The organism is Pseudomonas sp. 18173, assembly GCF_050432945.1.
Taxonomy (GTDB): Bacteria; Pseudomonadota; Gammaproteobacteria; order Pseudomonadales; family Pseudomonadaceae; genus Aquipseudomonas.
Map to the genome: position 1 here is coordinate 1 of NZ_JBKFTN010000034.1, position 50,613 is coordinate 50,613.

A 50,613-nucleotide genomic window follows, 5' to 3' on the forward strand; every position below is an offset into this window, starting at 1 on the left:
TCGCGAGCAGGCTCGCTCCCACAGAAGAGCAAAAGCAGAGCAACGGCAGATCGGCGTACACCCATTGCTTCTAACCACTCAACAGGCCGAGCGTTAGCTCGCCTGCCGCTCTTGATCTTGATCCACCCGCCCCCTCGGCAGGCTGAGCGGAGGCGTTCATCCGGGGAATGGCGCGTAGCGCCGTGCGGCGAAGCCGCACACATTGCAGGGAGGTGCAGCGAAGCAAACCGTAGGGCAACGCCCCCGGATGAATGCCGGAGCGAAGGAACCCCGAGCCTCGGCGAGGGGCCGGACGTTCGGGGCGAGCGTTTTTTTTGCTTACTTTTTTTGAGGCGCTTGTCAAAAAAAGTGAGTCGCCGTAAGGGCGAAACCATCAGCCGTCGTTACCGCAGAAACGGATATGTACTCAGTCAACAAAACTTAGGTCGGCTGTCAGGCCGCCTTCGCGAGCAGGCTCGCTCCCACAGGGTACTGAGAACATCCATAAGAGCCTGGTTGGCCCAAAGGCCGCCAAGGCCAAAACCAGACTTACTCCACACTCTCCGTATCCACCTTGTTCTGCGTCAAATACCGATCCAGCGTCTCATTCTGCGCAGGCTGGGCAACATCCCCCGCCACCTGCCACAACCGCCGCTCGATCCCTTGCGCCAGCAAATGCCCCACCGCCGCCTCGATCGCCGACAGCACACACAACTGCGCCGGTTCGTTAGTGGTATAGCCAACTTCAGCTTCAAGCAGCTTTTTGAACTCGATGAACTTGAACACCCCGGCACTGCGACCGACCGAGTAGATGGTCTTGCTGGTCATCACGTTGGCCAGGACCTGCCCGCTGCGCACGTCCACCGCCCGCAGGTTCACCGTGACCTGATCCACGCGGTATTCACGGGAAATGTCGATGCCCAGGTAGCGCGCCCCTTCCCCGCCGCTGCGCACATTGGTGTCGTAGGCAATGATCCCGCCTTCGAGCATCATGTTCGCCGCTTGCAGCGGTGGCAGTTCACCTACGATGTTCACCGGCGTATTGGGTTTCTTTTGCGAGGCGCGGATGATCTTGCGCTCGGTCAGCAGGTTCTGCAGCCCTTCGCGCTCCAGCACCACGAACCAGCCACTGGCCTGCAAGGCATCCATCAACATGCTCGCGGCGCCCTGGGTCACACTGGTGGAAAACGAGCTGGCCGGGGTTGGCTTGTATTGCCCGGTCTGGTCACGGAAGCCGTACACCACTGCCATCAACTTGCCCTTGGGGCGTGGCATGTTCAACAAGTCGTAATAGGTCGAGGCCCTGGGGGTCAGGGTCGGCGTTTCAGTGTCCTGTTCGGCGGACATCGGTTGACGCAGACCGCAGCCGGAAAGCACCGCCACCAGCATCCCTAGCGCAATTATTCTTTTCATATCCTTAACTCCCCATCGGCCCATGTCCCCATCAAGGGGTGGTGGTGATGCCGTTTACCTGGATTTCCGAAACCTCACCCGTTGCGCGGTCGGTCACATTGATCGTCAATGCCCCGGAGTCGTCGACGACGTTGACGATAAAGGCGTCAGTCGACAGGCTCCCGGTGTTGCCGGTGGAGATGTTGTCCAGCAGTTGCCCCAGCAACCGCGATTGCAACTGACTGGTAAACCGTTCCAGTGCCGACGTGCCGGCCACAGCGGTACGGCTTTTCAGATCGGGATCGTCGAAGTCGTTCTGCGCCTGGGCGTTGTTGAGCAACCAGGTGCCGTTCAACGGGTTGCCACCGAACGACGGGTTGATGGGCGTGTAGACCAGTTCGGTGGCATGGACCAGGCCACAGCTGCCTGCACCGGTAAACCAGAGTCCGAGTAACCACAGTCCCGTACGTTTCCCGAAAGTACTTTTTTTCATAGTTCGTCCCTCTCAAGGTCGGTGGTGTCCTGCAACAAGGCTTCCAGCTTGCGCCGCACGATCTCCATGCGAACCTGGTCGGCCGCCTCATAGGCCTCGTCTTTCAACTCCACGGTGTTCGGCGGCAGGAAGCGCCGATAAACCAATCGTTGCTGAAACTCCACGGTCACCAGGCTGCCCCAGCGCGCCGAAGGTCTCTCGCGTACCACCAGGTTGAAGTCCATCGGGCTGGTGGCACGCAGGCGTTCACTGAACGAGTAGTAAAAGTCATGGCCGATGTGCGAAATGGTGTCGTCGATGATGAACCCCAGCATCTCGTCGTCTTGCGCCGAGGCGACGTTCGCCATCAGCATCAGGACCAGTGCCGCCAGCCAGTGCCGCTTCACGGCTGCATCGCCTGGGGTCCGTTGAACTGAGCTTTGGGCGGTCCGTTGGTGCCATCGAGGAAGGCTTTCTCGGCCACGAATTGCCAGTCCTTGTAGCTGGCCATGCCGTTGAAGTCCGACCACTGGCTGGGAAAGTTCACCTGCTTGAGCGGCTTCTCCGTGGACGGGCAATACACACCGCTGATACGGCCGTCGATACCGCGAATCAACTCCCATTCGCCACCGGTCATCGGCTCCGGGTACAACTGGCGGATATGGTGCTTGGCCGTCGGGAAACGCTCGTCCTGCAACAGGTCCGCGAGTTCTTTCGGGTACATGGCCACACCGGGCGAGCTGCGGTAATAGCTGCGCAGCGCCTGGGCATACTGCGTGCCGACCCAGAGCAACTGGTTTTCGCGATCCCGGCGCGCGGCGGTGGCCCACAACTCGCCGGCACTGGCCAGGCCCATGCCCATCACGACGATCAGAAACAGCACACCCAGGTAGGTGAAGCCGTCCTGGCCCGAAGGCTTACCACTCGGAGTAAAGGCTGCCATCACGCGCCCTCCCGGTGGCGCCGCTCTTGATGTTGGCCACCCCGCCCGCTACGCCATCCGGTGGCGCGACCATGACCCAGGTGTCCTTGCGCTCGGCAATCGGGTCCAGCGGCTGGTTACGCAGGTAGCGCAGTTCGACCAGTTGTTCGATGGAGTCGGGATAACGCCCGGTGTCCCCGTAGTAGTGATCCAGCGCCTCGCGCATGGAGGAAAGGCTCTGGCGCAGGGTGGTCTCTTTCGAGGCCTCCAGGCTGTTGAAGTAACGAGGCAAGGCAATCGTCATCAGGGTCGCGATGATTGCCATGACCACCATCAGTTCAATGAGGGTAAAACCCTTTTGCCGACGCATATGCTCACCACTCCCGGTAGGCGATGCCGTTGAGCCCCTTGCCCCGGGCCTTGGAGTAGACGTCAAAGACGTCCTGGCCCTCTCGCGGGTTCTCGGCAGAACTGTCATAGGAACGCAGGCCCCAGCCGCCCTCGTCGTCACGCTTGACGGTGGCCAGCGGGTCCCGGGGGATGCGCCGCAGGAAATAGAACTTGGCACCCTTGGCGCTGCGTACGTCACGCACTCCGTCGACCAGCACTTTCAGGTTTGGCGGGTAGCCGCTGCTGTCGAGCGTCTTCTCGATGTAGCCGGCATCGAAGGCGCGTTTGTAGGCGTCGATGGCATCGCGGATCTGGTACAGCGCGGTGCGCATTTCCTGCTCTTTGCCCCGGCGCACCACGGTCTCGGTCAGCGGTGCGGCCATGCCGGCCAACAGGCCGACCAGGGCGAGCGTCACCACGACTTCGATCAGGGTAAAACCGCGTTGCGAGGCGTTCATGATCAAGGCTTCCCAACAGTTACGGTGGTGGCGATCGGTGCGTTCATGGGGTCGCTCGCGGGGGCGGCCTGAACCGTGGTGCTCATCGAGCGGTCCGGTGCCTGGATGTGCATGCTGGTTTCGGTGCCGGTCGAGAATTCCATGTCCGACGGGCTCTGGTACGGCAGGTTGCGCACAATCCGCGGGGTGATCGACAGCACCAGCTCGGACTTGCTGACGTCGTCCTTGTTGCTGCCGAACAGACGGCCCAGGCCAGGAATGTCGCCCAGGCCAGGGATCTTGTTACCGCTGGCGCCGTGGTCGTTGCGCACCAGACCGGCGAGGATCTGGGTTTCGCCGTCATGCAGACGCAAGGTGGTCTGGGCGTTGCGGGTATCGACCTGGACCGGAATGGTGCCCTGCGCGGTCGGCGTCAGCGGCGTGGCGTTACTGACTTCCAGCGCGACCTTGATGGCCACTTCGTTGTTCAGGTGCACGATCGGTTGTACTTCAAGCTTAAGACCGACGTCGAGGTAGGTCACGCTTTCGGTGATCACCGGGCCCTGGGTCGAAGGCACCGACGTGGCGCTGATGATTGGCACCCGCTGACCGATGTGGATCCGCGCCTGTTCGCGGTTGCTGACCCGGATCACCGGGCTGGCCAGGGTGTTGATGTCTTTGTCCTGCGCATTGATCTTGGCTTGGGGCGATGGATTGATGGTAATCCGGCTGGAGTCGATACCCTTGAGTTGGTCAAGAATGGACACTGGCGAGCCGTCGCTGTTGATCACACCGAAGGTGTTGGGCCATTGCAGGCCGAGGTCGAGAATGCGTTGGCGGGCAACCTCCATCACTTCCACTTCCAGCACCACTTCCGGGTTGGACTGGTCCTGCGATTGCAGGAGTTTTTCCGCCATGCGCACTGCGTCACCGGTATCGCGCATGGTCAGGGTGTTGAGGCGCTCGTCAACGAACACGTCGCGGGTCTTGAGCATGGTCTTGATCATGTTCAGCGCCGTGTTGGCATCGATGCTGGTCAGATAGAAGGTGCGCATCACCAGCTCCTGGTAATCCTTGAGCTTCTGCGGCGAATCCGGGTAGATCAGCAAGGTGTTTTCATTCACCACTTTCTGATGCAGCTGATTCTGTTGCAGCAACAGCTCCACGGCGTCTTCGATACGTACGTCACGAACGAAGATCGTGGCTTTCATGTCGGGGCGCAGGTCCTTGTCGAAGATGAAGTTCAGGCCGGCGACCTGGGACAGCACTTCGAAAATGGTCTTGAGGTTGGCATCGCGAAATTCCAGGGTCACCGGCCGGTCCAGGCGTGTGCGCAGTTGCGGGTACTGCACCACGTTGCGGCTCTGCACCAGGCGGATGTTGTCTTGCAGTTCCAGGGCACCATCGTTCTTCGGGTCCAGTTCGAGAATCTGTTTGACCTGGCGGTCGGCACCGTAGATGTCACCGCGACGCAGGTCGCCACGGGCCAGTTCGAGTTTCTCGTCCATGCTGCGCAGGTAGTCCAGCTGGTGCAGGGCATCCTGGGCACGACGGTTGTGCGGTTCGATGGTCAAGACCCGGCTGTAAGTCATGCGGGCCCCGGCGAAATTACGCTGAGCCCGGTCCATGTCGGCCTGGGTCAGCAGCGCCGTCACGGCGCGGGCCCGACCGCTGTTGAGGGCCATGTGCAGATCGGTATCGCGAGGGTTTTCACGCAATCCCTGTTCGATGCGGGCCAGACCGGCTTCGTATTGGCCGGACTCCATCAGGGCAGAAGCTTCGTCCCTGGCAACCTCCGCCGAACTGCATGCGGCCAGACCCGCACACAGACAAAGGCTCATCAGCAAACGGGATTTGTTCATTCCGTACTCCCCACAGACAAGGTCTGAGCTAAATGCAGAGGCAGGTAGACCAGGCTCAGTTCCTCTTTGGAAATCCGCTCGATCCGCCAGGTTTCGTCGATTACATCCCCTTTGCGCACGACGTAGATTTTTTCGCCGTTCTGCAAGAACACCTGCAGATCGGAACGGTCATCCAGCCTGCCGACAAACTGGAAGGGCAACGGCGGTGCAATGGGGGTTTGCACCACCGGTGTAACGTCTACAGCGGGTTGTTCAGTGACGGTGCCGAGGGCCGGCGCCGCTTTCCAGCTGCGGGCGGCGAACAGGTCGCCGGCCGGGCTCAGGTCCTTGATCGGCGCCACCGCAGCGGCAGTCGATGCAGCCGCCAATGTGCCAGGGGTCTTGCCTTTGGCTGGCGTGGCCACGGCGGCCACCGCAGGGTCGCTGTCGTCAGCCTGCTTGAAATATTCGGGGAACCAGGCGAGCGCTGCCGCTACACCAAAGAACGCCACCCAACCCACCACTCGTTTGGTATTCATCATGACCTCGACAGGTAAAGGGTCATGCGGATCCGCCCGGTCAGGTCGGTATCGGCGATTTTCTTGCGCTGAAGCTCCACATCCTCCAGTACCACCGCCGGCAACTGGCCGAGCAAGGCGTGCAGGAAGCGCCGCAGTTGCGGATAGCTGCCACGTACCGGCAGCAGAATCTGGTAGCGGGCCAGGTGCGTCTTGGGGTCCACGCCCAGGGAGTATTCACCCCGGGACAAGGTGATGCGCTCCTGGGCGGCCAGCGCGTAGATCTTGTCGATGGCCACAGTGGCCTGAGGCTGGGACGGCAGCTTGCTGCGGAAGTCGTCGAGCTGACGCTGCGGCACAACCGGTGGCGCTACGCTGCCGTCTTCGACCTTGGCCAGGTACTCGGTGGCGTCGCGGGTCTGCTGGTTGAGGTTTTGCAGCGACTCCCAGTCCGGCAGCAACCCGACCAGGCCATAGCTCAGCGCCAGCACCAGCAGGCCCAACCCCGCCAGCCCGGGAACGCCGAGGCCTTGCAGGTATTCGTGGACGATCAATTTAGGGATTTGCATCGCCGATCTCCCAGGTAGCCGACAGGTTGAACTGCACCGGGTGCTCCGGCACGTTGGCGACAATTTCATGGCTCAGCAGCGACACGTCGGACAGCTCGTCGCTGGCTTCGAGGCGGCGGTGAAAATCGAGCATGGCTTCCAGGTCCAGCGCCTCGGCGCTGATCCGTACCTGGCCTTTGCGCGCATCCGGGGTCAGGCTCAGCAAGGCAATGTTGTCCCGCGGCATCGCTTCGAGGGTGGCGAACAGGCGTTCCCAGGGGCGGCGCAGCTGTTGCGAGACCTTGCGCATTTCGGCCAGGTTCTGTGCCTGCTCGCGGGTTTCCGCCGGGGTCAGGCTGACCTTGCTGCCGTTATCGCCAGTGAGCACCCGTTGCGTGGTTTGCAGGTGGCCTTGCTGTTGTTCGGCCTCGTTGCTCAGGTGCTGTTGCACCAGCAGGCAAGCCAGTGTCAGCACCACGCCACCGCCCAGCAGGCTCCAGCCCAGGGGACCGGAACGGCGGCGTGGCTGAAAGTCGAGCATCAGGGGGCGCATGTCAGGCCACCGCCCGAGACATGACGTACAGGCAATCGCGTACGGCTGTCCGGTCTTCTTCAAGGGTGCGCAGATGCACACCGGGCACGTCAGGGTGCGAATCGATGCGCGCCGGTGCATGCAGGTAGACATTCAACGGCCGTTCGCTGGCGGAAGCCTGCAACTGGCTTTCACGACCGATCAGCGCGGTCAGCGCGGCATCGCTGTCGCTGCTGCCCACCGAACGCACCGAGGTCCAGCGCCCCTCCCGGGCCAGCAGCAGCACGCTGCGTACCGGTTCGGCGACCACGAACAGGAAGTCCCCGGCCTCCAGGCTTTTATCGAAATGGTTGAACGCCGCCATCAGGTACGGCTGCACCGAACGCAAGCGCAAACCGCGAGCACTGACCAGGGCGCGCAGGCGTTCGAGCAAGTCCTGTGGCAGCGCGGTGGCGATGCGGTCGTAACCGGCGGGTTCGGGCGAGAGCACCAGGCTCCAGGGTTGCGTCGGGGCGCCGTAGAGATCTTCGAAACACAGTTGGGCGTAGCCGAGCAATTCGCTGGGGCTGTTGATTTGCTCACTCCAGGGCACCAGGCAATAGCGGCTGAAGTGTCCGGAGATCACCACGGTCAGTTCCGCCCTGGCAACGGTGTGTTCGGCCAGCAGACGGTCGAGGGTGTCCAGGGCCACCGTCCAGGCCTGGAAGCCTTCGTCGATGTAGCCGACGCTGCCCAGCCAGTGGGTTGCATTGCCTTGCCGTTGCCCCAGGCCAACACCGCTGGCGCCGAGCACGGCGACAAACTGCTCACGAGATAAAAGTGACACGATTGATCTCCTCGAGAGTGGTCCGGCCTTTTTCCACCAGCTCCAGCGCCGACTCGCGCAACAGACGCAAGCCACGTTTGCAGGCATGGGCCTTGATTTTCGAAATGGGTTGGCGCTCGACGATCATTTGCCGCAGTTCATCGTCCAGGTGCAGCAACTCGGCAATCGCACTGCGCCCGCGATACCCGGTGCCGCGGCAATGCCCGCAGCCCTTGCCGTGGACGAACTGGAAGTGGGCGACCTTTTGCGGATCTAGCCCGGAGACCTCCAGCTCTTCCTGCGTCGGGCTGTAGGGGCTGCTGCAACTGGTGCACACCAGGCGGATCAGGCGCTGGGCCAGCACGGCATTGAGTGCCGAGACCAGGCTGTAGGGATCGATTTCCATCTGGGTGAAACGGCCGATCACGTCGAACACGTTGTTGGCGTGGATGGTGGTGAACACCAGGTGACCGGTGAGCGCCGATTGCACGGCGATCTGCGCGGTGTCCGGGTCGCGGATTTCACCGACCATGATCTTGTCCGGGTCATGACGCAGGATCGAGCGCAAGCCGCGGGCGAACGTCAGGCCTTTTTTCTCGTTGACCGGGATTTGCAGCACGCCCGGCAGTTGATATTCCACCGGGTCTTCGATGGTGATGATCTTGTCCACGCCATGGTTGATCTCGGTGATCATCGCGTACAGGGTGGTGGTCTTGCCGCTACCGGTAGGCCCGGTCACCAGCACCATGCCGTAGGGCTCGGCGGCCAGCCGGCGCAGCTGGCGCAGGGTTTCTTCTTCAAAGCCCAGGGCCTGCAATTGCACGCCGCAGACTTTGTCGGCGAGGTCCTGTTTGTCGAGTACCCGCAGCACCGCGTCTTCGCCGAAGATGCTGGGCATGATCGACACCCGGAAGTCGATCTGCCGGCCGCTGATACCGACTTTGAAACGACCGTCCTGGGGCACGCGCTTTTCGCCGATGTCCAGTTCGGCCATGACCTTGACCCTGGAAATCACCTGTTCGGCGAACTCACTGCCCTGGATCTTGCTGATGTTGTTGAGCACCCCGTCAATCCGGTACTTGATCACCAGGCCGCTGCCGGTGGTGCCGAGGTGGATGTCGCTGGCGTGCATTTTCAGCGCGTCGTACAGGGTGGAGTTGACCAGCTTGACCACCACGCTGGAGTCTTCGCTGATGCTGGTCAGGGACAGGCTTTGCAGGGTGTCGATCTCGGTTCCGGCCTCGGCCTGGGCGTTGAGCGACTCCACCGCGTGGAAGCTTTCTTCGTGGCGGGCCAGGTAGGCCTTCAGGTCATCGGCATGCACCAGGTACAGCGGCGCGCCGTGCAGGCATTCATCGATCCAGGCCAGGCGCGCACTGTCGAAGGGGTCGGCGAACACGCCGATGACCGCGTCGTCATGGCGCAGCAGGATGAATTCACGTTTGAGGCATTGGGCCAGGGTCACCCGGTCGAACACCGGGGTGGAGCTGAACAGGCTGTCGGTATCGAGCACCGGGTAGTGCAGGGTTACACCCAGGCACTGGATGAAAGGCATGGGAGCCAGTTCACTCAACTCCCCCAGGGTGTCCAGCATCCGCTCGCCGGAACTGGTGGCCAGGGCCCGGGCCTGGGCCAGTTGTTCACTGGTAAAACGAGTCGGTACACATTCGAGTTGAGCCGTTTCTACAACAAGGGATAGACGGTCCATGGCTTGCTCTCCAACGCCCGGGGCTTTGAGCCCTGTCGGCGCGGCGAGCCATTTCGGCGGGGGCCGGAACGTCCTGTCGCGCCACTACTCCCCGGTGAGCAATTGTTCGTCGTCTGGCGCCTTGGAGGCCGATGTGTTTTTTCGGCGATCCGCAAGCACCCAACTACCGTCGTACAACTGCAGCGGGAAACTTTCGGTCTTGCTCTGGCGTCGTTCGACGAATCCTTCGGACGGGCTCACACCCGGTCTGGGTTCGCGCTGCCGGCCCAGAAGATCAAGCACTGCACGGGCCAATTCCGCCAATGGAAACGGTTTGAACAGGATATGGCTGACTCCCAGTAACCGGGCCCGCTCGCAAACTTCTGCGGTTGGATGCCCTGTGATCAGCACATAAAAACACTTCCTGTTCTGGCGGACGGCATCGAGCACCTGAAAGCCTTCCATATCGGGCAAGCGGTAATCGAACACCATCACATCGGGTGCGAAATCGTCAGCTTCGGCGATTCCTTGCGCACCGTCGTGAGCAATCCGGACATCCAGTGCTTGCGCCTGCAGGTAACCCTGGAGGTTTTCCGCCAGCAACTGTTCGTCATCAACTACCAGTACTTTGTTTAACAAGGTCGACTCCTTGAAACCGCAGGTCCGGGTATTGAACCTGGCCGAGTGCGCGCCTTGACAGAGCTAACGCACACTTCATGCCAGGCTGGACGCCGGTAATTTTTGGTATTCATGTCCTTGAATTTAAAAACAATGCCTTCTGTTACAGCAACCCTGTCCCCCAAACACGGGGAAAGCGATCGAATGGGCATTGACGTTTTTCCCCCACTTTTGGGGAAACCCCCTATTCATCGTCAATCCGTTCGATTCGATTGCGCGAGCGCAATTGCGCCAATGCCTGCAAGCGAGCCTGAACCTGTTGTTGCCGGGCAAGATAAGCCCGAACCATCTCAAGTCCTTGCTCCTCTGGGACATTGCTCGCCTCCATGTGGTTCTCTAGATAAATCAGGTGCCAGCCCACCGACGTACGCACCGGATCGCTGACGGCCCCCGGTGCCAGGGCAAACGCGGCAGCCTCGAACTCCGGCAGCATCCGTCCACGGGGAAAATAACCCAGGTCCCCCCCTTCGCTGGCCGACGCGTCTTCGGAGCCACTGCGGGCAACGCTGGCGAAGTCGCTCCCGGCAACGATGGACGCGCGCATTCCCATCAAGCGTAGCCGCGCGGCCTCGACAGTGGAAGCGTCTGCACCGGGGGCTACCTTGATGAGGATATGCCGGGCCTGCACCGCTTCGGGCCGGTTCATCTCGCCACGGTGCTCTTCGTAGAACGCCCGCACCTGTTTTTCGTCCGGCTCACCGGCCTGGGTGAGGTCATTGAACACTTGCCGGGCCGCCAGCTCACGACGGGTGTATTCCGCGTAACCGGCTTCGTCGAAACCGGCATCCTCAAGACGCCTGGCAAACACTTCGGCGCCGCCCATCGCCTGACGGGTCTGGTCGACCTGGTCCTTGACCACGGCGTCACTGATCACCACGCCGCGCTTGACGGCTTCCTGCCACAACAATTCGCGGTCGATCAAGGCATCCAGCGCGGTCTTGCGCAGTTGCTTGTAGGCTTTCGGATTGCGGATGCTGCCTACCGCCCGTCCCTGATCTTCCAGGTATTCGGCGAAGTAGCGCTCCAGGCGCAACTGGGAAATTTCCTCGCCATTGACCCGCGCCACGGCCGGGCCGTTGCTGCACCACGCCACGGGCGCCCACAGCGTCAACAGGACCAGCAAAGTGTTGAGTTTCATGATCGGCCTCCTGTCAGGGCGTGGCAGCAATGGGTTTATAGGGGGCGACCAGATAGAAACGCTGGTCCGGCAGATCCACCGTGACGATATGGGCACCGCTCAAGCCCAGGCGCCGGCCAGGACCAAAGCTGATCAATGGCGTCAGCCCGGTATCGAAGTCATGCAGGCCTTCCAGGGCACTGACCAGCTTTTCGCGGCTGGCATCCCGCCCGGCCTGCTTCATGCCTTCGCTGAGCAGCATCATCGAACTGAACGCGCCCACTTGCAGCACCGCGTGCTGGCCACCGAGGCCCTGGTGTTCGCGCAATTGGGTCAGGGCCAGGCGCCCGGCCAGGGTCCAGTCGCTGGGCACGAACGGATAGGCCAGGAACACCCGCCGGGAAAACCCGCTGGGCACCTGCGTCAGATTGCCCGCCACCTGGTTCGAGGCGGCAAACAGGTAAGGCACCTGCCCCGCCGTTTGCAAGCGCTCGGCCAGTCGACTGAAGCCGCTGCTGCTGCCCAGGTAAAACACCGAGCGCGAGCCCAGGGGCAATTCATCTCCGGCCGGGTCGTAGGCCTGCAGGCGTACCTTTTGCCAGGCATGCCCCTGCAAGTACTGACCGAGTTCCTGCGCCGCCAGCCGTTGGCCGGATTCATCCGGATAGGTGATCAGTGTCGGCCCCTGCAGCACCCGCAGGCTGGCACTGGCATAGTCGGCCAGGGCGATCAATTGCTCGCGAAGCCCCGGCAGCGGTTCGAATATCTGCGGGCTGGTGTGGGGCGTGCCCTGCAAGGACAGCGGCCCGATCAAGGGAATGCCGACCTCTTCCAGACGCACGGCGAGGTCCACGTCCAATGCCGGCGCCAGCGGTGCAATCAGGGCAAACACCTGTTCTTCATCGATCAACCGGTTCAGCGCCTTTTCGGCACTGGCGCGGTCGGTGCCGGGGTCGAGGATCGTCAGGCGCAACTGCCGGCCATGAATCCCGCCCGCCTCGTTGATACGTGCCACACAGCCGTTGAGCACCGCCGCTATCGTGGCGCCCTCCTCGCTCAATGGCCCGCTGCCGGGTAACAATGTGCCCAGGTGCAGGCTGTCGGGCGTCAGGCCCGGATCGCGGTCGTCGGCCAGGCGCTTGAGGTACGCGGTGAGGTTGCGTTGATCGTTCATCGACAACACGAACCGTGGCATCGTCGGATCGAGCCGATTGTTGCCGGGGTCGCGCCCCTCCTGCACTGCCCGCGCCAGGGTGCTGTCGCTATAGGCCGGATAGCTGCGGCCGTTGATGTTCTGCTGGCCATGGCTGCTGGCCAGACGCGACCAGCTCAGGTCCGGTGGTCGCACCCCGCCTTCCGCTCGCCCGAGGCCGTCTGCGCCATGACAATTGGCGCACGGCAGGCTGGTGGCCGGCAGCACCATGTTCGACGCGCCGACCCGGGCCATGATCGGTTCGCCGCTGGCCGATACACCTTCGCGGTACAAGCGTTTGCCGGCACTTTCGCTGAGGCTCAGCGGCAGCGCCTGGACGCTGAGCGAGAGACCGCCGAGGAGGAGCAGGCCAAGGACGAGGGCAGTATTCATGGCCATGGCTCAGCGGCCGGCCACGGGCATTGTCAGCAACTGCAAGCGCTGGGCAATGGCGGCGGCCGGGGCATCGGGGCGGATTTTGCTCCAGCGTTTGTTCGCCACGTCACCGACGATCAACTGGGTGGAGTGCTGCTCGGGGGTCGGCACGATCTGACCGATGCGGCCCAATACAAGGTCCATTTGCGCCTTGTCGCCGGTAAGAAAAAACCAGTGGGGCTCATCGACGCCCTGTTTCAAGGTGTAAGCCTTGAGTACCGCCGGGGTGTCCCGCAGCGGATCACTGGTAAGGGAGATAAAGGTGATGCCGTCGGCCTTGTCGCCGAGCACTTCACGCACTTCCTTGAGCTTGCGGGTAATGAGCGGGCAAGCATCGTTGCAGCTGGTGAAAATCACGTTGAGCAGCACGACCCGATCCTTCAGCGCATCGCTGTAGAAGCGCAGGGTGTTGCCGTTCTGGTCTTGCAACGGGGTATCGGTGAACCAGGTCTTCGCATCATGGGTGCCGGTGGACGGTTGCGCGGAAGCCGCCGCAGGCACGGTTTGTTCATGCCCCTCATGGGCGAACGCCACTGAACTGAAAATGCAGAAGCAGATGCTCAGGGCGATCCAGTCGATGGCTCTCATGGCTGGTGCTCCATGGCGATGGCAGTGTGCTTGGCGTGGACATTGCGTTCACCACTGAGTTTTTCGACGGCCCGGGCCAGCTCCGTCGGGTCGGTGAAACCGTAGTAACGGGTCCAGAAACGGTTGTTGCCGTCTCCCACCAGAATCAGCGGCGAGTGATTCTTGAAGTCACCGCTGTAGGCGCCCAGGCCCTTGAGGGTGGCAGTGACCGACTGCGGCGAACCGGTCAGCCAGCTCCAGCCCGGCCCCTTCTGGAAAGTGCGGGCGTAGTCGTTCAGGCGTTGCGGATCATCACGCTGCGGGTCGATGCTGATCGACACCAGTTGCACCTCGGTGCCGACCCGCGCGCCCAACTGTTGCTGCACCTTGCCCATGATCGAGGACACCACCGGGCAGACCGTGGTGCAGCTGGTGTAGATGAAACCCATGACCACGATCTTGTTGCTCACCAGGTCTTTTTCCAGGCTGACGACCTTGCCGTCCTGGTCCAGCAGGTCCACGTCGGCAAACTTGATCCGGGCGGTCTCCGGGCTGGCCTTGCCGGTGGTCATGTCGTGCCCGGCATGTTCATCCGTCGAGTGAGCCAGCGCCTGGCCGATACCGATGGCCAACAGGCAGAACGTCAGCAGGCCGCGATGTGCGAATCGGTTCATGTCAGTTTCCTCTTAATGGGTATCGCCGGGTCTGACCCGGACGCTGGCAAAGGTCTTGTCATCGAAACCCGAGCCGAGGGACGCCGCCCGCACGTGCAGGTACCAGGCGCCGTTCTGGTCGAGGTTCACCGGGGCTTCGTAAATACCGTCGGCGACTTCCAGGGCGGCGACTTCCTGTGGTCGCGACGTCGGCGCGCGGAAGTAGCGCACCTGAACATCCTTGACCCCGCTGCGCTGCGCCTTGTGCTTGCCCTCGACGATGCGAAAGCGCACCACGTACGGGCTGCCCAGGTCCGCGGTGGACGTGTCGAGCATGAACTCCACCTTGGGCACCCCACGGTGTTGATCGAGGCCTTTGTCCGCCTCCACCACGGTGCTGAAGCAGTGGATGATGTTCGGCTGGTTGAGCAGGAACGCCACGTCGAAGCGCCCCGCCGCCGGCAGCTTGACCCGCGAGCTGTACAGCCCCGGCCCGATTTCCCGCAGGCTGCGGTCGATGACCAGCGCCGCCCGCGCCACTTGCCCGCGATTGGGGTACCCGGACATCGGCGCGTTCATGCCTTCGGCGTAGAAGTAGGTGGTGTTGTCTACCGGGTTGACCACGAACACCGCGTTATCATCGCGCGATACCGCCAGGCTCGACGCCAGCGGCAGGTCGCCGGCCATCCGCGGCGCCTGGGCCCCGGCCTCGAAACCCTGGGTGATCGGCGTGCGGCCCTCGCCAAGGGACGCCAGGTTGATCATCGTGACCTTCGGCGAAGCCAGCCCGCGCACATAGGCATAGGCCTTGGTGAACACCACTTGCCAGGGCTCGGCGGAGACATTCAGCTCATGGATCAGCGCGTCATTGGCGGTGTCGATCACCGCGGCCTGATTTTCCAGGGTGTTGAGCACGATGCCAAAACGACCATCGGCACTGAAGCCCATCGGGCCCAGTCCCTGCTTGAGCCTGATCACCCGGCGCACCGACTGGCTGGCGCCGTCGACCACTGTCACCGTGCCGTCCTTGCCATCGGCCACATAGGCGGCGCCGGACAGCGGCGAATACATCACAGACAGCGGATTGGAGCCGGTCTTCAGTTGTTTGCCGATGGTCAGGCTGGCGATATCGATGATGCTCAGGGTGCCGTCATCGCGGTTGGTGACAAAGGCGAAACGGCTGTCCTTGCTGAACGCGATTTCATGATGCCCGGCACCGGTGGCCAGGTGCTTGAGGGGCTTGAGACTGGCGGTGTCAATGACCGTGACCCCGGATTGCCCGTCCAGCCTGGCGTTGTTGCCGACCCACAGCAGACGTTCATCCGGCTGCAGGGCGACGCGCACCGGATTGCTGCCGGCCGCCACCGAGTCGATCAGCTTGAACTGTTCACTGTCGATCACCGCCACTTCGCCGGCGTTGGGCATCGAGACAAACACCCGTTTGTTGTCCCTGGGTGTGACCCAGTCCATCGGTGGCTGTTTCAGGTCAATGCGTGCCAGGGTGCTGGTGATGCCGCCGACGGACACCGACGGGTCGACCACCGAGACGCTGGCATCACGGTTCATCACCAGCAGGAAGTAGCTGTTGAGATCAACCAGGGGGCGGGCACCGATACTCGACTTCAGGAACACCCCGACCCGCGACTTGCAGCTCTTGTCGCGGCCCTGGGCCTGGTCGGCGGCGACGGTTTCCGGGTCGATCCAGGCCCCCGGCGCGACACCGGACAAGGGTTGGCCCGAGGCTTTGTCCGTCACCCGAAATTGCACGTCGGCAAAGCCGCCCTCACGCAACACACCGTCTTCGGCCAGCGGCTTCACCTCAAGGGCTACCGAAACCCCGTCGCGTTCCAGCGTCCGGTTGCTCCAGGTGTCGGGCAAGGCGATATCGTTGAGTGCCTTCGGGGGCGCGGTGCGCCACACGCCGATCCAGATCAACGCCATGGCGACGATCAGCGCGCTGCCAACGATTTTGATGGTCCTGTCCATAGCAACATCCCTCTATACAGATCGGTGCCTGCCTTGCCCGTATCCCGCAGGGGTGGAGTCAGCCCCCCCTTTTCGTCCAGCGTCTAAGGTGCCGGCGCCGGTTCCAGCTCATTGGTCACGCGCAACAATCCCCACAGCCCGGCGGTGTTGCCGTAGGCGCCGTAGTCGCGGAACAGGTAATCACCCGGTATCGCATTGGTGCCCCCGGCGCTCGGCAGCATGAAACTGAAATGCGCTGCCGGCAGGACGCTCTCGTGGGAGCCGACGTACATCGACATCGGGTTGAAGCCGAACTTCACCGAACCCACGCCAGGCGTGCTCATCGGGTAGCCACCGGCATCGCTCTTCTCGGGCAGGAACGGATTGACCGACCAGACGTGGCCGTCGAGCTGGAAGGTCGAGCCGCGACTGCCGCCACTGGGCATCAGGATGTGCATGCGCAACGGTTGTCCTGGCTTGGCATACAGCACCGGCGTCTGTGGATCCCCGCCCACCAGCGCATTGCTGTAGGCCATGTGCGCGTTTGCCATGTCGCCATAACCTGCGCCGTCGGCGTGGCCGAAGGGTGCATCCGGAGCGAGGCCGAAGCGGTACCACATCGGCTCGGTCTTGTAGTTGATGGCCATGCTGGAGTTGTCCTGCGGATCGTTCGGCACACCAAAGCCTTCCGCCGCAATGCCCTCAACCGGCCGACCGTTGGCCCAGCGCATGTTCAGGGCTTTCTGCCAGACCGTCGCAAAGTCGCGATAGCTGGTTTGCCCCGTGGCCGTGACCGTCGCATTGGCCTTGCGCGCATCTTCGACCCAGGTCGCACCGGCCGGCAGGATGCTCATCGCGCCGCCCAGGCCTTTCTGTGGCTGCTTGATCACGTCCGCCGGGGTGATGTTCAACCCGCCGAACTCCACCGCCGTGGCGTTGATGTTGTCGACGCTGCGCCCCAACTGGGTGATCGGTTTGCCCTCGCGCTCCAGGTGCCCGGCGTAGTACTGGTAGGTACGGGTCGGGTAGGCGCCGATGTTGCCCACCCGCGGTGGCACGGTCTGGATCGGGTTGGCGCCGACGTTGGTACCGTCGGACTTGGTGATGTCGTACGCCAGCAATTGCGCGTGCAGGCCAACATGGCTGGACGGCCGGATCAGGTTGTTGCTGAAGGTGGTCGAACCGCTGCCGCTATTGCGGTCGCGTTTGACCACGCCTTGCATCACGGCGGTCTGGGTCAGGTCCGGCATGACACTGGGCAGACGGTTTTCCAGGGTGATGTTGATGCAATCCCCCGCCGCCGCACGCAGCACCAGTGGCTCGACAGGCACGCCGGGCTTGAGCTTGCCGGTGGTCGGATCGAGGTCGGCCTTGCGCACATACAGGATCGCGGTCGGGTCATGCAGCGGCCCGCTTTGCCCGCCGATGGTGATGGTTTCGCCATCTTCAGGATCGGTCACGGTGACCTGTGGAATGCTCACCGTCCGCGAGTTGTACACCAGGGTGCCGCCCGCCGGATTCAACGGCCCGCCCACATGCTGCCCAAGCCCCGCCGAATCACCGATGGTCAGGCCCAACGGGTTGGCGAGAATGTCGTTGGCCAGTGCCGCCACCACCTCATAGTTGCGCTGGGGCGTTGGCCGCGTGCCGATGCCGTTGGGGTTGGCGCCGATCCGTGGGCAGGTGCCATCAAACGCCACGGTGTTGCGCATGCCCGCCGGTTTCGGGTTGTTCGGCAGGGCAAACAGGTCGTTGCGCTGGGCCGTGTAGTTACGCATCACGCCCCAGATCCCGCTCCAGTAACCCTCGATGGAAGCGTCCATCGAGTACAGGTAGTCACCCGTGGTGGCGGCAGAACTCGACAGCATCGATATCGGTGCGATGAAGCCCATCTGCTCGGAGATCCCGATCATCTGCGACGCGCGCCAGCCGGAGTTGGAGCTGTTGCCGAAACCGGAACCGCTTTGCAGCCATTTCACGCCATGCAAGGTGACGTTGTGCTCTTCTTCGTGGCCACCGGCATGCACCCGCAGCCGCACGTTGTCGCCGGTATAGGTGCGCAGCATCGGGGTGAACGGATCTCCCGGTTCTGCACCGCCACGGTTGATATGCGGCGGGAACAGCGTGGTGCCGCCGGTCGGGCCGGTGGCCGATGTGACCAGGTTCGGCGCCAGGTTCATCGCCGGGATGGCGCGGTCGGTACGGCTTTGCATGGCATACGCGAGGTCTCCACCGAGGCCGTCGGCCTGCATGCCACGCTTGCCGTCGGGGCCGACCTTGTACGGGTCGTACACCCGCAGGCCCAGCGGTTCGTTGCGGTAATTGACGACGAACATGCCCGGGTCATCCACCGAAATGGCCTGCGGACACGGCCGGCTCGGGCAACCGGGCACCTGCCCGCCCTGCACTTCGAGAATGCCCTCCAGCAGGTTGCTCGCGCCATTGCGCACCGGCGGATTGATGGCATAGCGGAAGCTGTCCGGGGTGGCCGGGAACGCTTGCGGGTTCGGCACACCGTTAGGGCCGGCACCCACGTAGACACCGGCTTCATAGGCGTGCTGGAAATCGCTGTATTCGAGGAAGAACTCACGGAAGCTGTCGTTCTTGCCATCGCCATCCAGGTCACCGGTGGAAATCACCGCCTGCCAGGAGGTAGGCCCACCGTCCTGGCGTGCGCCGCTGTACAACGGCTCGCCGGTTTCGGCGTGGAACCAGGTCGAGCCGGCGGGCTCGGCCAGTACCGTGGCGTACAGACCGATCTGTTGGTGAGTCGATGGGCCGAGGTGGTCGTGGGTGAAAATGGTCCCCAGGCCACGGTCGACGCCTTTGCTGTTCACCACCGGGTCGATGAACCAGCGCTGCATCGCCGTGCGCGCGCCGAGCCAGTCGGCACGGCCGTACTGGCCGAAGAACGGGTGGGTCCGGGCTTGCGGGCAGGCTGGCGTGCCGTCCCGCGGGTCGGCGCCTTCGCATTGATTGAACTGGCGAATGGCATGGATGCGTTCCTGCACGGCACCCGGGGAAAGCACGCCGTCCTCGTAGTTCCAGCCATTGGACGAACCGTCCGCCGAGGTCAGGTCCCACTTGGGCAAGTGAATGTGCTGGCCGATCACATCGGTCGGGGTGCGCACCTGATAGTCGTCCATCTCATAGGTGGCCGGCACCAGGTTGGTTTGCTGGTACTGCACGCAGTCGAAGGTGTTCATGCGCATCACCAGCGGTTCTGGCGGACGCTGCTTGGTGATCACCGGCCAGGCGTCTTCCCACAACGCCAGGATGCGCGCCTGCGGGAAGTGATAGCCGACCTTGTTGTACACCGCGTCGAACTGGATGTTGGCCGCCTTGTAGATCCGCGGGCGGTCCGCGGTGTAGGTCGAGGAACCGGTGAAGGTCATCCCGTCGATGCGCTCACCGCTATTGAACTCACCGGTGCCGGCACTGGCGGTCAGGCGCTTGGCCCGGTCATCCATGCACGGTTCGTAGTACGGTGCGCCCGGCACCGGCAAGGCGCCATTGGTGCGGAAGTTGCGCGCCACCACTTGCCTGCCCGGCAGCACGGCAAAGCTTGGGTGTTCCTTCTTGGCATGGAAGGCCATGGCCGCCTGTTCGACTTCCGTGCCTTCTTCGGGCAGGTAAATCGGTTTGGCCCGGGTCACTTCCTTGGAGAAATCCAGCGACGTGGTCACCGTGTGCGCCTCGCCACCGGCAGACACGCCGTCCAGCGCATGGCGCCCCAGGCCGCCATCCCAGCCACCGGACTGGTTCGGGTCGAGATTGGCCCACAAGCCATTGCCGCTGCTCTTCAAGGCCTGGGCCTTGGCGGCATCGAGCATGTCCAGCGGCGGGGTTGGCGGACGCTGGCCGACCGAACTCTCCATACCGCCGATCCAGAATGGGAAGCCGGGGTTTTTCAGGCTGCCGTCGGCGTTGCGGTTGGCTTCGCTGCGATCGACCAGCGCCAGTGAACCGATGGCCTGGACACCGCCACTACCGCCATCATCGTCGCCCGCGGCCACCAGGGTCTGGCCGATTTTCGGCACCACGGCGACCTTGCCCGGCATCGGCGCCATCGCTTTGCCGGGCAGCGGCACGACCGCCGGAATCGGCGTACCGGCGACAATTTCGCCATCGGGCAAGGCCCGCGCGCCGGCCGCCGGCTTGCCGCTGCGCAGGGCATAGGGTTCGCTGTGGAAGCCGTCTGCGCCCTGCTGGGAAACTTCGAGCCGGGTGCCCTCTTCAAACACATCGTGCACCCGCCACATGGCCCACATGCCTTGGGCGAAGTGCGGGTAGAAGTGACAGTGATAAATCGCATCGCCCGCCACCCGGTTGCGGTTGCCCGAGCCGCCGTTGGCGATTTCATAGGTGTAGCCAGCCCCCGGGCCGATGCCCTGGGCATCCACATAATCGGAGTTGTCGTCGTTGGGGTTGAACAGCCACTGGTGCCCGTGCAAGTGGAAGATGTGCTGCTCGTGGCCGTTGTGGGTGTTGCGGAACTTGACGAAGTCACCGATGTAGCTGTGGTTGACGTTTGACGGCTCGGCCGGATACAGCGCCATGGTTGCCTTGACGCCCACCTGGTCAGCCCGCGGGGTTTCGCCGGGACGGATGTTTTCCAGGCCGGCGTTGGCCGGTACGTCCACCAGCATCGCCACGTCGCCGACGGTGTGGGAACTGAGGAAGAACTCTTCATACGCGCAGGACAGGCAATCGTGCATCGGCCCAACGCCCAGGCGGTTGGCGACCACTTCGGCGCCCATGCCGCCCGAGCCATAGTTGATCATGAACGAATCGCGGGTCGGCTCCAGTACGTGGGCCATGACCGGGTCTTGCCAATATCCGGGAAAGGCCTGGGTGGCAGCGGTTTCATCCTGGAACTGCGAGGCGAAATCGCGGAACGGTTCCAGCCGGTTGGGAATCGCCGGATTGCGCTTGCCCACGGCTTCCAGTGGATAGGTCGCCGGCGGGAAGCTGCCGTCGGCGTTGCTGCCCATCACGATCGCATCGCTTTCACTGGAGATGATTTCATTGCCGTCGACCATATTGATGATCGGCGTACCCGCCTTGCCTTCGCGAACCCATGGTTCACGCTGCGGATAGCGGGCCTGGTAATCGACAATCGGTTGGCCGGCCGGCGTACGGCCGGTGCTGGCCAGGCGCATTTCTTCCTCGGTCACGGTGTTGCGATAAGTGCGCCCGCCCTTGGGCACCACCACCACCTGGCCGAACAATCCATTGGCCACGTTGCCGGCCGCGCCCTCGCCACCAAAGGTTGCACCACGGCTGCTGGCGGCAAATGCCCCTTCGCGCTCGGCGTACAGTGTGTAGGAACGACTGGCGCCAGGCGGGATCAAGGTGTTGGCATTGCGTCCGGTGAAGGATGAAATGTCATCGATGCTGTTGACCGCCTGCATGCCGTTGACCTGAAAACCGACATGACGGTCGGCCACCTGCTCATCGACCTTGAATTCATCGGCATTGCCGGCCTGACCGCCCTCTTCTTCACCCTCTTGCCCAAACCCTTCATGACTGCCCGGGTTGGCCTGGTAGGCCAGCAGGTTCTGCAGATTGATGGTCAGGCAATCACCGGCCGCCACGCGCAACACCAGCGGACGCGGACGTTTGTCGGGCCGCAGGGAAACCTTGCCCGGCACCGCAGCGCCCCCTTGGGCGAGGGAAACATCACGGTCATCAACCACATCCCGACGCAGGGCGAACATCATGCCGTTGACGTTCTGCGCACCCAGGCGGTTGAACATCAGCGGCTGATCGAACGCCACGACGTTGGCCACCAGATTGCGCTCGCAACGTGCAGCTGCGCTGGCAATCTCGACGCCGAGCATCGATGTCACCAACAACAGCAAATTAATCAGGGACGGGGCGTGGGATATACCGACCATGGTCTCGGCCTCGCAGCGGATCATCAGGGAACATTTCTCGACAAATCGTCCAGAGCAATCCGCATGCCACAAAAATTTATTTTATTTATCAATTAGTTGTAATCACGAGTTGATAAGCCGGGGGATATTCCCCACCCAATCCCCCCACTTTCTCGCCGGGGCCACTATTCCCCACTATTGGGGGAAACCCGCCCCGGGGTTTCGATCACAGCGGCGCATCCGCGGACATCCCCTGCAAACGCCGATACTGGTTCAGCACGTTGGGCACATAACGCTGGGTTTCGGCGAACGGCGGGACCACGTTGCCCCGGCTGAGCACCGCTTGCGGACCGGCGTTGTAGGCCGCCACGGCGAGGCGGATGTCGTTGTCGAACATCGTCATCAGGCGCTTGAGATAGCGGGCACCGCCCTGGATATTGGCCTTGGGGTCGTAGACGTTGGTCACGCCCATTTCGCGGGCGGTGTCGGGCATCAACTGCATCAGCCCGCGAGCCCCCTTGGGTGAAGTGGCTCGGGCGTTGTAGGCGGATTCGGTCTTGATCACGGCGTGCAGCAGTGCCGCCGGAAGTTCGTTGGCCTTGGCCGCCGCCGACACCAGCTCGGCGTAGGGTTGCGCAGCGATCATCTGCGGTTGCTGGTCGAGGCTGACGACCGCCGCCTCGGGCTCATGGATCACCCGTTCATAGTGGCGCCCGGGGCGGTGGACATTGGACAGGACGTAGCTGCCATTGGCGTCCACGGAAACAAACACATCGGCCTGTGCGGCGCCGGTCAATACAAGCAGACCCAGCAACCCGGTGGTGAGTGACTTCATTGTTATACCTCCCCTTCCCGGCCCCGAAAAATGGGGGTATTGCCCCAATGGCCGATAGTGCAGCAGCCATACGCAAGCACTGTGCCGTAACTGGGAAAGCCCGTAGTACGAGGGGTGCAGAAGGATCACCAGACATGAGCATGGCAATTGCATGCACATACATGGCAACTGTGCCGTCGACTGTGCGAGGTCATCATGAATCAGCGACTTTGTTATGCCCGGCGAACCCAAAGCGGGTTCACCCTGCTCGAACTGTTGGTGGTGCTGGTGGTGCTGGGGTTGCTCGCCGGCATCGTGGCGCCGAAGTATTTCGCCCAGCTGGGGCGTTCCGAAGTGAAAGTGGCCAAGGCGCAAATAGAAGGCTTGAGCAAAGCCCTGGACCTTTATCGCCTGGAGGTCGGCCATTACCCGTCGACCGAACAGGGTTTGCAGGCGCTGGTCACCGCCCCCGCCGACGAACCGCGCTGGACCGGCCCGTACCTGCAGAAAAAACTCCCGCAAGACCCGTGGGGTCGCAACTACACCTATCGCTACCCCGGTGAAAACAGCGAGTACGACCTGCTGTCCCTGGGCAAGGACGGACAACCCGGCGGCGAAGGCGAGAACGCCGAAGTCACCAACTGGAACTGACGGGAATGGCGACCATGCGCTTTCATCTCAAAGCCGTTGGCAAGGCCGGTGTCGTGTCGATGACCGTCGAGGCCCCGGGACACAGCGAAGCCAGGCGCATCGCCGAAGACCAAGGCCTGCGCGTCGTCAGCCTGCACGCCGAACGGCATTGGCGCGCGTTGCGCCTGAACAAGCGCGAGACGTTCAACCTGGTGTTGTTCAGCCAGGAGCTGACCACATTGCTCAACGCCGGCCTGCCATTGATCGATGCGCTGGAAAGCCTGGCGGAAAAGGAAACCGCGCCACAGGCCCGCAAAACCCTGAGCGAGCTGGTGCGCTTGCTGTACGAGGGCAAATCGTTTTCCCAGGCTCTGGGTCAGCTCTCGGCGGTTTTCCCACCGCTGTACGTTGCGCTGGTGCAGTCCAGTGAAAAGACCGGTGCCGTGGGCGATGCCCTGGGCCGGTATGTCAGCTATCGCCAGCGCATGGACGAGGTTCGCCAGAAGATCGTCAGCGCTTCGATCTACCCCATGTTGCTGCTGGTGGTGGGCGGTGGCGTGGTGCTGTTCTTGATGGGTTATGTCGTGCCGCGCTTCAGCCTGGTATTCGAAGGGTTGGGGTCGAACCTGCCATGGTTGTCGCAGATCCTGATGAGCAGCGGCATGTTCCTTCACGCCCACCAGGGCGAATTCTTTGGCGGCCTGCTGGCCATCATCGTCGCCCTCGCCCTGCTCCAGCGCCAACCGGCCTTTCGTCGGGGGCTGGACCGTCTGATCGAAAAGCTTCCCGCGGTGCACCAGCGCATCTTCATGTATGAGCTGGCGCGGTTCTACCGTTCGCTGGGGATTCTGCTGCAAGGCGGCATTCCCCTGGTCACCGCCATGGGCATGGTCCGTGGCTTGCTCACCGTCGCCTCCCGCTCGCGCCTGGACCAGGCCTGCGACCGGGTGCGCGAGGGGCAGTCACTGTCTACCGCGCTGGAACTCAATCACCTGGTGACCCCCGTGTCCCTGCGCCTGCTGCGCGCCGGCGAGCAGTCCGGCAACCTCGGGCAGATGATGGAGCGCAGCGCCGATTTCTACGACGAAGAAATCAGCCGCTGGATCGAATGGTTCGTGCGGCTGTTCGAACCCTTGCTCATGACGTTTATCGGCCTGTTGATCGGGGTGATCGTGATCCTGATGTACATCCCGATTTTCGAACTGGCCTCAAGCATTCACTGACTTTTTGGAACAGGGCCACGCTGCCCGTTGAGTTTTTACAACGTCCAATTGAATAAACCGGCACAGCGAGGTGTTTAACAAGTTCCAATGGGAAGAAAGCAGCACATAGCAATGTTCATCAACGTTCCAATCTAAATAAGAGACGGAGAACGACATGCACATCAATAAGCTTTTATTGGCAGTAGCTATTGGCGCGGTTCTGTCGGCGTCTACCGTACTGATTCCGGACCACCTGTCCGGGGTATCCAGTGCTCAGGCCAAGGAAGGGGGTAGTGGCGGTGGTGGTGGGGGTGGCGGCAGTGGTGGTGGCGGCGGCGGCAGTGGTGGTGGCGGTGGCGGCAGTGGTGGCGGCGGCGGTGGCAGTGGTGGCGGTGGCGGCAGTGGTGGCGGCGGCGGTGGCAACAGTGGCGGCAGCGGCCACGGTGGCGACCATGGCAGCAACAGCGGCCATGGCAGCGCCAACAGCGGTTCGGGTCACTCCGGATCGGCCTCGTCCTCAGGACGCAGCGGCACCCATGATGAACCCGGGGATGACCGCGGCGTGCATCGGGCGGGTGAAATCGGCGACGATCGTGGCGTTCATGCCAATGGCGAAGTCGGCGATGACCGTGGCGTTCATGCCAATGGTGAAGTCGGTGATGATCGTGGTGTCCATGCCCAGCCGGGGGATGACCGTGGCGTCCATGCCCAGCCGGCAGATAAACGGGGTGTCCATGTCGAGCCCGGCGATGACAAAAGGACCTGATCCCCGCTGATTCCCATACAACACAACACCCTGTGGGAGCGCCGCACCGGCGCTCCCACAGGTTCGTTTGGGTCAGGCACTGCGCGTTTTTTACACCCCACCCTCAACCCGATCCAGCCGCTCGCGCAAGAACTCGACCAGCGCCTGCACCGGCCGCGAACTCTGCCGGTGTTGCGGATAGACCGCAGACAACGTCAGCGGCTCCGGCCGGGAATCCCCCAGCACTTGCACCAGCCTTCCATCCTTGAGTGCCGAATCGACAATGAACGTCGGCAAATACGTGATCCCCATTCCGGCGATGGCCGCGTCCCTGAGCACCTCGCCATTGTTGACCCGCATCCGTCCGCTGACGTTGACCGTCAGCGGCCTGCCCTGCCCCGCAAATCGCCATTGCACCTGTCGACCATGGCCATAGGGCAGACAGTCATGACCGTGCAAATCCTCGGGTTTGAGTGGCGTGCCGCGTTCGGCCAGGTACGCCGGGCTGGCGCAATACACCCGCTGGATCGACGCGATCCGCCGGGCAATCAAGGTCGAGTCCTCGAGCGTGCCGATGCGCAACGCCAGGTCGTAACCCTCACCCAGCAGATCCACGGGCCGATCGCTCAAATCCATCTCCACCGTCACGTCGCGATAGCGCTGCAAAAACACCGGTAGCAGGCACCCCAGATGCGCCAGTGCGAACGACAGCGGTGCACTCACGCGAATGGTCCCCCGTGGTTCGGTGGTCTGGCCGGCGATGCCCTGTTCCACTTGTTCGACTTCGCTGAGCAGGCGCAAGGCCGACTCGTAATAGCTTTGCCCCAGCGGCGTGACATCCAGGCGCCGGGTCGAGCGATTGAGCAAGCGCACGCCCAGGCGCTCTTCAAGTTGCATCAGGCGGCGGCTGACAAACTGCTTGGACAGGCCCAGTTGATCAGCGGCCGCCGTGAAGCTGCCGGAGTCCATCACCTGGCAAAAGATCCGCATATCTTCGAAGGGGTTCATTGTCACATCCTGGTTGACAGCCAAACACTTTATAGCCGTTTTTTCCTTTCCGGACACTCTATCGGGTTCAAGGTGCGGCGTGATGAAGGGCTTATCTGTTGTCGGCGGTCAGGAAAGGCGGTTTTGCGGGGGGATCGCAGAGTCGCTGAGCGACTGTGAACACAAAACCCGGTGGGAGCGGCGGTGCGGCGATCCGACTTGCTCGCGAAAGCGGTGTGTCAGGCAACATTGCTGTGACTGACACTCCCTCTTCGCGAGCAAGCCCGCTCCCACAGGTTAAGGTCTTACTTGGCGGTAAACTTCGTGTAGCTGTTGATCAGGTTGCGGTAGTTCGGCAGGCGTTCCGACAGCAGGTTGGCCAGGCCTTCCATGTCGTTGCGCCAGTCGCCTTGCAGCTCGCAGGCCACGGAGAACCAGTTCAACAGTTGCGCACCGGCAGCCGACATGCGCGCCCAGGCCGCTTGCTGCACGGTGGTGTTGAAGGTACCGGAAGCGTCGGTCACCACAAACACGTCAAAGCCTTCGGCAATGGCCGACAGGGTCGGGAACGCCACGCACACGTCGGTCACCACACCGGCGATGATCAGTTGCTTGCGACCGGTGGCCTTGATCGCCTTGACGAAGTCCTCGTTGTCCCAGGCGTTGATCTGGCCCGGGCGGGCAATGAACGGCGCGTCCGGGAACTGCGCCTTGAGTTCCGGCACGATCGGGCCGTTCGGGCCGCTGTCGAAACTGGTGGTGAGGATGGTCGGCAGCTTGAAGAACTTGGCGATGTCGCCCAGCGCCAGCACGTTGTTCTTGAACTCGTTGGGTGAGAAATCCTGTACCAGCGAGATCAGACCGGTCTGGTGGTCGACCAGCAGCACAACGGCATCGTCTTTGTTCAGGCGTTTGTAAGGAACGTTGCTCATTTGAAACTCCTCGGAGGGTGGTGAGGTAAAGCGCCGGCCACGATGGCCGACGCCTGGTTGAGACTCAGAACGCGAAGCAGGAACAGCCGAAGGCGCCCCAGAAACCGGCGAAGTCACTCACCGGCACATTCGACATACGGGCCTTTTCATGACTGTGGGTATGCACGGCGCACGGGCCGCTGCACTGGTGAACCTGCGCCTGCATCGGCGCGTTCGGCCGCCAGTGGCCCGGAACCTTCGCCACCGGCGACCAGTCCGGCAGCACCGGCAGGCTGACAGGCCCGAGTTTTTCGAAGTCGCCGGCACCGTAGACAATCTTGCCGCCGACCACGGTCAGTACCGACTCGATCCACTTGATCGCTTCTTCCTCGACGCTGAAGAAGTCCGCGCTCAGTGCTGCCAGGTCCGCCAGTTGCCCGACCTTGATCTGGCCTTTCTTGCCCTGTTCCGACGAGAACCAGGCACTGCCGTGGGTGAACAGCTCCAGTGCAGTGGTGCGCGGCAAGCCTTCCTCGTACAGCGCCAGACCGCCGACGGTACGGCCGCTGACCATCCAGTACAGCGAGGTCCACGGGTTGTAGCTGGAGACCCGGGTGGCGTCGGTACCCGCCCCGACCGGCACCCCTTCGGCGAGCATGCGCTTGATTGGCGGTGTGGCTTCGGCGGCCTGCTTGCCGTAGCGGTCGACGAAATATTCACCCTGGAACGCCATGCGATCCTGAATCGCAATGCCGCCCCCCAGCGCCCTCACCCGCTCGATGTTCTGCGGGGTGATGGTTTCGGCGTGGTCGAAAAACCACGGCAAGCCATTGAACGGAATGTCGCGATTGACCTTCTCGAACACATCGAGCATGCGGCTGATGGATTCGTTGTAGGTCGCATGCAGACGGAACGGCCAGCGTTGCTCGACCAGATGGCGCACCACCGGCTCCAGTTCGGCCTCCATGGTTTGCGGCAAGTCCGGGCGCGGCTCGAGGAAGTCTTCGAAGTCCGCCGCCGAGAACACCAGCATTTCCCCGGCACCGTTGTGCCGCAGGTAATCATCGCCCTGGTGCAGCTTCACGCTGCCGGTCCAGTTCTTGAAGTCGGTCAGCTCTTCCTTGGGCTTCTGGGTGAACAGGTTGTAGGCGATGCGCACGGTCAGCTGCCCGTCCTTCGCCAACTGCTCGATCACCTGGTAATCGTCCGGATAGTTCTGGAAACCGCCGCCGGCATCGATGGCACTGGTCAGGCCCAGGCGATTGAGTTCGCGCATGAACTGACGGGTCGAGTTGACCTGATACTCCAGCGGCAGCTTCGGCCCCTTGGCCAGCGTCGAGTACAGAATCATCGCATTCGGCCGTGCCACCAGCATGCCGGTCGGCTCGCCATTGGCGTCACGCACGATCTCGCCACCCGGCGGGTTCGGCGTGTCGCGGGTGTAACCGGCTACGCGCAGCGCGGCGCGGTTGAGCAAGGCGCGGTCGTAGAGGTGCAGCACGAACACCGGCGTGTCCGGCGCGGCCTGGTTTAGCTCCGCCAGGGTCGGCATGCGCTTTTCGGCGAACTGGAATTCGTTCCACCCACCGACCACCCGCACCCACTGCGGCGTCGGCGTGCGGTCAGCCTGGTCCTTGAGCATGCGCAAGGCATCGGCCAGTGACGGCACACCTTCCCAACGCAATTCGAGGTTGTAGTTCAAGCCGCCACGGATCAGGTGCAAGTGCGAGTCGTTGAGCCCGGGGATCACGCAGCGCCCCTTGAGGTCGATCACCTGGGTGTTTGCGCCGCGCAGGGCCATGGCTTGCGCATCGTTGCCGACCGCGACGAAACGCCCGTCGCTGATCGCTACGGCGCTGGCGAGCGGTTTTTCGCGGTCAACGGTATGGAATTGACCATTGAACAGAATCAGATCGGCGTTCATCACGGTTCCTCGTGTAAAGGGGCGGGAGACAGCCAGGGCGCGAACAGGCGCGTCGCCATGGGCATGAACAGGTAGACCACTGACAGCACGATGGTCAGGGTGATCAGGAACGTGGCAACCACGTAGCTGGAGAGAAATGCGTTGAGTCGCAGCAGCGGCCCCCAGATCAGCGGCACCAGCAAGGTGTGCGGCAAGATCACCAGCAACGTCACCACGGCTTGCTTCCAGCGCGGTGGCGGTGTGCCGGCCTCGGCCTGGGGCGAGAACCAGAACTCGTTGAGTGGATTGACCTCGGTCTGGTCGCCATCGGCCAGCATCGGCGCGGCTTCTTCAACCAGCGCCTGGCGCTGCGGCGAATCGAGCCAGTTCTGCATCGCCTCGGTGGAGCAAAAGCGCAGCACGCAGGTGTAGGTGTCCAGGCCTGCATTCTTGCCGCGCACCACATCCACGCCCAGGTGCCCGACGTTCTGCGCGGCCACCTTGACGATGTTGCGCAGCCAGGCGGCATAAGGCACTTCGAAACCGGCCTTGACCCGGTGTTTGACGATCAGGGTCACCACCTCATCAGGCCCGGGGTTTGCCGGCTCACGGCGATTGGATTCAGACATAACGCAAGGCTCCGGCGAAACGGACATTGAGCGCCAGCCGTCCCGGCCCGGCGATGAAAATGCTGGTGAACACAATCAACAACAGCCAGCCGAACTGGCCTTCGAAGAGTGTCCACTGCGGATGCACGAGCAACATCGACACCCACAGAAGAAACAGAATAGGCAAACATGCCAGACGCACCAGCAACCCGGCGACGATCAGTAGCGGGCACACGACCTCGGCGAAAATCGCCAGCACCAGCGTCAGGTTTGCGCCCAGATGGAAAGGGTCTTCGATGTTTTGCAACTCGGCACTGTAGTGCAGCAGCTTGGGCAAACCGTGTACCCACAACAGGAACAACCCGCCGCTGACCCGCAGGAACAGCAGCCCCCAGTCTTGCGCCCGATCACCGCGTTGCGAAGCGTCCATGGCCCACCTGCACATATGAAAAACCACCGGCGACGAGGCGCCGGGACAGGACTAGATAGTGCCGGGACGGGGGGAGGAAAAATTGAATGTACGTGCTCTGTTTGCGATGTGGGCTGAGAACTGCCCAGCGATGCAGATCCCTGTGGGAGCGAGCCTGCTCGCGAAGGCTTTGTGGTTGGCGACGTTTTTTTTGTGTACATATCCGGGTTTGCGGTCACGGCGGCTTATGGTTCCGCCCTTACGGCGGGTTACTTGGAAAAGCCCCAAGTAACCAAGGGCTCTTGCCCCTGACGTTCGGTGCCTCGCCAAGGCTCGGCATGCCCTCGCTCCGGTCCTGCTCCGTGGGCCCGCCGCGATCGGCCATCCATGGCCGTACGCGGCTAACCCGGCATCCATGCCGGGTTGCCCACTACGCAGAACCTGCGCTCGGCCTCTCGAGGGGGCAAGTAGATCAAAAGCCAAAGCCAAAGCCAAAGCGAGGCGGCCTGACAGCCGACCTGACCGCAATTGAATGCATCCCCCTGTAGGAGCGAGCTTGCTCGCGAAAAACGCCAGGACACCGCGGGGATTCAGACCGCCCGCGTCATCGTTGACTTCCATCGCGAGCAAGCTCGCTCCTACAGATGCTGAGTACATCTGCAAGAAATTGGTTGGCTGGCAGGCCGCTTTCGCGAGCAGGCTCGCTCCCACAGAAGAGCATAAGCAGAGCAACGGCAGATCGGCGTACCCCCACGCTCTTCACCACTCAACAGGCCGAGCGTTAGCTCGCCTGCCGCTCTTGATCTTGATCTTGATCCACCCGCCCCCTCGGCAGGCTTAGCGGAGGTGTTCATCCGGGGAATGGCGCGCAGCGCCGTTCGACGCAGTCGAACTCATTGCATGTAGGTCGCGCGCAGCCGACCGGAGGGCAATGCCCCCGGATGGGCACCGGAGCGAAGGAACCCCGAGCCTAGGCGAGGGGCCGGACGTTCGGGGCGAGCGTTTTTTTGCTTACTTTTTTTAGGCGCTTGTAAAAAAAGTGAGTCGCCGTAAGGGCGAAACCGCCAGTCGCCACAACCCAAAAAACGGATATGCACCCAATCAGGAGGGAATATCCAAAGCCAAAGACATGAACTGACTGATCCGCGACCGCAACCACCGCTCCGCAGGATCATTGTCATGCACCCCGCTCCAGGCCATCGACAACTGCGCCGCCTCGATCTCGAACGGCGGATCCTCAGCCCGCAACCCACACCCCTCCACCAACGCACACGCCGCATAATCGGGCACCGTGGCAATCATCTCGGTGCCCGCGAGCAACGCCCGCAACCCACTGAACTGCGGCACCCCCAGCACCACGCGACGACTACGCCCGACCTTCGCCAGGTCCAGATCGATATTGCCGCTCAAGTCCCCTGAGAACGACACCATCGCATGGGGCCGCTCACAGTACTCGTCCAGGGACAGCGTCCCCGGCCGGCTGTCACCACGCAGCACCTTGCAGGGGATATCGCGCAGCTTCTTGCGCTTGGCATTGGCCGGCAGATCCGTGGTGTAGCTCACACCCACCGAGATCTCCCCCGACGCCAGCAGCGCCGGCATCAACAGGTAATTGGCCCGCCGCACGACCACGACGATGCCCGGTGCCTCTTCTTGCAACTGACGCAACAACGGTGGAAACAAGCCGAACTCGGCATCGTCCGACAACCCGATGCGAAACACATCGCAACTGGTCGCCGGATCGAATTCCCTGGCCCGGCTGACCGCGCCGGAAATGGTGTCCATCGCCGGCTGCAACTCCTTGAGGATCGCCAACGCGCGCGCCGTCGGCTCCATGCCGCGACCGTTGCGCAGCAGCAACGGGTCATCGAACAGATCGCGCAAACGCCCCAGCGCGGCGCTCACCGCCGGCTGCCCCATGAACAGTTTTTCCGCGACGCGGGTCAGGTTCTTTTCGAACATCAGGGCTTCGAAAATCACCAGCAGGTTCATGTCGACGCGACGCAGATCGTTACGGTTCATAGGCACGGGTTCCTTGTGTGTTCGGCCAGGCGTGAGTGCGCTGGACTTTACTCGATCAACGGCACGTTCGCCGCGCGTTTGTACGGTCCGTATTCCACCGGCACCCACTCGAAATGCTTGCCTTGGGCGCTGATATGGCCGATGCCGGGGAACGGCAAGTGCGCCGCCGTCACCCAGGTCTTGCTGGCGGCAGCGGCAGTGAACACCTGGTTGCGGCTTTTGATCGCATGCTGGCTGTCGACGTCGAAACCGATCGACACTTCAGGGTGCAGGAACTGCACGGCGAGGTTGTGCACCAGGTCGCCCATGAACAGGATGCTTTGCCCTTGGGAGGTGAAACGGTACGTGGTGCTGCCCGGCGTGTGCCCGGCTTCCAGTTGCGCCTCGACCACACCCGGCAACGGTGACTGACCGGGGGTGAAGGTCTTGAAACGACCGGCGGCAACGTAAGGGGCAGTGGAATCCTGAGCGATCTTGAAGTAGCCCTTGGCCGCTTCCGGCGCCTTGGCCAATGCCTGCGGGTCGAGCCAGTAGTCGGCTTCGGCCTTGGCCGCATACACCGTAGCGTTGGCGAACACCGGTTGCTGCTTGCCGTCCACCAGACCGCAAACGTGATCCAGGTGCAAGTGGGTGATCAGGATGGCGTCCACCTGCTCCGGTTTGTAGCCGGCCGCTTGCAGGTTGGCCGGGAGCTGGCCGGCGGTAGGACCGATGCACTGCCCTGCCCCGGTATCGATCAGCACAAGCTGTTTGCCGGTGTTGACCAGAAACGCGTTGAAGGCGGTCTGCACACCCGGGGTTTCAATCGAACGACGGGCCAACAGCGCGCGGATCTGGCTCTGGCTCATGCCTTGCAACAGCTTCGGCGACAGGTCGTTGTAGCCGTCAAACAACGCCGTCACTTCGTAATCCCCCAGCGCCAGCCGGAAGTACCCGGGTACTTGCGTGCCCACCTGCGCGGGCGCCTGGGCCAGCGCGCTGGCGGATATCAGAACCAGGCCAATGGCCCCCAGCGTTCCCTGCCATGTCCGTTTCATCTGCTCACCTTTTCAAGCCAGCCAGCGGTCCGAGATGGCCCGCTCCATGCTGCGCATCTTGTGCCCATCGCCGTTGCTCACACTTGCAGCGATGTGCTGTGTTCACACCTTCGGGGATGGAATTAACAACGTTTAACTCGTCAGGCACTGAGGGCAACTCTAACAATGAAGCCCTCAGCGCAGAGCTTTTTTTCAGAGTAACGGTGCTGATCGCTCAAACCGGGCACCAGTGCTTTTCCTCCCCCGACCGGACAATGGCCATGGCTTACCCACAGCACACCACCGCCCGCGCACCTGCCAGCGAACCTCGCAAGACCAGCACCGGCGGCCTCAGCCCGCACCGCGAAAACATGGTTAAACAACTGATCCTCGAACGCCTCGGTGACAGCCTTGAAGTCACCGAACTGGCACAGGCCTGCGCCCTCTCGCGCAGTCATTTCTCCCGTGCGTTCAAGTGCAGCACCGGGCTCTCGCCGCAGGACTGGATACGCCAGCAACGCATCACCCTGGCCAAGCAATTGATCCGCAACACCGACATGAGCCTTACGCAGATCAGCCTCGAGTGCGGCTTCTGCGATCAGGCGCACTTCTGCCACATTTTCACCCGCAGCGAAGGCATCAACCCGTTTGCCTGGCGCTGTCAGTTTGTTCGCGGCAGCTCGTCGAGCGGCAAAAGATCGCAGGCCGCGCCTGCGATCTTTCAGTCGGGTATCACCCTATGAGGAACGCCAGCAGATCCGCGTTGAGCTGATCCTTGTGGGTGTCCGTCAAGCCGTGAGGGGCACCCGGGTAAATCTTCAGCGTCGAACCCTTCACCAGTCTGGCGCTGGAGACGCCCGCCGCCTCGTACGGCACGACCTGATCCGCGTCGCCATGCACCACCAGGGTCGGCACGTCGAACTTCTTCAGGTCTTCGGTGAAGTCGGTTTCCGAGAACGCCTTGATGCAGTCATAGGCGTTCTTGTGGCCGGCCATCATGCCCTGCATCCAGAACCAGTCGATCATGCCCTGGGACGGTTTTGCGTCAGGTTTGTTGAAGCCGAAGAACGGGCCGCTGGCGAGGTCGATGTACAGCTGCGAGCGATCGGCCAGCGAGGCCTGGCGGATGCCGTCGAACACCTCCAATGGCAGGCCGCCGGGGTTGGCTTCGGTCTTGAGCATCAGCGGTGGTACGGCGGAAATCAGCCCGGCCTTGGCCACGCGTCCGGTGCCGTGGCGACCGATGTATCGTGCCACTTCGCCACCACCGGTGGAGAAGCCGAACAGCACGACGTCCTGCAGATCGAGCAGTTCGATCAACTGCGCCAGGTCGTCGGCGTAATGGTCCATGTCATTGCCCGACCACGGCTGGCTGGAACGCCCATGGCCACGACGGTCGTGGGCGATGACCCGGTAGCCCTTGGAGGCCAGGAAGATCATCTGCGATTCCCAGCTGTCAGCGTTCAATGGCCAGCCGTGGCTGAAGACAATCGGCTGACCGGTGCCCCAGTCCTTGTAGTAAATCTCGACGCCGTCGCGGGTAGTGAAGGTGCTCATGGGTGATGTTTCCTTAACGAGGGTTGGGGGGGAATCAAACCGGTAGTTGCTTCATGCGATCGGCCAGGCGCGCCACACGCTCGCCCAGGTGCGCGGCGGTGCAGCGATCCTCGGGCGGAGGGGCATCGTCGGGGGATTGCTCGACATTCGATTGGGCCATGGCGCCCAGTGAGCTGCCCAGGCGATTGAGTTGGCCGTTGAACGCGCCGGTGCTGGAGCGTGCCGGCAGCAGGTCGAGGCCGACCCAGATCATCGAGTGCTGGGCGGCGAACACCGCCATCTGCAGCAAGGTGTTGAGCTTGTCGCCGCACAGGCAACCGGAATTGGTGAAGCCCGCGGCGAGTTTGTCGCGCCAGGGTTGGGCCAGGTAGAACGCCGCCGTGGCCTCCATGAACGCCTTGAAGGCCGCCGAGGCGCTGCCCATGTAGGTCGGCGCGCCGAAGATAATGGCATCGGCGTTGTGCAGGCGCTCCCAGTGCTCGTGCACTTCCTCGACCGGAATCAACTGGCAGGTGCTGCCCAGATGCCGTTCCACCCCCCCGGCCACGGCTTCGGCCATGACCCGGGTGTGCCCGTAGCCACTGTGATAGACCACCACCACGTTGCTCATTGCACTGCCCTCTGTGGGAGCGAGCCTGCTCGCGAAGGCTGTGTCACCTTCAGCATGAGCAGTGACTGGCACACCGCTTTCGCGAGCAGGCTCGCTCCCACATCGGGTCGCTTGTGGTTGACTGACATTTCATCCCTGCCTTCGGTGCCACAGAAGGAAGAGAGTCTTGGACGCAGACCGGGCGCAGGACGAGTTAAACGTTGTTAATTTTCCATGGCGCGCAAAAAGCCCCGGCAATTGCTGTCCATCTGTCGCGCCCAATGATCACGGGGCCGACGGACCCTGGCCGATACGCTACAGTCGATGCCTGCACCCGACAGTCACCCGGGCGGCGCATTGCGCTGGCTAAAAGACTTGAGGAATATGCTCGAAAACCGCGTACCAGACGGATGCAGCAGGAGCGACTCGTTGACCCTATCCCCCGAACAGGTTGTGCATTTCGGCCCCTACCGGGTCTACCCCGGACAACGCCTGGTGATGGAGGCCGACCAGCCCTTGCGCCTGGGCCGGCGCGCCATGGACATCCTGTTGATCCTGCTGGAGCACGCCGGCAATGTGGTCAGCAAGCAACAATTGCTCGCCAGGGTCTGGCCCAACAGCGTGGTCGAGGACATCAACCTGCGGGTGCACATGGCTGCATTGCGCAAGGCGTTGGGCGACGGCCAGGCCGGTCAGCGTTACATCGTCACCGTGGCCCAGCGCGGGTACAGTTTCGTCGCTCCGCACTCACTGGAACAGGCCGGGCAACCGCCGGCACCCGAGACGCGCGTGCCGAGCCGGCATAACCTGCCGGTGCGCCGTACGCGCATGATCGGCCGGCAGACACTGGTCGACCATCTGATGGTGCAATTGCCACGCCAGCGCTTCATCACCCTCGTCGGCCCCGGTGGCATCGGCAAGACCACGGTGGCACTGCGGGTCGCCGAACAGATGATCGGTCACTACCGGGACGGCATTCGCCTGCTGGACCTGGCCCCGATCAACTGCCCGCTGATGATCGACGGCCATCTGGCAACGCTGCTCGAACTGGCCCTGCACGATGATGAACCCCTGAGCGGGCTTGCGGACTATCTGCGTGACCGCCACATGCTGCTGGTCATCGACAACTGCGAGCACCTGGTCGACGCCATCGCCCAGCTCAGCGAAAACATCCTGCGCAGTGCGCCGCAAGTGCACATCCTCGCCACAAGCCGCGAAAGCCTGCGGGCCGAAGGGGAATTCGTCCAGCGCCTGGAATCACTCGACTGCCCGCCCCCCATCGCCGTCCTCGACCGCGCCCAGGCCATGACCTTTTCCGCCCTGCAACTGTTCGTCGAGCGGGCCATGGCCAGCCATGACAGCTTTGAACTGACGGACGCCGAGCTGCCGCTGTTGATCGACATCTGCCACCGACTGGACGGCATTCCACTGGCCATCGAACTGGCGGCGGCGCAAGTGGGCACCTTCGGATTGCAGGGTTTGCTGGCGCAGTTGCAAAGCAGTTTCCGGGTGCTGACCCAGCCCTGCCAGATGCCCCTGGCAAGGCATCAGACCTTGCGCGCAACGCTGGACTGGAGCTTCGAACTGCTCAACGCCTGCGAAAAGACCTGCCTGCGCCGGCTGAGTGTGTTTCGCGGTGGCTTCACCCTGGAGTCGGCAGCGGCGGTGATTGTCGGCGAACACATCGAACCCCGCGAGGTGTTCGGTTCAATCACCCAATTGGTCGCCAAGTCGTTGCTGAACGTGGAGGTGGGCGACGAAGACGTGTACTACCGCTTGCTCGATACCACCCGCCACTACGCCCTGGAAAAACTCACGCAAACCACCGACCTGCCCGGCACGCGGGAACGGCACGCCGAGCGCTGCCTGACGTTGATGCAACAGGCGCAGGACGACTGGGAGAAAACGCCGACCGGCCTGTGGATCGAGCGCTATGGCCGGGCCCTTGAGGATATCCGTGCGGCCCTTGATTGGGGGTTGCACGCGCAAGGGCCAAGGGCACTGGCGATACGCCTGGCCGCGACGTCCACACCCTTGTGGCAGGAGCTGTCACTGCTCAAGGAACATGGCGGTTATGTGCGCAAGGCACTGGCCTTGCTCGATCAGTCAGCCGAGCCGTGCCCGCGCTTGAAGATGGCCCTCAAGCTGGCCCTGGGCAGTGCCTGTTACCACGCTCAGGGCGGTAGCGCCGAAACCGTTGGCGCCTTTGTCAGCGCCAGAGCCCTGGCCAGGCAACTTGACGATGTCGCCGGTCAGCTGCGGGCGATTTCCGGTCACCTGGCCGTCAACCTCAGTTGCGGTCATTACCAGATGGCCCTGGAGCAGAGCCGGCAATTCGATCAGCTCGGGCTGCATGACGACGCCCTGATGTCTTTGAGTACGCACCGATTGCGCGTGCTGGCCCTGCACTTCTCCGGCGACCAGCACCAGGCCGGGGAGCATGCCGAACAGGTGCTGCAACGCATGGCCCACAGCGGTTATCTCAACCGTTTCACCCATGGTTTCGGCGTGCAATACGACCAGAGCGTCGCGGCGCTGACCATCCATGCGCGCATCCTCTGGCTGCAAGGCCAACCGGAACAGGCCTGGCGCACGGCACGGCAGGCGCTGGACATCGCGTTGCAGATCAACCACGGCACGTCGATCTGCTACACCCTGGCGCTCGCCGGCTGCCTGATCGCCTACTACAACGGCGACACCCGCAGTGCCCGCGAACTTTTGCGCCTGCTGCTGGAACAGGCGCAGAAACATTCGGTTCCGCTGTTCTACAACTGGGCGCAACATTACGCGCAAGTGATCGGCGGCACCGATGTTCGGCCAATCGGCCGCCAAAACACCGGCTTGATCAAAGACATCATGGTCACGCTGGATTCGAACTGCGTCGACGATGATTTGCTCGAACGCGCGCAAAGCGGTGCGGCGGGCTGGAGCACGGCAGAAATACTGCGGGCCAAAGCCAGGACGCTGCTGGCAACGGATTGTCCGGCCAAGGCCGCGACGGCCGAAGCGGTGCTGCTCAAGGCACTCAACGTGGCAAAGGCCCAGGGTGCCCTGGCCTGGGAGCTGCGCAGCGCCACCTCACTGGCGCAGTTGTGGCAGCGTCAGGGCCACCCGCAACGGGCGCATCGACTGCTGGCTCCGATCTACCAGCGCTTCAGCGAAGGTTTTGCCACGCCAGACCTGATGACGGTTCGCCGGCTACTCGACGAGTTGCAATGCCACCTGCCCGCCTGAAGGCCAGCGCATTTGCCTGATGTAACCGGCATAACGCACTTCGAGGGTGCGCAACTCGCCACTGAGTTCGAGTTTTTCCTGTGCGTAGGTGCGGGTGGTGTTGAGGAAGCGGTAACGGGTCCCCCCTCCTCCCTGCTCCCGGGACAGCAGTGACTTCAATGCCAGGCTTTCCAGCACCTTGATCAAGTCGGCGGCGGGCAGCCTGTCGCAACAGATCACGCCAATCGCTGCGTCCTGGGTAAACATCATTTTGAACACCGCCAGGCGCTGCAACACGGTTTGTTCCACGGCAGTCAACCGTTCGTAGCTCCAGTCCAGCGCGGCCTTGAGGGTCTGATGCCGGGGAACGGCCGTGCGACGGCCCTGGGTCAGCAACTGAAAACAATTGTCGAGCTGGGCCTGCAACCCCACCAGCGCCAACGCATCGATCTGCGCCGCGGCCAGTTCAATCGCCAACGGCAGGCCATCCAGGCGCCGGCAGATTTCTCGCACGACCTTGAGGTCCTGTTCGCGCAGGGTGAAGCCTTGCTGGCGAGCACGGGCACGGCTGACAAACAACTGCACCGCCGAATAGCCCATGACCTCGGCGACACTGCGCAGCGCCGATGCCGACGGCACCGCCAGCGGTGGCAGGCGCAACACGGTTTCGCCCGCCGCATTGAACGGCTCGCGGCTGGTAGCGAGGATCGACAGGCGAGGCATCGATTGCAGCAGTGTCTCGATCAGCGTCCGGCAGCGTTCGAGCAGGTGCTCGCAGTTGTCCAGGACCAACAAGGCGTGCCGTTGCGACAGCGCCTCCAGCGTAGTGCCAACCTTCAGTTCAAGGGTTCGCGTGAGGTGATCGGTCACTTGCGCCGGGTCATCGATCGCCGACAGGTCCACCAGCCACACACCGTGCCGATAGTGCTGCAATAACAACTCGGCCACACGCAGGGCCACGGTGGTCTTGCCGATTCCGCATGGCCCGACCAGGGTCATGAATCGCCGCACCGGCAATTGCCGCACCAGACTGCCGACAATGGCATCGCGCCCGGTAATCGGCGTGAGCCGTGCGGGCAGGTTGTGCAGTGGTTTTTGCACGGTCTCGCTCGGGAACGGTACGGGCTCTGGCGAGTGTTGCACCGGGGCGACAAAACTGTAGCCGCGCTGGGGAATGTTGACGATGTAGCACTGGCCGTTCTGCCCGTCGCCCAGGGCACGGCGCAGGGCGGCGATGTGCACGCGCAGGTTGATCTCTTCGACCACCGAGCGCGGCCAGACCTGGGCAATCAACTCCTCCTTGCTGACCACCGAGCCCGCGTGCTCGACCAGTACCTGCAACACATCGAGGGCGCGGCCGCCCAGGCGCAGCGGTCGATCGCCGTCCAGCACCAGTCGCTGACCGAGGTGGAAGGCATAGGGACCAAATCGCAGCACCGCTTCGCTGCTTACATCTCTGAGGCTGTTCATGGGCTGTCACCCGCTGGAAACCTGGTTTGCATCCTGGCTCCGCACCTTCCTTGCAATGAGTTCAGCGGTATCTTGGCAGGCCTCGGTGACGGTACAACTGCCACGGGGGGAGCATCACGGCCATTGCGGTGCGCGTGACGGACACGCGCCGGCTAGCTGAACTGCTCGCGGTACTGGATCGGGGTCAGGCCAAGTTTTTCACTGAACAGAAAACGCATGTGCCGCACGCTGCCGAAGCCGCTTTTGAATGCCACGGTCTTGAGCGGCAACTCGGTGGTTTCCAGCAGGTTCCTCGCGCAATCGATGCGCGCGCTTTGCAGAAACTCCATGGGCGTCATGTTCACATCCCGGGCGAACACCCGGGCGAAATGACGCGGGCTCATGTTGGCCAGCCCGGCCATGGACTCGATGCTGTAGGTTTCATCGAGGTGCTCAAGCACATGGTTCTGCACGCGGGTAATCGCCGTTTCGTGGGGCGCCACCGCGGCCATCAACGGGCTGAACTGCGCCTGCCCGCCCTGGCGCTTCATCACCACCAGCAACACCTTGGCCACGTCCTGGGCGACCTTCTTGCCGTGGTCCTGCGCCACCACCGACAACGCCAGGTCGATCCCGGCCGTCACGCCGCCGGAAGTGATCAGGCTGCGGTCCTGAACAAAGATCTGATCGGTCTCGACCGTCGCGTTCGGAAAGGCCTTGATCAGCCGCTCGGTGTAGTGCCAGTGGGTGGTGACGCGATAGCCATCGAGCAAACCGGCATGCCCCAACACGAACGCCCCGGTGCAGATGGAACCATAACCGGCGGACCGGCTGACGTTGTGCCTGAGCCAGTCGAGCAATGGCGGATGCTTTTCGTTGTAGGCACCGGGGCCACCAGGTACCAGCAGCAAATCAAAACCCTCGCAGGCCTGATCGATGTGCCGATCGGCCTGCACGCACACGCCGTTGGATGCCCGTAGTGCGCCGGGTTCGGTGCCGATGGTCGACAGCACATAGTGATCTTCGGGTTTCAGATAACGGTTGGCGATGGAAAACACTTCCATGGGCCCGGCCATGTCGAGCAGGAGAAAGTCGGGAAACAACACCATTGCCACGGTTTTCATGGATTGGGATTCACTGGGATCAAATAAGGTTGGTCTGCCAAACACAAGCCCCTAGTGGGAGCGAGCCTGCTCGCGAAGGCGTAGTGTCAGTCGCTATCAACTTTGCCTGATACACCGCTTTCGCGAGCAGGCTCGCTCCCACAGGGCCTGCACCCGACATCAAGGAGTGCAGTGCATTATGACCAGACACAAGCCAAAGCCGGAAAAGAATAGCTGATTGACGCCCGTAAACTGTCAACCTGATAGAGACAGTATTTCAATTTTCATCTACTTATTGAACTACAAGATAAACATTAACCTTCTCCTCAGTCGGACGAATTCACGTCCCCACAGGAGATTTCATCATGCTGACTCTTCGCAAAGCCTCGGATCGTGGCCTGGCCAATCACGGCTGGTTGAAGTCGTTCCATACCTTTTCCTTCGCCAACTACCGCAACCCGAAAGAGCAGGGTTTTTCTGACCTGTTGGTGATCAACGACGACCGCGTCGCCGCCGGCAAAGGCTTCGGCCAGCACCCGCACCGCGACATGGAGATTTTCTCCTACGTGCTTGAAGGCGCCCTGGAGCACAAGGACACCCTGGGCACAGGTTCAGTGATTCGCCCCGGCGACGTGCAACTGATGAGCGCCGGCAGTGGCGTGGCCCACAGTGAGTTCAACCACTCCGGCACGCGGCCGGTGCACTTTCTGCAGATCTGGATCGTGCCCGAGGTCAGCGGCGCCAAACCGCGCTATCAACAAGAGCACTTCAGTACCCAGAAGAAACGCGGGCGCCTGCAACTGATCATCTCGCCGGACGGCGCCAAGGGTTCGCTGAAGGTGCGTCAGGATGCGCGGGTGTATGCCGGCCTGATCGACGGCAAGGAAAGCGCCACCCTGGAACTCGCCGCCAACCGCTACGCCTATGTACACGTAGCCCGGGGCAGCGTCGAACTCAATGGCGTGTTGTTGCAGGAAGGCGACGGCGTGCGGGTGCGCGACGAACAGGCGCTGACCCTGGGCAACGGCGTGGACGCTGAAGTACTGGTCTTCGACCTGCGCCCTCAGGAACTGCCGGAAATGCCATGACAAAACCCTGTGGGAGCGGGCTTGCTCGCGAAGGCGCAGTGTCAGACGACATCTCTGTTGAATGACACTGCGCTTTCGCGAGCAAGCCCGCTCCCACAGGTTGTGTGGTCTCCGGATTTATTCACCGGTCCCGGCGAACCCCGCGACAATCTCATCAATCACCGCCCGGACCCTGGCCGTATGGCGCAGGTCCGCGTGGGTCACCAGCCAGACGTCATAGGGCAACGGTCGCAAACGCTCCGGCCACAGCCTGANATTCACCGGTCCCGGCGAACCCCGCGACAATCTCATCAATCACCGCCCGGACCCTGGCCGTATGGCGCAGGTCCGCGTGGGTCACCAGCCAGACGTCATAGGGCAACGGTCGCAAACGCTCCGGCCACAGCCTGACCAGACCGTCGCGCTCCCCCAGGTACACCGGAACCTCCCCGACCCCGATCCCCGCCGCAATCGAACGGCGCACCAGCAGGCTGGAACTGAGGCTCGCGACAATCCGCCCGCGCGCCACCGGCTCCGAGACCAGCGTCAGGTCTTTGTTGCCCTGCAAATAGGGTTGATACACCACCAGGTCATGCCCGGCGAACGCCGAGCCAGACTCCGGCATGCCGTGGGCATCGACATAGGCCTGCGAGGCAAACAGCCCCACCGGCCAGCGCGCGATGCGCCGGGCGATCAGGTCCGGGTTGTCCGGCCGGGTGTTACGCACGGCGATGTCCGCCTCGCGTTTGGCCAGGCTGAGAATCTGTGTGGTGGCGTCCAGTTGCACCCGTACATCCGGGTGTTGTCGATGCAGGCGGGCAATCGCCGGGATCAGGAAATCAATCGCCAGGGTATCGGTGGTACTGACGCGCACCGTGCCGCTCAAGCGATCGTCCAGACCCTGGATCCGGCGCTCCAGCTCGAGGGCTGAATGCTCCATTTTCTCCACCGCCTTGAGCGCCGCTTCGCCGACAGCCGTCAGCGCGTAACCTTCGGAGGTACGCAGGAACAAGGTCGCACTGAGTGATTTCTCCAGCGCCGTGATGCGCCGGCCAACAGTGGCCTGATCGACCCCCAACACCCGCGCCGCGCCGCGTAAGGTGGATTCGCGGCAAACCGCGAGAAATACCCGGGCGTCATCCCAATTCATAACGCGCTCCTGATGATGCAATTACGCATCAGCATAGCGCGTAATCGCTGCATTAATGCTTCGAAAAATCTCGATATGCTGAAAGCCTGAGTGACTCCACAGGACAATGCACATGCACAGCTCATCGCCTCCGGTTACCCGTGCACGCAGCTCGATCTGGCTGCCGATCTTCGCCGGCCTCTGCGCCAGCCTGGTCAGCATCGGCCTGGCGCGTTTCGCCTACACACCGTTGATACCTTCGCTGATCCAGGCTCAGTGGTTTTCCGCCAGCGACGTGGTGTATCTCGGAGCCGCCAATCTGGTGGGTTACCTGATCGGCGCCCTGATCGGCCATCCACTGGCACGACGGACCTCGAACAAAACCGCCCTGCGCCTGATGATGCTGGCAGTGACAATGGCGTTTTTCGCCTGTGGTTTTCCATTGTCGGTGAGTTGGTTCTTCGGCTGGCGTCTGCTGTCGGGAATTGCCGGTGGCGCGATCATGGTGCTGGTGGCGGCAACCGTTTTGCCCCAAGTGCCGGCGGCCCGCAAAGGCCTGGCCAGCGGCGCGATATTCCTGGGCATCGGCCTGGGCATAGCCGGGTCGGGGACGATAGTGCCACCGCTGCTGAGTCTCGGTTTGCAGCAAACCTGGTTCGGCCTTGGCACGCTGGCCCTGGTGCTGACCGCTGCCAGCTGGTTTGGCTGGCCGATCGCCACGCACCCGGCAGCCGCTGCGCCGTCGGATACATCGTCGTCGAGCCCAACCGACCCGAGCGTTTACCTGCTGTTCGCCCAATACGCGCTCATGGCGACCGGGCTGGTGCCGGCCATGGTATTCCTGGTGGATTACGTCGCCCGTGGGCTCAATGCCGGGGCGCATGTCGGCGCGCTGATCTGGGTGATGTATGGCCTGGGCGCGATTGTCGGGCCGGTGAGCTACGGTTTTCTGGCCGACCAACTGGGCGCGAAAACGGGTATCCGCATCGTTCTGGTAGTGCAGGCGCTGGCGGTTGGCCTGCTATCGATCAGCAGTTCGTTCGCGGTGCTGGCTGTACTGGCTGTGATCCTCGGCTCCTTCCCGCCTGGCATCGTGCCGCTGGCGTTGGCGCGGGTGCATGAGCTGATCCCCGGGCATCACCGGCAACAGCTTGCCTGGAGTCGCGCCACCGTGTCGTTCGCGACCTTCCAGGCCCTCTCGGGGTTCGCTTATTCGGCGCTGTTCAACGCCAGTGGCGGCCAGCACGCCTTGATGTTCGTGATTGCCGCCGGTGCCATTGTTCTCGCGCTGTTGCTGGAACCGGGCAGCCGACTGCTTAGCCGTTCGACCGAATCATTAACACTCAATACAGGTATATGAAATGACACTGCCCCAGACCATGACCCTGATCGAAATCACCGAACCCGGTGGCCCCGACGTCCTGCAACCGCGCCAGGCACCTGTGCCCGCTGCTGCGGCCGGCGAGATTCTGATCCGCGTGCACGCCGCCGGGGTCAATCGCCCGGACGCGCTTCAACGGGCCGGCAAATACCCGTTGAAACCCGGCACGAACCCGATTCCGGGGCTGGAAGTGGCCGGTGAAGTGGTGGCGATTGGCGCGGGCGTCAGCGAGTTTGCCCTGGGCGACAAGGTCTGCGCGCTGACCAATGGCGGCGGATACGCGCAATACTGCGTGGTCCCGGCCAGTCAGGCCCTGCCGATTCCTGAAGGCATGGACTGGTTGCAGGCGGCGGCCATCCCGGAAACCTTCTTTACGGTGTGGGCCAACCTGTTCGGCCTTGGCGGTGCACGTCAGGGCCAGCGTGTGTTGATCCACGGTGGCACCAGTGGCATCGGCACCACCGCATTGATGCTGTGCCGCGAGCTCGGCATCGACGCGTTCGCCACCGCCGGCAGCGAGGAAAAATGCGCAGTGATTCGCGAATTGGGCGCCGAGGCGATCAACTATCGCGACCAGGACTTTGTGCAGGTCATCGCGGAAAAAACCGCGGGCCTGGGCGTCAACGTGATTCTCGACATCATGGGCGGCTCGTACCTCAACAACAATGTGGCCGCCCTGGCCCTGGAAGGCCGCCTGGTGATGCTCGGCTTCCTCGGTGGTGCTCACGCCAGGGACGTCGACTTGCTGGCGATCATGGCCAAACGCGCCGTTGTCACCGGCTCCCTGCTGCGCTCGAGAACCGGGGAAGAAAAAGCCGCCATCGCCCGACAACTGCGCGAACACGTATGGCCGGTGCTGAGTGCCGGGCGCTGCCTGCCGATGATAGACCGGGTTTACCCGCTCGCTGAAGCGGCACAGGCCCACGCGCGGATGGAAGCGGGAGAGCATATCGGCAAGATTGTGTTGCGCGTGGACTGAGCCGACGCCAACTTCAGCAGGCATCGACTGTTAACTGCCGGGTCTCAACGATGGTCGGAAAAATCGCCCGGCGCACGGGTACATCTGTTAAAACCCGTGCTTCACACTCTGATGGACCGTCCGATGCCTGCTCCCCTCCTCGCTCACTTGCGCCGACGCTGGTTGTCGTTGCTGTGCATGGCCGTGCTGGTCGTCGGCTTGCCGGTGAGCTGTGGGGCGCTCAAATACAAAGAGCGCGAGTTGCTGTTCCGCATCGAACCGGGCACGGCAGGCTGGTATCGCGGCTTGCCGCAGGACGTTCAGGAATTCGATATCACGCCCGCCAGCTTCAAGGCCGGGCAAAACCTGCATGCCTGGTGGTGGCCAGCCGCCCGCCGCGATGCGCCGTCAATCCTCTACCTGCATGGCGTGCGCTGGAACCTCACGGGCCAGGCGTTTCGCATCGAGCAGTTGCGGGCCATGGGCTATTCGGTGCTGGCCATCGATTACCGTGGCTTCGGTCAGAGCAAAGGCGATTTGCCCTCGGAAGCCAGTGTGTATGAAGACGCACACGTCGCCTGGGAGCGCTTTACCGCGATGCAACCGGACGCCAGCAAACGTCTGATCTATGGGCATTCACTGGGCAGTGCAGTGGCCATCGAACTCGCGGCCGGTCTGGCCGCACAGGCTAAACAGCAGCAGGTCGCCGTGCCGGTGCGCGGTCTGGTCATCGAGTCTTCTTTCACCTCGTTGGGCGATGCGGTCGCGGAAGTGGCCAACAACAACCTGCCGGTGAGCGGGTTGCCAGTGCGCTGGCTGTTGTCGCAGAAGTTCGACTCTATCGACAGGATCGTCGACATCGACATGCCGCTGCTGGTGGTGCACGGCCTGGCCGATCCGTTCATGCCCTCACGATTCAGCCAGCAACTGTTCAATGCCGCCCATGAACCCAAGCGTCTGCTGCTGATACCCGGTGGTACACACAACAACAGCATGAGCCTGGGTGGCAACCAGTATCGCCAGGCAATTGATGGCTTGTTCAAGGCAAGCCCCCATCAGGTGGCCGGGCAGGCGGTGGTTCAGGGCTCGCAGGACTCCTGAAGGCTGGTCGCGTCTGCGCCCCGCTCCCCCTGATAACGGGCCCGATAGCGCCCCGGACTTTCCCCGGTCCACTTCTTGAATGCCCGATGGAAGGCGCTGGGTTCCTGGAACCCCAGTCGCTCGGCGATATCGCTGATGCTCGCATCGCTCTCACGCAATTGCTCGAAGGCCACACCGCGCCGTACTTCGTCCTTGATCTCCTGGTAGGAACAGCCTTCACGCTCCAGTTTGCGGCGGAAGGTACTGGGGCTCAGGTGCTGCTCCAGGGCAAAGGCCTGCAACGTCGGCCATTCACTGTAGTGGTTGCCGCGCAAGCGCTGATGAACCTGCGAGGCCAGGCCATGCTGGTTGCGGAAGCGGATCACCAGCCATTGTGGTGCGGTACGCAGAAACACTTTCAGCGAGGCCAGATCCTGAACCACCGGCAGGCGCAAGTAGTGGCTGGCAAATTCGATTTCGGTGCGCTCGGCACCAAAGGTCAGGTTGGGGCCCCACAGCAGGCGGTCGTCGCCCAGCGACAGGCGTGAATGGCGGAAGTCCGCGCGGTCTATGGGAATGCGCCGGCCGCCCAGCCAGCACAGCAGACTGATCATCAGCACCAGGAACGTTTCTTCACCAAAGCGGCTGGCATCGTTGTCCGTCGAGCAGGTTTCCAGGCTGATGACCGCGCGTTTGCCCCGCACGGCCAGTGAGCCGCGAAAGTCACGCAGGAACAACCCGAAGTTGGCCAGGCACTGACGCATGGCCTTGTGCAGGTCGGGTTCCTGAATCAGGGCCCGGCAAATCAGGGCGAAACTGCCCGGCGGCATGCCATGGGAATCGAGCCCGAAAAATTCGTCATCGAGCTCGCGGATCTGAATCAGCCACAACGCGGCAAACGCATTGGCCGGCACCCGCGCCGTGGGTTCGCTCATGACCGCCGGATCAATGCCCGCCTGTTCGAGCACCGCCGTCACGCGCTGCGGATCTTCCCTCAGCCCATGGATCATTGCCTGCACGAAATAGGCGGCAACCGAGTCCTTTTCCCGCATTGGTTCGCTTCTCTCTCATCACCCGAATGGCAAAAAACATCATTGCCGTTGAACAGTTTTGGCATAGGACAACCGCCCTGCCGGCTCTAGACTCGCGGCAATAGTACGCCTTCGGCCGTAGTCGCGGCCAAGGTATCGCAGGGTTTGATCGAAGGATGGGAAGATGAATCTGCAAAACATCGGGGTGATCGGTGCGGGCACCATGGGCAATGGCATTGCACAAGTCTGCGCCATGGCCGGTTTCAACGTGACCTTGCTCGACATTTCCGAAAGCGCTTTGCAAAAAGCCGTCGCAACGGTCGGTAAAAACCTTGATCGGCAGATCGCCAAGGAAACCCTGACGCCGGAACAGAAACAGGCCGCCCTCGACAAAATCCGCACCAGTACCGATTACAGCAGCCTGCAAAATGCGCAGCTGGTCATCGAAGCGGCGACGGAGAATCTCGACCTGAAACTGCGTGTGCTGCAGCAGATCGCCGCGCAGGTCAGCAGCGAATGCGTGATTGCCTCCAACACCTCGTCACTGTCGATCACCCAACTCGCCGCCAGTGTCAGCCAGCCTGAGCGCTTCATCGGCCTGCATTTCTTCAACCCGGTGCCGGTGATGGGCCTGATCGAAGTCATCCGTGGCCTGCAAACCAGTGACGCGACCCACAAGCTGGCGCTGGACATGGCGACCACCCTGGGCAAAACCGCGATTACCGCCGGCAATCGCCCAGGCTTCGTGGTCAACCGGATCCTGGTGCCGATGATCAACGAAGCGATCCTGGTGTTCCAGGAAGGCCTGGCCAGCGCCGAAGACATCGACGCCGGCATGCGCCTGGGTTGCAATCAACCTATCGGCCCATTGGCCCTGGCGGACCTGATCGGTCTGGATACCCTGTTGTCGATCCTCGAAGCCTTCTATGACGGTTTCAACGACAGCAAATATCGCCCGGCACCGCTGCTCAAGGAAATGGTCGCGGCCGGGTACCTGGGGCGCAAAACGGGGCGTGGCTTCCATGCCTATGCCTGAGCGTTGCTCGCGCTTTGCCGAGTACCGGGACAAGGTCCTGGAGCTGTTTGCCTGCAAGGGGTTCGGCCAGGTCGGCATGCGCGAGCTCGCGACGTGCCTGGGGCTCTCCCCAGGCTCGCTGTATCACCATTACCCCAGCAAACAGCACCTGCTGCTCGACCTGATCGAGGAGTTCTACGAGGAGCTACTGGCCACCCTGGGGCGCATTCAGCAAAAAGCCCCGGCCAAACGCGACAAACTCAACAGCCTGATTCGCGCGCACCTGAATCTGCATCGGGAGATGCCTTGGCATTTCCGCCTGGTGGAGCGCGACAGCGGTTGCCTGAACGAAGAGCAACAGGCTCGGGTCCGGCAATTGCGCGAGCAATACGAACGCACGTTGCTGAAGATGCTCGGCGCGAAGTCCCGTTTCAGCGAGCAAGGCCTGTTGGCCGCCGGGCATGCCATTGGCGCCCTGCTCAACAGTGCCCCCAGCTGGCTGACGCCCCATGTGCTGGACGAGCAGGAACGTGATGAGCTGCTCGAAAGCATGGTCAGCGGCGCCATCGAACGCGTGCTGGCGCCACGGCGTGTGCCCGAGGCAATAAGCATCGCGCGTCCTATTGAAAAAACATCTAAAGAAACACAAGTTCCGACAAAGATTTAGCGCTTTGCTTATCGGCTCGACACAATCGGAATTCGCCGAAAAAACCGGCGTCCAAACCGATGTATGTACTTGAGCACCCGGAGCCGACCATGAAAATCAATCCCTACCTTATCTTCAACGGCGACTGCAAAGACGCCTTCACCTTCTATGCGCAGTGTCTGCAAGGCCAACTCGAAGCCATGTTGACCTTCGGTGAAACGCCGGCCGGCGAGCATTTCCCCAAGGGTCTGCACAACCTGATCATTCATACCCGCCTGATCGTGGGCGATCAGGCAATCATGGGCTCAGACACCACCCCTGATCGCCCTGTCGAAAAAATGAGCGCCTGCTCGATCTCACTCAACGTCGACAGCATTGCCGAGGCCGAACGGGTCTTCAATGCGCTGGCAGGCGGCGGCACCGTGCAAATGCCACTGGAGAAGACGTTCTGGGCGGCGCGCTTCGGCATGCTGGTCGACCGTTTTGGTGTGTCGTGGATGGTCAACTGCGAAAAGGATCAGTGAAAGACTCAGTCGATTGACCGTCTTCCAGGCACAAAAAAGCCCAACCTGAAAAGGTTGGGCTTTTTTGTAACTCCCGGCCGGTCTGCTACCGTCAATTAGCCACATGGATAGCAGCGGACTTGAGGAGCAAACCCACTATGCCAACCCACGACCTGTCCTGGTCCACCCGCTTCAAACTCTTGCTACTGGCGGGTGGGCTGATAACCAGCCTGTTGACCCTCAGCGGCTGCGCCAGTGTCAATGCACAGACTACCGCCTACGTCGGCGTAGAACATCCCGCACCCACATTGCCCGACAAGGTCGTCGTGCTGCGCTCCGAGCCTCTGCGTCCGCATGTGCGCCTGGGTGAAGTGCTGATAGACGCCACCGTCGACCCTGCCCCGCCGATTACCGAAGTCGAACAGAAGCTGCGCGAAGAATCAGCCAAACTCGGTGGTGACGCGGTGGTGGTCGTCTATGACCATATTCAGGCGGTGGGTGCCTATGCCAATGGGCCACTGTGGGCTCGCGACGTGAAGGCCATCGAGGGGCGTAAACTCAAGGGCATCGTGATCAAGTACCGGTAGTTGCCCGAGGAGCCAGAAAAACAAAACCCCTACCTGCATACGCAGATAG

The 50,613-nt window shown here is 62.5% G+C and carries 46 protein-coding genes and 1 pseudogene; 13 read left to right on the forward strand and 34 right to left on the reverse strand.

The features are described from left to right. Positions 1 to 528 precede the first annotated feature (528 nt). The 20 genes from ACLD1X_RS26740 to ACLD1X_RS26835 form a co-directional block, all read right to left on the reverse strand. A complete protein-coding gene (locus ACLD1X_RS26740) occupies positions 529 to 1,392 on the reverse strand; it encodes a CsgG/HfaB family protein (RefSeq protein ID WP_429372919.1) in 864 nt (287 codons plus the stop codon). A gap of 31 nt (positions 1,393 to 1,423) precedes the next feature. Beyond that, complete coding sequence (locus ACLD1X_RS26745) at positions 1,424 to 1,864, reverse strand: curli assembly protein CsgF (RefSeq protein ID WP_429372921.1); 441 nt, start codon at positions 1,862 to 1,864, stop codon at positions 1,424 to 1,426. Further along, positions 1,861 to 2,217 carry a curli production assembly/transport protein CsgE gene (gene csgE / locus ACLD1X_RS26750; protein ID WP_429373005.1) on the reverse strand — a complete coding sequence of 119 codons (357 nt, stop codon included), beginning with the start codon at positions 2,215 to 2,217 and terminating at the stop codon, positions 1,861 to 1,863. Before csgE ends, ACLD1X_RS26745 begins: the two co-directional genes overlap by 4 nt. Before the next feature lie 29 nt (positions 2,218 to 2,246). Further along, on the reverse strand, positions 2,247 to 2,786 hold the full coding sequence (locus ACLD1X_RS26755) for a type II secretion system protein (protein WP_429372923.1): 540 nt from the start codon (positions 2,784 to 2,786) through the stop codon (positions 2,247 to 2,249). After that, positions 2,761 to 3,135, reverse strand: coding sequence for a type II secretion system protein (locus ACLD1X_RS26760; protein WP_429372925.1), 375 nt, complete (start codon positions 3,133 to 3,135; stop codon positions 2,761 to 2,763). Before ACLD1X_RS26760 ends, ACLD1X_RS26755 begins: the two co-directional genes overlap by 26 nt. A 4-nt stretch (positions 3,136 to 3,139) precedes the next feature. Beyond that, the gene (locus ACLD1X_RS26765) at positions 3,140 to 3,613 is read right to left on the reverse strand and encodes a type II secretion system protein (RefSeq protein WP_429372927.1); all 474 of its coding nucleotides are present in this window, start codon (positions 3,611 to 3,613) and stop codon (positions 3,140 to 3,142) included. A 2-nt stretch (positions 3,614 to 3,615) separates the two neighbouring features. Continuing rightward, positions 3,616 to 5,454, reverse strand: a complete 1,839-nt coding sequence (locus ACLD1X_RS26770; RefSeq protein WP_429372929.1) for a secretin N-terminal domain-containing protein — start codon at positions 5,452 to 5,454, stop codon at positions 3,616 to 3,618. After that, on the reverse strand, positions 5,451 to 5,972 hold the full coding sequence (locus ACLD1X_RS26775) for a hypothetical protein (RefSeq protein WP_429372931.1): 522 nt from the start codon (positions 5,970 to 5,972) through the stop codon (positions 5,451 to 5,453). Before ACLD1X_RS26775 ends, ACLD1X_RS26770 begins: the two co-directional genes overlap by 4 nt. Further along, positions 5,972 to 6,520 carry a pilus assembly protein PilO gene (locus ACLD1X_RS26780; protein ID WP_429372933.1) on the reverse strand — a complete coding sequence of 183 codons (549 nt, stop codon included), beginning with the start codon at positions 6,518 to 6,520 and terminating at the stop codon, positions 5,972 to 5,974. Before ACLD1X_RS26780 ends, ACLD1X_RS26775 begins: the two co-directional genes overlap by 1 nt. After that, positions 6,507 to 7,052, reverse strand: a complete 546-nt coding sequence (locus ACLD1X_RS26785) for a PilN domain-containing protein (RefSeq protein ID WP_429372935.1) — start codon at positions 7,050 to 7,052, stop codon at positions 6,507 to 6,509. The genes ACLD1X_RS26780 and ACLD1X_RS26785 overlap by 14 nt, the downstream gene beginning before the upstream one ends. Before the next feature lies 1 nt (position 7,053). Continuing rightward, positions 7,054 to 7,857: a hypothetical protein gene (locus tag ACLD1X_RS26790; RefSeq protein WP_429372937.1), complete on the reverse strand. Its 804-nt coding sequence runs from the start codon at positions 7,855 to 7,857 to the stop codon at positions 7,054 to 7,056. Continuing rightward, positions 7,838 to 9,544 carry a GspE/PulE family protein gene (locus ACLD1X_RS26795; protein WP_429372939.1) on the reverse strand — a complete coding sequence of 569 codons (1,707 nt, stop codon included), beginning with the start codon at positions 9,542 to 9,544 and terminating at the stop codon, positions 7,838 to 7,840. The genes ACLD1X_RS26790 and ACLD1X_RS26795 overlap by 20 nt, the downstream gene beginning before the upstream one ends. Before the next feature lie 84 nt (positions 9,545 to 9,628). Continuing rightward, on the reverse strand, positions 9,629 to 10,162 hold the full coding sequence (locus ACLD1X_RS26800) for a response regulator (RefSeq protein ID WP_429372941.1): 534 nt from the start codon (positions 10,160 to 10,162) through the stop codon (positions 9,629 to 9,631). 223 nt (positions 10,163 to 10,385) lie between these two features. Further along, positions 10,386 to 11,339: a peptidylprolyl isomerase gene (locus tag ACLD1X_RS26805; protein ID WP_429372943.1), complete on the reverse strand. Its 954-nt coding sequence runs from the start codon at positions 11,337 to 11,339 to the stop codon at positions 10,386 to 10,388. Positions 11,340 to 11,352: 13 nt separating this feature from the next. Next, positions 11,353 to 12,903, reverse strand: coding sequence for an ABC transporter substrate-binding protein (locus tag ACLD1X_RS26810; protein WP_429372945.1), 1,551 nt, complete (start codon positions 12,901 to 12,903; stop codon positions 11,353 to 11,355). A gap of 9 nt (positions 12,904 to 12,912) precedes the next feature. Next, positions 12,913 to 13,533, reverse strand: coding sequence for an SCO family protein (locus ACLD1X_RS26815; RefSeq protein WP_429372947.1), 621 nt, complete (start codon positions 13,531 to 13,533; stop codon positions 12,913 to 12,915). Continuing rightward, positions 13,530 to 14,186 (reverse strand): SCO family protein, encoded by a 657-nt coding sequence (locus ACLD1X_RS26820; RefSeq protein WP_429372949.1) that lies wholly within the window; start codon positions 14,184 to 14,186, stop codon positions 13,530 to 13,532. The genes ACLD1X_RS26815 and ACLD1X_RS26820 overlap by 4 nt, the downstream gene beginning before the upstream one ends. 12 nt (positions 14,187 to 14,198) lie before the next feature. Beyond that, positions 14,199 to 16,151 (reverse strand): YncE family protein, encoded by a 1,953-nt coding sequence (locus tag ACLD1X_RS26825; RefSeq protein ID WP_429372951.1) that lies wholly within the window; start codon positions 16,149 to 16,151, stop codon positions 14,199 to 14,201. Between the two features lie 83 nt (positions 16,152 to 16,234). Next, positions 16,235 to 22,030: a manganese-oxidizing multicopper oxidase MnxG gene (mnxG, locus tag ACLD1X_RS26830; protein WP_429373007.1), complete on the reverse strand. Its 5,796-nt coding sequence runs from the start codon at positions 22,028 to 22,030 to the stop codon at positions 16,235 to 16,237. A gap of 205 nt (positions 22,031 to 22,235) precedes the next feature. Next, positions 22,236 to 22,844, reverse strand: a complete 609-nt coding sequence (locus ACLD1X_RS26835; RefSeq protein ID WP_429372953.1) for a lytic transglycosylase domain-containing protein — start codon at positions 22,842 to 22,844, stop codon at positions 22,236 to 22,238. 195 nt (positions 22,845 to 23,039) lie between these two features. Here ACLD1X_RS26835 and gspG point away from each other — a divergent pair, with 195 nt between their 5' ends. The 3 genes from gspG to ACLD1X_RS26850 all read left to right on the forward strand — a co-directional run bounded on the left by gspG (position 23,040) and on the right by ACLD1X_RS26850 (position 25,421). Beyond that, entirely contained in the window at positions 23,040 to 23,474 is a 435-nt protein-coding gene (gspG, locus tag ACLD1X_RS26840; RefSeq protein WP_429372955.1) for a type II secretion system major pseudopilin GspG, read from the forward strand. 14 nt (positions 23,475 to 23,488) lie between these two features. After that, positions 23,489 to 24,676, forward strand: a complete 1,188-nt coding sequence (locus tag ACLD1X_RS26845; protein ID WP_429372957.1) for a type II secretion system F family protein — start codon at positions 23,489 to 23,491, stop codon at positions 24,674 to 24,676. A gap of 154 nt (positions 24,677 to 24,830) precedes the next feature. Continuing rightward, on the forward strand, positions 24,831 to 25,421 hold the full coding sequence (locus tag ACLD1X_RS26850; RefSeq protein ID WP_429372959.1) for a hypothetical protein: 591 nt from the start codon (positions 24,831 to 24,833) through the stop codon (positions 25,419 to 25,421). Between the two features lie 90 nt (positions 25,422 to 25,511). Here ACLD1X_RS26850 and ACLD1X_RS26855 read toward each other — a convergent pair whose 3' ends face one another. The 7 genes from ACLD1X_RS26855 to ACLD1X_RS26885 all read right to left on the reverse strand — a co-directional run bounded on the left by ACLD1X_RS26855 (position 25,512) and on the right by ACLD1X_RS26885 (position 33,277). Next, positions 25,512 to 26,408: a LysR family transcriptional regulator gene (locus ACLD1X_RS26855; RefSeq protein ID WP_429372961.1), complete on the reverse strand. Its 897-nt coding sequence runs from the start codon at positions 26,406 to 26,408 to the stop codon at positions 25,512 to 25,514. Between the two features lie 284 nt (positions 26,409 to 26,692). After that, a complete protein-coding gene (gene ycaC / locus ACLD1X_RS26860; RefSeq protein ID WP_322618121.1) occupies positions 26,693 to 27,319 on the reverse strand; it encodes an isochorismate family cysteine hydrolase YcaC in 627 nt (208 codons plus the stop codon). A 64-nt stretch (positions 27,320 to 27,383) separates the two neighbouring features. Then, on the reverse strand, positions 27,384 to 29,222 hold the full coding sequence (locus ACLD1X_RS26865) for an amidohydrolase (protein WP_429372964.1): 1,839 nt from the start codon (positions 29,220 to 29,222) through the stop codon (positions 27,384 to 27,386). Beyond that, positions 29,222 to 29,830 (reverse strand): antibiotic biosynthesis monooxygenase, encoded by a 609-nt coding sequence (locus ACLD1X_RS26870; RefSeq protein ID WP_429372966.1) that lies wholly within the window; start codon positions 29,828 to 29,830, stop codon positions 29,222 to 29,224. Before ACLD1X_RS26870 ends, ACLD1X_RS26865 begins: the two co-directional genes overlap by 1 nt. Continuing rightward, positions 29,823 to 30,239, reverse strand: coding sequence for a DoxX family protein (locus tag ACLD1X_RS26875; RefSeq protein WP_429372968.1), 417 nt, complete (start codon positions 30,237 to 30,239; stop codon positions 29,823 to 29,825). Before ACLD1X_RS26875 ends, ACLD1X_RS26870 begins: the two co-directional genes overlap by 8 nt. Before the next feature lie 1,080 nt (positions 30,240 to 31,319). Beyond that, on the reverse strand, positions 31,320 to 32,240 hold the full coding sequence (locus ACLD1X_RS26880; protein ID WP_429372970.1) for a LysR substrate-binding domain-containing protein: 921 nt from the start codon (positions 32,238 to 32,240) through the stop codon (positions 31,320 to 31,322). Between the two features lie 47 nt (positions 32,241 to 32,287). After that, positions 32,288 to 33,277, reverse strand: coding sequence for an MBL fold metallo-hydrolase (locus ACLD1X_RS26885; RefSeq protein ID WP_429372972.1), 990 nt, complete (start codon positions 33,275 to 33,277; stop codon positions 32,288 to 32,290). A gap of 260 nt (positions 33,278 to 33,537) precedes the next feature. Here ACLD1X_RS26885 and ACLD1X_RS26890 point away from each other — a divergent pair, with 260 nt between their 5' ends. Further along, positions 33,538 to 33,999: a helix-turn-helix domain-containing protein gene (locus ACLD1X_RS26890; protein ID WP_429372974.1), complete on the forward strand. Its 462-nt coding sequence runs from the start codon at positions 33,538 to 33,540 to the stop codon at positions 33,997 to 33,999. On the opposite strand, the gene ACLD1X_RS26895 is transcribed toward ACLD1X_RS26890, so the two are convergent. Beyond that, a complete protein-coding gene (locus ACLD1X_RS26895; protein ID WP_429372976.1) occupies positions 33,989 to 34,813 on the reverse strand; it encodes an alpha/beta fold hydrolase in 825 nt (274 codons plus the stop codon). The genes ACLD1X_RS26890 and ACLD1X_RS26895 overlap by 11 nt on opposite strands. Before the next feature lie 34 nt (positions 34,814 to 34,847). Then, complete coding sequence (locus tag ACLD1X_RS26900; protein ID WP_413428585.1) at positions 34,848 to 35,423, reverse strand: flavodoxin family protein; 576 nt, start codon at positions 35,421 to 35,423, stop codon at positions 34,848 to 34,850. Between the two features lie 408 nt (positions 35,424 to 35,831). Here ACLD1X_RS26900 and ACLD1X_RS26905 point away from each other — a divergent pair, with 408 nt between their 5' ends. Then, positions 35,832 to 38,636, forward strand: coding sequence for an ATP-binding protein (locus tag ACLD1X_RS26905; protein ID WP_429372978.1), 2,805 nt, complete (start codon positions 35,832 to 35,834; stop codon positions 38,634 to 38,636). On the opposite strand, the gene ACLD1X_RS26910 is transcribed toward ACLD1X_RS26905, so the two are convergent. Both ACLD1X_RS26910 and ACLD1X_RS26915 read right to left on the reverse strand, forming a co-directional pair. Beyond that, entirely contained in the window at positions 38,601 to 40,085 is a 1,485-nt protein-coding gene (locus tag ACLD1X_RS26910) for an ATP-binding protein (protein ID WP_429372980.1), read from the reverse strand. The two genes, ACLD1X_RS26905 and ACLD1X_RS26910, sit on opposite strands and share 36 nt — an antisense overlap. Before the next feature lie 152 nt (positions 40,086 to 40,237). After that, complete coding sequence (locus ACLD1X_RS26915; RefSeq protein ID WP_429372982.1) at positions 40,238 to 41,188, reverse strand: GlxA family transcriptional regulator; 951 nt, start codon at positions 41,186 to 41,188, stop codon at positions 40,238 to 40,240. A 344-nt stretch (positions 41,189 to 41,532) separates the two neighbouring features. Here ACLD1X_RS26915 and ACLD1X_RS26920 point away from each other — a divergent pair, with 344 nt between their 5' ends. Beyond that, positions 41,533 to 42,255, forward strand: a complete 723-nt coding sequence (locus ACLD1X_RS26920; protein ID WP_429372984.1) for a pirin family protein — start codon at positions 41,533 to 41,535, stop codon at positions 42,253 to 42,255. 117 nt (positions 42,256 to 42,372) lie between these two features. Here ACLD1X_RS26920 and ACLD1X_RS26925 read toward each other — a convergent pair. Continuing rightward, positions 42,373 to 42,507: pseudogene (locus ACLD1X_RS26925) on the reverse strand (LysR family transcriptional regulator); the annotation flags it as partial. Next, positions 42,470 to 43,384: a LysR family transcriptional regulator gene (locus ACLD1X_RS26930; protein ID WP_429372986.1), complete on the reverse strand. Its 915-nt coding sequence runs from the start codon at positions 43,382 to 43,384 to the stop codon at positions 42,470 to 42,472. The gene ACLD1X_RS26930 and the pseudogene ACLD1X_RS26925, both read right to left, overlap by 38 nt. A gap of 112 nt (positions 43,385 to 43,496) precedes the next feature. On the opposite strand from ACLD1X_RS26930, the gene ACLD1X_RS26935 reads away from it, so the two are divergent. The 3 genes from ACLD1X_RS26935 to ACLD1X_RS26945 all read left to right on the forward strand — a co-directional run bounded on the left by ACLD1X_RS26935 (position 43,497) and on the right by ACLD1X_RS26945 (position 46,803). Continuing rightward, positions 43,497 to 44,723 carry a YbfB/YjiJ family MFS transporter gene (locus ACLD1X_RS26935; RefSeq protein ID WP_429372988.1) on the forward strand — a complete coding sequence of 409 codons (1,227 nt, stop codon included), beginning with the start codon at positions 43,497 to 43,499 and terminating at the stop codon, positions 44,721 to 44,723. 1 nt (position 44,724) lies between these two features. Further along, entirely contained in the window at positions 44,725 to 45,723 is a 999-nt protein-coding gene (locus ACLD1X_RS26940; RefSeq protein WP_429372990.1) for an NAD(P)H-quinone oxidoreductase, read from the forward strand. Between the two features lie 123 nt (positions 45,724 to 45,846). Further along, entirely contained in the window at positions 45,847 to 46,803 is a 957-nt protein-coding gene (locus tag ACLD1X_RS26945; RefSeq protein ID WP_429372993.1) for an alpha/beta hydrolase, read from the forward strand. Here the strand turns inward: ACLD1X_RS26945 and ACLD1X_RS26950 are convergent. Then, the gene (locus ACLD1X_RS26950; protein WP_429372995.1) at positions 46,782 to 47,834 is read right to left on the reverse strand and encodes an AraC family transcriptional regulator; all 1,053 of its coding nucleotides are present in this window, start codon (positions 47,832 to 47,834) and stop codon (positions 46,782 to 46,784) included. The genes ACLD1X_RS26945 and ACLD1X_RS26950 overlap by 22 nt on opposite strands. A 163-nt stretch (positions 47,835 to 47,997) precedes the next feature. Between ACLD1X_RS26950 and ACLD1X_RS26955 the strand changes: the two genes are divergently transcribed. From ACLD1X_RS26955 to ACLD1X_RS26970, 4 genes are all read left to right on the forward strand, one after another. Beyond that, entirely contained in the window at positions 47,998 to 48,849 is an 852-nt protein-coding gene (locus tag ACLD1X_RS26955) for a 3-hydroxybutyryl-CoA dehydrogenase (RefSeq protein WP_429372997.1), read from the forward strand. After that, positions 48,836 to 49,495 (forward strand): TetR/AcrR family transcriptional regulator, encoded by a 660-nt coding sequence (locus ACLD1X_RS26960; RefSeq protein ID WP_429372999.1) that lies wholly within the window; start codon positions 48,836 to 48,838, stop codon positions 49,493 to 49,495. The genes ACLD1X_RS26955 and ACLD1X_RS26960 overlap by 14 nt, the downstream gene beginning before the upstream one ends. Before the next feature lie 89 nt (positions 49,496 to 49,584). Further along, positions 49,585 to 49,998: a VOC family protein gene (locus ACLD1X_RS26965; protein WP_429373001.1), complete on the forward strand. Its 414-nt coding sequence runs from the start codon at positions 49,585 to 49,587 to the stop codon at positions 49,996 to 49,998. A 137-nt stretch (positions 49,999 to 50,135) separates the two neighbouring features. Continuing rightward, positions 50,136 to 50,564 (forward strand): hypothetical protein, encoded by a 429-nt coding sequence (locus ACLD1X_RS26970; RefSeq protein WP_429373003.1) that lies wholly within the window; start codon positions 50,136 to 50,138, stop codon positions 50,562 to 50,564. Positions 50,565 to 50,613 lie beyond the last annotated feature (49 nt).

Coding starts and splice junctions, on each gene's coding strand:
- ACLD1X_RS26740 (WP_429372919.1), bottom strand. CDS start 1,392: ATGAAAAGAATAATTGCGCTAGGGATGCTGGTGGCGGTGCTTTCCGGC.
- ACLD1X_RS26745 (WP_429372921.1), bottom strand. CDS start 1,864: ATGAAAAAAAGTACTTTCGGGAAACGTACGGGACTGTGGTTACTCGGA.
- csgE (WP_429373005.1), bottom strand. CDS start 2,217: ATGCTGATGGCGAACGTCGCCTCGGCGCAAGACGACGAGATGCTGGGG.
- ACLD1X_RS26755 (WP_429372923.1), bottom strand. CDS start 2,786: ATGGCAGCCTTTACTCCGAGTGGTAAGCCTTCGGGCCAGGACGGCTTC.
- ACLD1X_RS26760 (WP_429372925.1), bottom strand. CDS start 3,135: ATGCGTCGGCAAAAGGGTTTTACCCTCATTGAACTGATGGTGGTCATG.
- ACLD1X_RS26765 (WP_429372927.1), bottom strand. CDS start 3,613: ATGAACGCCTCGCAACGCGGTTTTACCCTGATCGAAGTCGTGGTGACG.
- ACLD1X_RS26770 (WP_429372929.1), bottom strand. CDS start 5,454: ATGAACAAATCCCGTTTGCTGATGAGCCTTTGTCTGTGTGCGGGTCTG.
- ACLD1X_RS26775 (WP_429372931.1), bottom strand. CDS start 5,972: ATGAATACCAAACGAGTGGTGGGTTGGGTGGCGTTCTTTGGTGTAGCG.
- ACLD1X_RS26780 (WP_429372933.1), bottom strand. CDS start 6,520: ATGCAAATCCCTAAATTGATCGTCCACGAATACCTGCAAGGCCTCGGC.
- ACLD1X_RS26785 (WP_429372935.1), bottom strand. CDS start 7,052: ATGCGCCCCCTGATGCTCGACTTTCAGCCACGCCGCCGTTCCGGTCCC.
- ACLD1X_RS26795 (WP_429372939.1), bottom strand. CDS start 9,544: ATGGACCGTCTATCCCTTGTTGTAGAAACGGCTCAACTCGAATGTGTA.
- ACLD1X_RS26805 (WP_429372943.1), bottom strand. CDS start 11,339: ATGAAACTCAACACTTTGCTGGTCCTGTTGACGCTGTGGGCGCCCGTG.
- ACLD1X_RS26810 (WP_429372945.1), bottom strand. CDS start 12,903: ATGAATACTGCCCTCGTCCTTGGCCTGCTCCTCCTCGGCGGTCTCTCG.
- ACLD1X_RS26815 (WP_429372947.1), bottom strand. CDS start 13,533: ATGAGAGCCATCGACTGGATCGCCCTGAGCATCTGCTTCTGCATTTTC.
- ACLD1X_RS26820 (WP_429372949.1), bottom strand. CDS start 14,186: ATGAACCGATTCGCACATCGCGGCCTGCTGACGTTCTGCCTGTTGGCC.
- ACLD1X_RS26825 (WP_429372951.1), bottom strand. CDS start 16,151: ATGGACAGGACCATCAAAATCGTTGGCAGCGCGCTGATCGTCGCCATG.
- mnxG (WP_429373007.1), bottom strand. CDS start 22,030: ATGGTCGGTATATCCCACGCCCCGTCCCTGATTAATTTGCTGTTGTTG.
- ACLD1X_RS26835 (WP_429372953.1), bottom strand. CDS start 22,844: ATGAAGTCACTCACCACCGGGTTGCTGGGTCTGCTTGTATTGACCGGC.
- gspG (WP_429372955.1), top strand. CDS start 23,040: ATGAATCAGCGACTTTGTTATGCCCGGCGAACCCAAAGCGGGTTCACC.
- ACLD1X_RS26845 (WP_429372957.1), top strand. CDS start 23,489: ATGCGCTTTCATCTCAAAGCCGTTGGCAAGGCCGGTGTCGTGTCGATG.
- ACLD1X_RS26850 (WP_429372959.1), top strand. CDS start 24,831: ATGCACATCAATAAGCTTTTATTGGCAGTAGCTATTGGCGCGGTTCTG.
- ACLD1X_RS26855 (WP_429372961.1), bottom strand. CDS start 26,408: ATGAACCCCTTCGAAGATATGCGGATCTTTTGCCAGGTGATGGACTCC.
- ycaC (WP_322618121.1), bottom strand. CDS start 27,319: ATGAGCAACGTTCCTTACAAACGCCTGAACAAAGACGATGCCGTTGTG.
- ACLD1X_RS26865 (WP_429372964.1), bottom strand. CDS start 29,222: ATGAACGCCGATCTGATTCTGTTCAATGGTCAATTCCATACCGTTGAC.
- ACLD1X_RS26870 (WP_429372966.1), bottom strand. CDS start 29,830: ATGTCTGAATCCAATCGCCGTGAGCCGGCAAACCCCGGGCCTGATGAG.
- ACLD1X_RS26875 (WP_429372968.1), bottom strand. CDS start 30,239: ATGGACGCTTCGCAACGCGGTGATCGGGCGCAAGACTGGGGGCTGCTG.
- ACLD1X_RS26880 (WP_429372970.1), bottom strand. CDS start 32,240: ATGAACCGTAACGATCTGCGTCGCGTCGACATGAACCTGCTGGTGATT.
- ACLD1X_RS26885 (WP_429372972.1), bottom strand. CDS start 33,277: ATGAAACGGACATGGCAGGGAACGCTGGGGGCCATTGGCCTGGTTCTG.
- ACLD1X_RS26890 (WP_429372974.1), top strand. CDS start 33,538: ATGGCTTACCCACAGCACACCACCGCCCGCGCACCTGCCAGCGAACCT.
- ACLD1X_RS26895 (WP_429372976.1), bottom strand. CDS start 34,813: ATGAGCACCTTCACTACCCGCGACGGCGTCGAGATTTACTACAAGGAC.
- ACLD1X_RS26900 (WP_413428585.1), bottom strand. CDS start 35,423: ATGAGCAACGTGGTGGTGGTCTATCACAGTGGCTACGGGCACACCCGG.
- ACLD1X_RS26910 (WP_429372980.1), bottom strand. CDS start 40,085: ATGAACAGCCTCAGAGATGTAAGCAGCGAAGCGGTGCTGCGATTTGGT.
- ACLD1X_RS26915 (WP_429372982.1), bottom strand. CDS start 41,188: ATGAAAACCGTGGCAATGGTGTTGTTTCCCGACTTTCTCCTGCTCGAC.
- ACLD1X_RS26920 (WP_429372984.1), top strand. CDS start 41,533: ATGCTGACTCTTCGCAAAGCCTCGGATCGTGGCCTGGCCAATCACGGC.
- ACLD1X_RS26935 (WP_429372988.1), top strand. CDS start 43,497: ATGCACAGCTCATCGCCTCCGGTTACCCGTGCACGCAGCTCGATCTGG.
- ACLD1X_RS26940 (WP_429372990.1), top strand. CDS start 44,725: ATGACACTGCCCCAGACCATGACCCTGATCGAAATCACCGAACCCGGT.
- ACLD1X_RS26945 (WP_429372993.1), top strand. CDS start 45,847: ATGCCTGCTCCCCTCCTCGCTCACTTGCGCCGACGCTGGTTGTCGTTG.
- ACLD1X_RS26950 (WP_429372995.1), bottom strand. CDS start 47,834: ATGCGGGAAAAGGACTCGGTTGCCGCCTATTTCGTGCAGGCAATGATC.
- ACLD1X_RS26955 (WP_429372997.1), top strand. CDS start 47,998: ATGAATCTGCAAAACATCGGGGTGATCGGTGCGGGCACCATGGGCAAT.
- ACLD1X_RS26960 (WP_429372999.1), top strand. CDS start 48,836: ATGCCTATGCCTGAGCGTTGCTCGCGCTTTGCCGAGTACCGGGACAAG.
- ACLD1X_RS26965 (WP_429373001.1), top strand. CDS start 49,585: ATGAAAATCAATCCCTACCTTATCTTCAACGGCGACTGCAAAGACGCC.
- ACLD1X_RS26970 (WP_429373003.1), top strand. CDS start 50,136: ATGCCAACCCACGACCTGTCCTGGTCCACCCGCTTCAAACTCTTGCTA.